General features: G+C 40.8%; 55 protein-coding genes and 3 pseudogenes (2 of these 58 only partly in view). 40 read left to right on the top strand and 18 right to left on the bottom strand.

What is annotated here, in order from left to right; all coding sequences use genetic code 11:
- The 12 genes and pseudogenes from IGJ42_RS16265 to IGJ42_RS16210 form a co-directional block, all read left to right on the top strand.
- On the top strand, positions 1-580 hold the 3' portion of the coding sequence (locus tag IGJ42_RS16265; protein WP_430615818.1) for an alpha-glucuronidase. Its footprint begins 1,379 nt before the window's first position; 580 of the gene's 1,959 nt are visible here — the last part of the coding sequence; its start codon lies beyond the left edge, outside the window; it ends in the stop codon at positions 578-580.
- Between the two features lie 140 nt (positions 581-720).
- A complete protein-coding gene (locus IGJ42_RS16260) occupies positions 721-2,046 on the top strand; it encodes an ABC transporter substrate-binding protein (protein WP_430615816.1) in 1,326 nt (441 codons plus the stop codon).
- A 91-nt stretch (positions 2,047-2,137) separates the two neighbouring features.
- Positions 2,138-3,022, top strand: a complete 885-nt coding sequence (locus tag IGJ42_RS16255; RefSeq protein ID WP_016621141.1) for a carbohydrate ABC transporter permease — start codon at positions 2,138-2,140, stop codon at positions 3,020-3,022.
- The gene (locus tag IGJ42_RS16250) at positions 3,023-3,898 is read left to right on the top strand and encodes a carbohydrate ABC transporter permease (RefSeq protein ID WP_430615814.1); all 876 of its coding nucleotides are present in this window, start codon (positions 3,023-3,025) and stop codon (positions 3,896-3,898) included.
- 9 nt (positions 3,899-3,907) lie between these two features.
- The gene (locus IGJ42_RS16245; RefSeq protein WP_430615813.1) at positions 3,908-4,624 is read left to right on the top strand and encodes a hypothetical protein; all 717 of its coding nucleotides are present in this window, start codon (positions 3,908-3,910) and stop codon (positions 4,622-4,624) included.
- Between the two features lie 27 nt (positions 4,625-4,651).
- A pseudogene (locus IGJ42_RS16240) lies at positions 4,652-6,286 on the top strand (glycoside hydrolase family 43 protein).
- Between the two features lie 611 nt (positions 6,287-6,897).
- Positions 6,898-7,890: an ABC transporter permease gene (locus IGJ42_RS16235; RefSeq protein WP_005233042.1), complete on the top strand. Its 993-nt coding sequence runs from the start codon at positions 6,898-6,900 to the stop codon at positions 7,888-7,890.
- Positions 7,891-7,905: 15 nt separating this feature from the next.
- A complete protein-coding gene (locus tag IGJ42_RS16230) occupies positions 7,906-8,790 on the top strand; it encodes a carbohydrate ABC transporter permease (protein ID WP_005230433.1) in 885 nt (294 codons plus the stop codon).
- 48 nt (positions 8,791-8,838) lie between these two features.
- Positions 8,839-10,446, top strand: coding sequence for an ABC transporter substrate-binding protein (locus tag IGJ42_RS16225; RefSeq protein WP_430615812.1), 1,608 nt, complete (start codon positions 8,839-8,841; stop codon positions 10,444-10,446).
- Entirely contained in the window at positions 10,447-11,931 is a 1,485-nt protein-coding gene (locus IGJ42_RS16220; RefSeq protein ID WP_430615810.1) for a glycoside hydrolase family 32 protein, read from the top strand. It abuts the gene before it with no gap.
- Between the two features lie 175 nt (positions 11,932-12,106).
- Positions 12,107-13,099: a LacI family DNA-binding transcriptional regulator gene (locus IGJ42_RS16215; protein ID WP_008381799.1), complete on the top strand. Its 993-nt coding sequence runs from the start codon at positions 12,107-12,109 to the stop codon at positions 13,097-13,099.
- A 51-nt stretch (positions 13,100-13,150) separates the two neighbouring features.
- Complete coding sequence (locus IGJ42_RS16210) at positions 13,151-14,020, top strand: ROK family protein (RefSeq protein WP_034878228.1); 870 nt, start codon at positions 13,151-13,153, stop codon at positions 14,018-14,020.
- 504 nt (positions 14,021-14,524) lie between these two features.
- Here the strand turns inward: IGJ42_RS16210 and IGJ42_RS16205 are convergent.
- From IGJ42_RS16205 to IGJ42_RS16195, 3 genes are read right to left on the bottom strand one after another with little or no spacing between them, the layout of a single operon-like run.
- Positions 14,525-15,454 carry an NAD-dependent epimerase/dehydratase family protein gene (locus tag IGJ42_RS16205; protein WP_430615808.1) on the bottom strand — a complete coding sequence of 310 codons (930 nt, stop codon included), beginning with the start codon at positions 15,452-15,454 and terminating at the stop codon, positions 14,525-14,527.
- Positions 15,439-16,131, bottom strand: coding sequence for a type 1 glutamine amidotransferase domain-containing protein (locus IGJ42_RS16200; protein ID WP_008381806.1), 693 nt, complete (start codon positions 16,129-16,131; stop codon positions 15,439-15,441). Before IGJ42_RS16200 ends, IGJ42_RS16205 begins: the two co-directional genes overlap by 16 nt.
- Positions 16,128-16,463: an ArsR/SmtB family transcription factor gene (locus IGJ42_RS16195; RefSeq protein ID WP_142437256.1), complete on the bottom strand. Its 336-nt coding sequence runs from the start codon at positions 16,461-16,463 to the stop codon at positions 16,128-16,130. The genes IGJ42_RS16200 and IGJ42_RS16195 overlap by 4 nt, the downstream gene beginning before the upstream one ends.
- A 295-nt stretch (positions 16,464-16,758) precedes the next feature.
- Here IGJ42_RS16195 and IGJ42_RS16190 point away from each other — a divergent pair, with 295 nt between their 5' ends.
- The 12 genes from IGJ42_RS16190 (at position 16,759) to IGJ42_RS16135 (ending at position 29,543) form a co-directional block, all read left to right on the top strand.
- Positions 16,759-18,234 (top strand): helix-turn-helix domain-containing protein, encoded by a 1,476-nt coding sequence (locus IGJ42_RS16190; protein WP_008381810.1) that lies wholly within the window; start codon positions 16,759-16,761, stop codon positions 18,232-18,234.
- Positions 18,235-18,536: 302 nt separating this feature from the next.
- Positions 18,537-21,098, top strand: coding sequence for a BspA family leucine-rich repeat surface protein (locus IGJ42_RS16185; protein ID WP_430615807.1), 2,562 nt, complete (start codon positions 18,537-18,539; stop codon positions 21,096-21,098).
- A gap of 39 nt (positions 21,099-21,137) precedes the next feature.
- A complete protein-coding gene (locus IGJ42_RS16180) occupies positions 21,138-21,656 on the top strand; it encodes a hypothetical protein (RefSeq protein WP_034871937.1) in 519 nt (172 codons plus the stop codon).
- Positions 21,657-21,681: 25 nt separating this feature from the next.
- Entirely contained in the window at positions 21,682-22,245 is a 564-nt protein-coding gene (locus IGJ42_RS16175; RefSeq protein WP_430615806.1) for a hypothetical protein, read from the top strand.
- A gap of 34 nt (positions 22,246-22,279) precedes the next feature.
- Positions 22,280-22,618, top strand: coding sequence for an LPXTG cell wall anchor domain-containing protein (locus IGJ42_RS16170; protein WP_430615804.1), 339 nt, complete (start codon positions 22,280-22,282; stop codon positions 22,616-22,618).
- 176 nt (positions 22,619-22,794) lie between these two features.
- A complete protein-coding gene (locus IGJ42_RS16165; RefSeq protein ID WP_194199841.1) occupies positions 22,795-23,142 on the top strand; it encodes a DUF7006 family protein in 348 nt (115 codons plus the stop codon).
- A gap of 350 nt (positions 23,143-23,492) precedes the next feature.
- A complete protein-coding gene (locus IGJ42_RS16160; protein ID WP_086316680.1) occupies positions 23,493-24,890 on the top strand; it encodes a polysaccharide deacetylase family protein in 1,398 nt (465 codons plus the stop codon).
- Between the two features lie 36 nt (positions 24,891-24,926).
- The gene (locus tag IGJ42_RS16155; protein WP_061054469.1) at positions 24,927-25,445 is read left to right on the top strand and encodes an RNA polymerase sigma factor; all 519 of its coding nucleotides are present in this window, start codon (positions 24,927-24,929) and stop codon (positions 25,443-25,445) included.
- 32 nt (positions 25,446-25,477) lie between these two features.
- A complete protein-coding gene (locus tag IGJ42_RS16150) occupies positions 25,478-26,317 on the top strand; it encodes an RsiV family protein (protein WP_225869329.1) in 840 nt (279 codons plus the stop codon).
- A 410-nt stretch (positions 26,318-26,727) separates the two neighbouring features.
- Positions 26,728-27,108 carry a MarR family winged helix-turn-helix transcriptional regulator gene (locus IGJ42_RS16145; RefSeq protein WP_016613715.1) on the top strand — a complete coding sequence of 127 codons (381 nt, stop codon included), beginning with the start codon at positions 26,728-26,730 and terminating at the stop codon, positions 27,106-27,108.
- An 80-nt stretch (positions 27,109-27,188) separates the two neighbouring features.
- A complete protein-coding gene (locus IGJ42_RS16140; protein ID WP_061053438.1) occupies positions 27,189-28,574 on the top strand; it encodes an MATE family efflux transporter in 1,386 nt (461 codons plus the stop codon).
- Between the two features lie 282 nt (positions 28,575-28,856).
- Positions 28,857-29,543 (top strand): YoaK family protein, encoded by a 687-nt coding sequence (locus IGJ42_RS16135; RefSeq protein WP_430615803.1) that lies wholly within the window; start codon positions 28,857-28,859, stop codon positions 29,541-29,543.
- Between the two features lie 78 nt (positions 29,544-29,621).
- Here IGJ42_RS16135 and IGJ42_RS16130 read toward each other — a convergent pair whose 3' ends face one another.
- The 11 genes from IGJ42_RS16130 to IGJ42_RS16080 all read right to left on the bottom strand — a co-directional run bounded on the left by IGJ42_RS16130 (position 29,622) and on the right by IGJ42_RS16080 (position 38,143).
- Entirely contained in the window at positions 29,622-30,161 is a 540-nt protein-coding gene (locus IGJ42_RS16130) for a DUF1697 domain-containing protein (RefSeq protein WP_430615802.1), read from the bottom strand.
- A 278-nt stretch (positions 30,162-30,439) separates the two neighbouring features.
- Entirely contained in the window at positions 30,440-31,831 is a 1,392-nt protein-coding gene (locus IGJ42_RS16125) for an oxaloacetate decarboxylase subunit alpha (protein ID WP_008381824.1), read from the bottom strand.
- On the bottom strand, positions 31,828-32,370 hold the full coding sequence (gene citX / locus IGJ42_RS16120) for a citrate lyase holo-[acyl-carrier protein] synthase (protein ID WP_430615801.1): 543 nt from the start codon (positions 32,368-32,370) through the stop codon (positions 31,828-31,830). Before citX ends, IGJ42_RS16125 begins: the two co-directional genes overlap by 4 nt.
- Positions 32,363-33,895 (bottom strand): citrate lyase subunit alpha, encoded by a 1,533-nt coding sequence (gene citF / locus IGJ42_RS16115; protein WP_016613723.1) that lies wholly within the window; start codon positions 33,893-33,895, stop codon positions 32,363-32,365. The genes citX and citF overlap by 8 nt, the downstream gene beginning before the upstream one ends.
- A gap of 2 nt (positions 33,896-33,897) precedes the next feature.
- On the bottom strand, positions 33,898-34,785 hold the full coding sequence (gene citE / locus IGJ42_RS16110) for a citrate (pro-3S)-lyase subunit beta (RefSeq protein ID WP_430615800.1): 888 nt from the start codon (positions 34,783-34,785) through the stop codon (positions 33,898-33,900).
- Positions 34,773-35,081: a citrate lyase acyl carrier protein gene (citD, locus tag IGJ42_RS16105; RefSeq protein WP_005230465.1), complete on the bottom strand. Its 309-nt coding sequence runs from the start codon at positions 35,079-35,081 to the stop codon at positions 34,773-34,775. Before citD ends, citE begins: the two co-directional genes overlap by 13 nt.
- A gap of 12 nt (positions 35,082-35,093) precedes the next feature.
- Positions 35,094-36,089 (bottom strand): [citrate (pro-3S)-lyase] ligase, encoded by a 996-nt coding sequence (gene citC, locus IGJ42_RS16100; protein ID WP_430615799.1) that lies wholly within the window; start codon positions 36,087-36,089, stop codon positions 35,094-35,096.
- Between the two features lie 12 nt (positions 36,090-36,101).
- The gene (locus IGJ42_RS16095; RefSeq protein ID WP_008381833.1) at positions 36,102-36,227 is read right to left on the bottom strand and encodes an OadG-related small transporter subunit; all 126 of its coding nucleotides are present in this window, start codon (positions 36,225-36,227) and stop codon (positions 36,102-36,104) included.
- A gap of 24 nt (positions 36,228-36,251) precedes the next feature.
- Entirely contained in the window at positions 36,252-37,367 is a 1,116-nt protein-coding gene (locus tag IGJ42_RS16090; protein ID WP_005233072.1) for a sodium ion-translocating decarboxylase subunit beta, read from the bottom strand.
- A gap of 23 nt (positions 37,368-37,390) precedes the next feature.
- Positions 37,391-37,786 (bottom strand): acetyl-CoA carboxylase biotin carboxyl carrier protein subunit, encoded by a 396-nt coding sequence (locus IGJ42_RS16085; protein WP_430615798.1) that lies wholly within the window; start codon positions 37,784-37,786, stop codon positions 37,391-37,393.
- 9 nt (positions 37,787-37,795) lie between these two features.
- Complete coding sequence (locus tag IGJ42_RS16080; RefSeq protein ID WP_223347142.1) at positions 37,796-38,143, bottom strand: hypothetical protein; 348 nt, start codon at positions 38,141-38,143, stop codon at positions 37,796-37,798.
- Between the two features lie 431 nt (positions 38,144-38,574).
- Between IGJ42_RS16080 and IGJ42_RS16075 the strand changes: the two genes are divergently transcribed.
- The 3 genes from IGJ42_RS16075 (at position 38,575) to citG (ending at position 41,589) form a co-directional block, all read left to right on the top strand.
- Positions 38,575-39,921 (top strand): CitMHS family transporter, encoded by a 1,347-nt coding sequence (locus IGJ42_RS16075; protein ID WP_008381841.1) that lies wholly within the window; start codon positions 38,575-38,577, stop codon positions 39,919-39,921.
- Positions 39,922-40,037: 116 nt separating this feature from the next.
- Positions 40,038-40,733 (top strand): GntR family transcriptional regulator, encoded by a 696-nt coding sequence (locus tag IGJ42_RS16070; protein ID WP_005233081.1) that lies wholly within the window; start codon positions 40,038-40,040, stop codon positions 40,731-40,733.
- Positions 40,726-41,589 carry a triphosphoribosyl-dephospho-CoA synthase CitG gene (citG, locus tag IGJ42_RS16065; RefSeq protein ID WP_233499072.1) on the top strand — a complete coding sequence of 288 codons (864 nt, stop codon included), beginning with the start codon at positions 40,726-40,728 and terminating at the stop codon, positions 41,587-41,589. The genes IGJ42_RS16070 and citG overlap by 8 nt, the downstream gene beginning before the upstream one ends.
- On the opposite strand, the gene IGJ42_RS16060 is transcribed toward citG, so the two are convergent.
- The gene (locus IGJ42_RS16060) at positions 41,566-42,282 is read right to left on the bottom strand and encodes a response regulator transcription factor (protein ID WP_008381846.1); all 717 of its coding nucleotides are present in this window, start codon (positions 42,280-42,282) and stop codon (positions 41,566-41,568) included. The two genes, citG and IGJ42_RS16060, sit on opposite strands and share 24 nt — an antisense overlap.
- Positions 42,283-42,335: 53 nt before the next feature.
- Here IGJ42_RS16060 and IGJ42_RS16055 point away from each other — a divergent pair, with 53 nt between their 5' ends.
- Positions 42,336-44,141: an ATP-binding protein gene (locus IGJ42_RS16055; protein ID WP_429946878.1), complete on the top strand. Its 1,806-nt coding sequence runs from the start codon at positions 42,336-42,338 to the stop codon at positions 44,139-44,141.
- A gap of 15 nt (positions 44,142-44,156) precedes the next feature.
- Here IGJ42_RS16055 and IGJ42_RS16050 read toward each other — a convergent pair whose 3' ends face one another.
- Positions 44,157-44,576, bottom strand: coding sequence for a phosphate-starvation-inducible PsiE family protein (locus IGJ42_RS16050; protein WP_008381850.1), 420 nt, complete (start codon positions 44,574-44,576; stop codon positions 44,157-44,159).
- Between the two features lie 481 nt (positions 44,577-45,057).
- On the opposite strand from IGJ42_RS16050, the gene IGJ42_RS16045 reads away from it, so the two are divergent.
- Together IGJ42_RS16045 and IGJ42_RS16040 are read left to right on the top strand one after the other, a co-directional pair.
- Positions 45,058-46,581, top strand: coding sequence for a flavocytochrome c (locus IGJ42_RS16045; protein WP_429946877.1), 1,524 nt, complete (start codon positions 45,058-45,060; stop codon positions 46,579-46,581).
- 277 nt (positions 46,582-46,858) lie between these two features.
- Positions 46,859-48,241, top strand: coding sequence for a lytic polysaccharide monooxygenase (locus tag IGJ42_RS16040; RefSeq protein ID WP_429946876.1), 1,383 nt, complete (start codon positions 46,859-46,861; stop codon positions 48,239-48,241).
- A gap of 180 nt (positions 48,242-48,421) precedes the next feature.
- Here IGJ42_RS16040 and IGJ42_RS16035 read toward each other — a convergent pair whose 3' ends face one another.
- Both IGJ42_RS16035 and IGJ42_RS16030 read right to left on the bottom strand, forming a co-directional pair.
- Positions 48,422-49,702, bottom strand: coding sequence for a 2-hydroxycarboxylate transporter family protein (locus tag IGJ42_RS16035; protein ID WP_005230514.1), 1,281 nt, complete (start codon positions 49,700-49,702; stop codon positions 48,422-48,424).
- 13 nt (positions 49,703-49,715) lie between these two features.
- Entirely contained in the window at positions 49,716-51,377 is a 1,662-nt protein-coding gene (locus tag IGJ42_RS16030) for a malolactic enzyme (protein WP_276525021.1), read from the bottom strand.
- 116 nt (positions 51,378-51,493) lie between these two features.
- Here IGJ42_RS16030 and IGJ42_RS16025 point away from each other — a divergent pair, with 116 nt between their 5' ends.
- The 10 genes and pseudogenes from IGJ42_RS16025 to IGJ42_RS15980 form a co-directional block, all read left to right on the top strand.
- Complete coding sequence (locus tag IGJ42_RS16025; RefSeq protein WP_430615797.1) at positions 51,494-52,408, top strand: LysR family transcriptional regulator; 915 nt, start codon at positions 51,494-51,496, stop codon at positions 52,406-52,408.
- 260 nt (positions 52,409-52,668) lie between these two features.
- Positions 52,669-52,824, top strand: coding sequence for a putative holin-like toxin (locus IGJ42_RS16020; RefSeq protein ID WP_429946875.1), 156 nt, complete (start codon positions 52,669-52,671; stop codon positions 52,822-52,824).
- A 420-nt stretch (positions 52,825-53,244) separates the two neighbouring features.
- Positions 53,245-53,757: pseudogene (locus IGJ42_RS16015) on the top strand (DNA cytosine methyltransferase); the annotation flags it as partial.
- Positions 53,758-53,877: 120 nt separating this feature from the next.
- Positions 53,878-54,658, top strand: a pseudogene (locus tag IGJ42_RS16010) (DNA cytosine methyltransferase); the annotation flags it as partial.
- Positions 54,659-54,907: 249 nt separating this feature from the next.
- A complete protein-coding gene (locus tag IGJ42_RS16005; protein WP_005233104.1) occupies positions 54,908-55,111 on the top strand; it encodes a hypothetical protein in 204 nt (67 codons plus the stop codon).
- Positions 55,112-55,155: 44 nt separating this feature from the next.
- Positions 55,156-55,485 (top strand): hypothetical protein, encoded by a 330-nt coding sequence (locus tag IGJ42_RS16000; RefSeq protein WP_005233105.1) that lies wholly within the window; start codon positions 55,156-55,158, stop codon positions 55,483-55,485.
- Positions 55,486-55,578: 93 nt separating this feature from the next.
- Positions 55,579-55,758 (top strand): hypothetical protein, encoded by a 180-nt coding sequence (locus tag IGJ42_RS15995; RefSeq protein WP_005233106.1) that lies wholly within the window; start codon positions 55,579-55,581, stop codon positions 55,756-55,758.
- A gap of 564 nt (positions 55,759-56,322) precedes the next feature.
- A complete protein-coding gene (locus IGJ42_RS15990) occupies positions 56,323-56,724 on the top strand; it encodes a hypothetical protein (protein ID WP_005233107.1) in 402 nt (133 codons plus the stop codon).
- A gap of 55 nt (positions 56,725-56,779) precedes the next feature.
- Positions 56,780-57,544 (top strand): hypothetical protein, encoded by a 765-nt coding sequence (locus IGJ42_RS15985; RefSeq protein WP_005233108.1) that lies wholly within the window; start codon positions 56,780-56,782, stop codon positions 57,542-57,544.
- On the top strand, positions 57,541-57,671 hold the start of the coding sequence (locus tag IGJ42_RS15980; RefSeq protein ID WP_429946874.1) for a hypothetical protein. 658 nt of this gene lie beyond the right edge of the window; the window shows 131 of its 789 coding nt (coding positions 1-131); it begins with the start codon at positions 57,541-57,543; its stop codon lies beyond the right edge, outside the window. The genes IGJ42_RS15985 and IGJ42_RS15980 overlap by 4 nt, the downstream gene beginning before the upstream one ends.

Genomic DNA, 57,671 nt, shown 5'->3' with positions numbered 1-57,671 from the left:
CTTTGAGTTAGATGATTCTGCTAAAAAACGACTACTTGCAATCCTCGCTACGTCCTATCAGACCTATGAAAATTATACTGCCCCACTAGGTATCGGTTTTATGGTTCGTCCCAATCATCACTATGGGCCTGATGTCGATGGCTACGAATATGATAGATGGGGGACGTATCACTTTGCAGATAGAAAGGGCATTGGCGTCAATCGAACGTTAAAAGACGGCACCGGCTATGTAAGGCAGTATGCGGATGCTTGGTGTGAAACATACGAAAATGTAGAAACTTGCCCAGATGAACTTGTCTTATTTTTCCACCATCTGCCATACGACCATGTCTTACAAAGCGACAAAACGATCATTCAACACATCTATGACACGCATTTCGAAGGCTATGAAAAAGTAGAGGAATATGTTACCGAGTGGGCTTCCTTAGAAGGACAAATCGATGAAGAAAGTTATCAAAACGTCGCCGAACGATTGCAAGAACAAGTTCGTTCTGCTAGAGATTGGCGGGATCAAGTCAACACGTATTTTTATCGTAAAAGCGGCATTCCAGATGCACATGGACGTCAAATTTATGCGTAAAAAGAGAAACAAGTGCTAGGTTTCAAAGAAGAGATAGACCGTTTAGATCACTAAGAAAAAAGATTTCAACCAGAGGTAAAATTTTTTGTCATATAAGTTAGTTTATCCAACTTACTAAAAAAGAATCAGGAGGAAGAGTGATGAAAAAATGGAAAAAACAATTGATAGTGGTAGGTTCTTTGCTTTCTGTATCACTGGTGTTGGCTGGATGCAATGCTGGGAGAAAAAAGACTGAGACAACGGGGAGTGGTGATCGAGTAGAAATCAGCTTTAGTTGGTGGGGAAATGACGATCGCCATCAGGCAACCCAAGAGATGATTGCTCATTTTGAAAAGGAGCATCCTGAAATTGCAGTAAAAGGAGAGCCGAGCGGCTTTGGCGATTTGGATCAAGCCTTCACGACGAGGTATGCTGGCAATACTTTGGCGGATATCACGACTTTACTCTACAATTGGGTGCCGCAATTCGGGCAAAATGACGGGTTTTATGATCTTAATACAATCGATAGTTTGGATCTGTCCACCTATGATCCTGATTTTTTGGCATTCGGACAAGTTGATGGAAAGCAGGTTGCCGTTCCTTATGGGGAAAATACTTTAGTCATGTATTTAAACAAATCCGAATATGAAAGACATGGTATTGATGTCACTACGTTGAAGACGTGGGACGATTATGTGGAAGCCGCTAAGAAGTTACCAGAAGGGACCTTTTGTGTCGTATCCCCAACTTGGCGTTTTCCAGTAACCATTTGGTTGCAACAAAAGACTGGAACGTCTGAGTTTGATGAACAAGGAAATATGAATTGGACAGAACAAGACTATTTAGAAGCGATGACTTGGTATAAGGAAATGGCAGATGCTGGGGTCTTCGTTTCAAGACAAGATTATTTAGAAAACGTCGGCTCAGAACCGGTATCCTTAGCCACCAACAAAAAGTGGATTGAAGGACAATATGCGGGCGGCATCGATTGGAATGCTAGTATGTCTTCTAATTATGAAGCATTGAAAGAAGTAGGGGATGAAATGGTCGTCGTTGACTACCCAATCGCAGAAGGCGGCACCGAGGTGAATTTAATGTCAAAACCTTCACTGCTTTTTGCCGTTCGGAAAAATGTCGAGCATCCAGAAGAAGTAGGAACATTTTTAAATGAATTTTTAAATGGCGAGGAAGCAAATAAAATTTTGGGTCTTTCCAGAGGGATTCCTGCTTCTAGCAAAGCGATCGAAGCATTGACGGAAGATGGACAATTATCAGGTGTGATGAAAGAAGGCTTTGAGTACGCCCAAAGTGTCGCAAAAATCAACCAGACGCCGTTCTATGAAGATGGTACCTTAACGACTATTTACACTGCAGAAATGGAAGCTGTCGAATTAGGACGAACGGATTTAGAAACAGCTGCTCGCAACGTTTACACGAAAACAAAAGAACAAGCCGAAAAGCTTGCGAAAGACTATAAATTGCAATAGACAACTATCCGCATACTTTATGGGAGTGGATGGCTTTTGTTTGCTTCCATGAAGTGTCGTGCATCGTTGTCAAAAAGATTGGAGGGATTTTATGAAAAAGGAAAAAGTGGGCTTGATCTATGTAACCCCTTGGCTGATTGGTTTTTTACTGTTGACCGCTTGGCCGATCTTGTCCTCATTTTATTACTCACTGACCGATTATTCTTTGGCTCGCGTCGGACAGACACCTGCATTTTTAGGCATCCAAAATTACGTGAATCTCTTTAAGGATCAAACGTTTCTTGATTCGATGCGGGCAACATTAATTTATACAGTGTTTACTGTACCTTTTCAACTAGGGTTTGCGTTGTTCGTTGCGTTTATCCTGAATTTCAAATTAAAAGCCATCAATTTCTATCGGACGGCGTATTATATTCCCTCGATTCTAGGAGGAAACGTGGCCGTTGGTGTGCTTTGGCGATCAATGTTTCAACCAGAAGGTTTGGTGAATATTTTTCTAGGAACCGTTGGCATCGAGCCAATTAACTGGTTATCGACACCTACAGGCGCAATGGTCGTCTTGATTCTCTTGAAAGTGTGGCAATTTGGTTCCTCCATGTTGATTTTCTTAGCTGCATTGAAGGAAATCCCACAGGATTTGTATGAGTCCTCGAGTTTGGACGGCGCATCAAGGGTGACCCAGTTTTTCAAAATTACGATTCCTTTGATCACACCAACCATTTTTTTCAACTTAGTGATGCAGCTGAACAATGCCTTTCAAGAATTTAACGGTCCTTTTATTGTCACCGGTCGTGGTCCCCTCAATGCCACGTATCTGTCCTCAATGTTTATTTATGATAAAGCATTTAAAGAATTTGATATGGGCTACGCAAGTGCGGCAAGTTGGGTGTTGTTTGCGTTGATTGTTTGTTCAACGGTTCTTCTTTTCACGAGCCAAAAACGATGGGTCTATTATTCTGATGGAGGTGGGAAATAAATGGAGGAAACCCCTGTAGCATCTGCAAAAAAGAAGCACTCGAGTAAGCATGGTCAAGCACTGATTCGCTATATTTTGTTGACGGTCGTTGCACTGATTATGCTGTATCCAATTATTTGGATGGTTGGAGCGTCCTTCAAAACGAACACAGAGATTTTCACATCAATCGGCTTCATTCCTTCAACGATTGATTTCCAAGCATATATTGATGGTTGGAACACCAAGGGCGATTATACGTTCACCTTGTATTTTATCAATACCTTTAAATACGTCATTCCAAAGATTCTTTTTACCGTTGTCTCGGCGACTCTTACAGCCTATGGATTTGCTCGGTTTGACTTTCCATTCAAGAAAATCATGTTTTCGTTGTTAATGGCAACGATGTTTTTACCTCAAGTCGTAACCAGAATCCCCTTGTATCTCTTCTGGAATCGCTTGGATCTATTAGATACGTATGTTCCGTTACTGGCCAATTCATTTTTAGGACAAGAACCTTTCTTCGTGTTCATGATGATCCAGTTTATGCGTTCAATTCCACGGGATCTCGATGAAGCAGCGATCGTTGACGGTTGTTCTTCTTTCGGTGTTCTCTGGCGTGTCCTGATTCCGGCATTAAAACCTGCACTGATTTCTTGTGTGATTTTTCAATTCGTTTGGAGTTTCAGTGATTTCTTAGGTCCATTGATTTATATCACTTCACAAGACAAATTCCCAGTATCTCTTGCGTTGCGGCTCAACGTTGACCCATCTACGAATACCCCATGGAATCAAGTGTTTGCAATGTCGGTGATTTCATTGTTGCCAGCAATCATCTTATTCTTCAGCGCGCAAAAGTATTTTGTCGAAGGTGTCACAAGTTCGGGTATCAAAGGATAGGAGGTAAGTATGAATCCTTTCTTTCACGCTATTTCTGAGTGGACCGTTACCATCGTCCACTCAGCCTATCGGCTTTTGGTTTGTCAGCTGTATTTCATCCTGTCGAATAGTTTACTCCTGATGCACTTGTTTTTTCTTCGATTGACTCTGAATAATATTGTCTTCTTTTGGGTACCCCTAGTTTTTTTTATTGCAAGTCTGTCCGCTCAATTCGGCTTATTTAACAACCCAGAGCATTTATCGAGTACAAAGAACTATTTTCAGTACTATCGAGAATGCTTGAAGAAAAACTGGGGATTATATTTCTTGTATTCTCTGATCATTCTCTTGATCCTCTTTGGACTGAAAATACTGATATTATATCAACGATCTGTTATGTTTTTGCCATTTGTCCTTACGAGCTGTTTTTTATTAAGCAGTATGCTCTTTGTCTTACTGATTTCAAGCGATTTCCGCGTCACTCAAATCCCATTTAAGAAGAAAATAGAATGGTCATTGCTGATAAGCTACCGATTGCCTTCAGTCACTGTTTATAATAGTGCATTTATTGGACTGTCAATTTTCTTAATGCAGTATTTCTCTTTGGCGTATCTTTGTTTTCTTAGTGGTGTAATCAATTACGGTGTGTATCGTAATTTGATTCGACGATTTTCACTTGATTTGTTTTTTGAGGAGTGGGGCAACAAGGGCGAACGGCTTGAAATGAATACTAATCAAAAACTGTAGCTTAAATTTAAAAAAAGAGGTGTTCCTATGAAAATAAAAAATCCTGTCTTATCCGGCTTTCATCCTGATCCGTCCATCATCCGAGTAGGAGATACGTACTATATAGCTAATTCAACGTTCGAATGGTTCCCTGGGATTCGTTTGCACGAATCAAAAGATTTGGTCCATTGGAAACTGCTGGATGCTCCTCTCGATTCAGTAGAGATGCTAGACATGAAGGGAAATCCGTCGTCTGGTGGAATATGGGCACCAGATTTATCCTATGCAGACAATAAATTTTGGTTGGTGTTTACCGACGTCAAAGGTGTGGATGAGTCATTTAAGGACATGACCAACTATTTGACTACCGCAACGAATATCCATGGACCGTGGACTACACCGATTCGATTGAATGGCGTTGGCTTTGATCCCTCTCTGTTTCATGATGAGGATGGCAGAAAATACCTCGTGCAACAGACGTGGGATCATCGAGAGTATAAAAATCCTTTCAATGGCATTACACTGACCGAATTTGATGTAGAAACCATGCAGTTGAAACCAGAAACTGCTCGAATGATTTATGAAGGAACGAATGTAGGATTAGTTGAAGGACCGCATCTATACAAAATAAATGGGCGTTACTATTTATTTGTGGCAGAAGGTGGAACTGTCTTTACCCATCAAGAAGTCGTAGCTAGGTCCTCTTCACTGGAAGCTGATTCGTTCGAGACAGATCCTCATGGACCGTTTCTAACCAATTACGATACGCCTCATTCATACTTGCAAAAGCAAGGACATGGGGCGCTTGTGTCTACTCCTTCAGGCGAATGGTACTATGCATCACTATGTGCCAGACCCTTACATCGAGAAAACGAGTCGGTGACAAATCCTCGCGGATGGTCAACTTTAGGACGTGAGACTGCCATTCAAAAAGTTGAATGGGATTCTGAAGACTGACCAAGAATCGTTGGTGGACATGGGGGACAAACAAGCGTGGAGGCTCCTAAAGATGCAGCACCTACCGAAGTTTTGAGTAGCCGCTCTCATTATGATGACTTTAGTGAGAAGCAGCTAAATAAAAACTGGCAGACCCTTCGTGTACCATTTTCAGCAGAAATGGGCAGTGTAGGCGATGGGAAACTAGAACTAATTGGAAAAGGAAGCTTAACAAATCATCATGATCTTTCAATGATCGCACGCCGTTGGCAAACCTTTTATTTTGATGCAATAACAAAAGTAAAATTTGATCCATTTTCTTACCAACAAATGGCAGGACTAACCAATTACTATAATGACCAACACTGGTCCTTCATTTTTATCACTTGGAATGAAGAAAATGGAAAAGTAATTGAAGTAGCTGAAAACAATCAAGGAACCTATACGTCCTACTTAAGAGAAAATGCAATTACCATTCCAGATGCTGTGGATTTTCTATGGTTCAAAACAAAAGTCCGCAAGCAGACCTATAGATATGCCTATTCCTTTGATGGAGAAACATGGCAAGATTTACCAATCGAATTTGATTCTGCTATTCTATCGGATGATTATGTATTACAAACTTGCGGCGGCTTCTTCACCGGAGCATTTGTCGGACTAGCAGCGGTTGACTATGCAGGCTATGACACAAAAGCTGTGTTTTATGAATTTGATTATCGAGAGATGGATGAGGAAGGGCGCAGTTAATTATTATATTGATCTAGAGTAAACTCATTTTTTGTAAGTTTACTCTTTTTCGCTAATTTCTTTCAGTTGGCGGATGAAAAAGTGAATACTCTTAGGTGCTACACATTTTTTAAATTTTGATTGGCGACCTTACTTGTCCAAGATTCCCCTATAAAGCTCATCTAACAGCTCCTAACCTTATATACATTTACATATCTAACTTTTATCTTTTCGCTTTTAGTTAGTTAAAAAGCAAAAAATAAATGTGAATCCGAGCTATTTTTAAATAATTAACCAGATAATCTTCCGATTGGAACGGTTAAATAGTGAATGATTGGTAGAAAAGAGATTAGAGGATGCGAGTTGTGATAAGTAAACTCATAAAAGAAGAATTCTAGAAAAGTAGAGAAAAATAGGATTAATGAAATAATCGAGATCCTTAATTTTTAACAATTTTCGTAAACCATAAATGAATTGAAGGAAGCTTAGTGTGGGTGAAAGAATAATTACAAAAAAATATTGACTTAAAAAAATGGCTATGGTAATCTATAAACGAAAATAGTGGGAACGTTTCCAAAATGCATCTTCGTTAAATTTTTATTTTTTTAGACGAAAATGGAAACGTTTCTAAAATGTATTGGGAGGAGATTGAATTGGAAAAGACATTGGGACCAGGTGGTGAGATAAGGGCGGTACAACGGGATAAAAAAAATATCTCGAAGTGGGAAAAATTAAAGAAACAGTTGCGGCGTGATAAGTGGATGTACTTGTTGCTCTTACCAGGTATCATCATGACGTTTATCTTTAAGTATGTGCCAATGTACGGTGCTGTGATTGCATTTAAAGACTATAATCCTATGCTAGGAATTTTGGAAAGTCCTTGGGTAGGACTAGATCACTTTAGGGAATTTATCAGTTCACCAAATTTTACGCTTTTGCTGAGCAACACATTAAAAATTAGCATTTATGGTTTATTGTTAGGTTTTTTTCCACCAATTATTTTAGCACTGAGCTTGAATCAAATTATCAATAAAAAAATAAAACAGAAAATCCAGTTGATTCTATATGCGCCGAATTTTATCTCAGTAGTTATTATCGTGGGGATGCTGTTTTTGTTCCTATCCGCAAATGGACCTATTAATGGGTTAGTAGAAAAGGTTACGGGGCAACCAATTATGTTCATGTCTAATCCAGCTTATTTCAGAACGATTTATATTTTATCGGGAATTTGGCAAGGAATCGGCTGGTCATCCATTCTTTACACCGCGACGCTGGCGGGAGTCAGTACCGATTTATATGAGGCAGCAAATATCGATGGGGCAAATATTTTACAAAAGATTTGGCATATCGATTTGCCCGCATTGAGGCCTGTGATGGTGATCAGCTTCATCTTGGCCGCCGGCGGTATTATGAATGTAGGATATGAAAAAGCCTACTTGATGCAAACTTCAATGAACATCCCTGCCTCAGAAATCATTTCCACTTATGTATACAAAGTCGGCTTGCAATCAGGTGATTATGCCTACTCTGCTGCTGTTGGTCTGTTCAATATGATTATTAATGTCGTTTTATTACTGATTGTCAACAATATAACCAAGCGGCTAAACGATGGTCAAGGCTTGTAATGAAAGGAGAAAATTATGAATAGTGCTTTATCAAAAATCGACCGTCAAATCTTATGGTTGAATCGAGTGATTGTAACTTTTTTAGTCGTCATCACCATTGTTCCGCTGATTTATGTACTGGTAGCTTCTTTTATGGACCCAGCTACTTTGATCAATAAAGGTATAAGCTTCAATCCGAAAGATTGGACAATACAAGGATATCAACGGGTATTTGCAGATGATTCCATTTTACGCGGTTTTGTAAATTCGTTGTTTTACTCTTTTAGCTTCAGCTTATTGACTGTATTTATTACGATGATCACTGCGTATCCTTTGTCTCGACCTAACTTGGCGGGGAAAAAGATTATTATGACTTTTTTTGTCATTACAATGTTCGTGGGTGGCGGCTTGATACCTACCTATTTATTGGTAAAGAACTTGGGCATGTTAGATAGTGTATGGGCGATTATCGTACCAGGTGCTATAAATGTGTGGAATATTATCTTAGCCCGTACCTATTTTAGTGCTTTGCCAAAAGAACTTTCTGAAGCTGCTACTATCGATGGCGCCAATGACTTGCAAATACTGTTCAAAGTCATGCTTCCATTAGCTAAACCAATTATGTTCGTATTGTTTTTATATGCCTTTGTTGGGCAATGGAACTCATATTTTGATGCCATGATTTACATCAAAGATCCCGACTTACAGCCGTTGCAACTCGTATTAAGAAATATTTTGATCCAAAACCAACCCTCACAAGACATGGTGGGAGCCAATACTGCCATGGCAGAAATGAAACAAATTGCTGAGTTGATCAAATACGCAACGATCGTCATTTCTAGTCTGCCATTAATCATAATGTATCCTTTCTTCCAAAAATATTTTGATAAAGGTGTTTTAGTTGGTTCTGTTAAAGGGTAAGAATTGTTCACTATTTGTATGAATAAAAATTATAAAGGAGATTTTAAGATGAAAGCAAAATGGATGCTGCCAATCGTTTTTACTTCCGTACTAATTTTGGGGGCTTGTGGAGGCTCAAAAGAAAAGAGTAAATCAAGCCCTGATTATGAACTAGAAAATGTCTCTTTTCCATTGAAAGAAAAAGTATCTTTAAAAATGATGTCTCAAAGTGCCCCTTTGGCTCCCAATGATCCTAATGACAAATTGATTTTCCAACGATTAGAAGAAGAGACCAATCTCCATATTGATTGGACAAACTACAGTAGTGATTTTGCCGAAAAAAGAAATTTGGATATCGCTAGTGGTGATTTACCAGATGCCATCTTCAACGCCGCTGCAGGTGACTATGATTTATTAAACTGGGCGGAAAGTGGTGTTATTGTACCGATTGAAGATTTGATCGAAGATTATATGCCAAATCTGAAGAAAATTTTTGATGAAAACCCCGAATACCGACAAATGTCTACTGCACCTGATGGTCACATTTACTCTATGCCTTGGATTGAAGAATTAGGCGAAGGAAAAGAGTCGATTCATACAGTAAATGGGATGGCTTGGATCAACAAGGAGTGGTTGGATAATTTGGGACTTGAAATGCCGCAAACCACTGATCAGTTGATGACTGTGTTGGAGGCTTTCAAGACGCAAGATCCAAATGGTAATGGTGAAGCAGATGAAATTCCTTTTAGCTTTATTAACAATGGAGGAAACGAAGACTTAAAATTTTTAATGGGGGCATTCGGTCTAGGTGATAATGATGACCACTTAGTCGTTGATAACGATGGCCAGGTACAATTTACTGCTAACAAAGAAGGGTATAAAGATGCCATCAAATATTTCAATGAAATGAATAATAAAGGTCTTATTGATAAAGAGGCTTTCGAACAAGATTGGAATACGTATGTTGCCAAAGGGAAAGAACATAAGTATGGCGTGTACTTTACTTGGGATAAAGCAAATATCACGGGTGCAGATGATAGTTATGACGTCTTGCCAGTCTTAGCGGGACCAGATGGAACGAAACACGTTACTCGTACGAATGGCATGGGTTTCTCAAGAGATCGTTTCGTAATTACTAGTGCGAATAAAAACTTGGAACTTACAGCTAGGTGGATAGATAAAATGTATGAACCGTTACAGTCTGTCCAAAATAACTGGGGAACCTACGGTGATGAAGCACAGGCGAATATTTTTGAATTAAAGGATGGTATGTTAAAACATTTGCCTTTAGAGGGGACAGCACCGGGGGAACTAAGACAAAAAACCGAAGCTGGAGGACCATTAGCAGTTCTTGATTCTTATTACGGCATAGTCACTACTATGCCAGATGATGCGAAGTGGCGTTTAGATTTGATGCATGACACGTATTTGCCATATATTACAGAAGACAATATCTATCCGCGTGTCTTTTTAGAAAAAGAAGAAACAGATCGATTAGCAAAAATTGAAACAGATATGTGGGATTACATCTATCGCAAAAGAGCAGAGTGGATCACCGGCGGTAAAATCGATGAAGAATGGGAAGAATACCTTGCTGAATTGGAACGTGTAGGTTTGGAAGAATGGATTCAAATAAAACAAACTGGCTATGATAATTTTTTGAAGGGAGCACAATAAGTGTTAGTAGAAGAAACGGCGATTTTGGATAAAGCAAATCGATTTATTGAAATGATGCGAGGAAAAGTTAACCCTCAGTATCGACAAAACTATCATTTTTCCGCACCCATCGGGTGGATAAATGACCCCAATGGGTTTATATATTACAAAGGGCATTACCATCTCTTCTATCAATACTATCCTTACGATAGTCGATGGGGGCCCATGCATTGGGGGCATGCGCGCAGTAGTGATTTGGTCCATTGGGAAGATCTACCAGTAGCGTTAGCCCCAGATCAACCTTATGACAGCGGCGGGTGTTTCTCAGGAAGTGCAATTGAAAGAGACGGAAAACTATATTTATTTTATACAGGCTGTCAAGAAATTGATGGTATTAGCCATCAGCATCAATGTTTGGCGGTCTCTGAAGATGGTATTCATTTTAGCAAATACAGTGGTAATCCTGTGGTAGCAGAAAAACAGCTAGGTGAGAATGGGCTGATACAAGAATTTCGTGATCCTAAAGTAATTGTTCACAACGATGCTTACTATATGGTAGTAGCTACTAAATCTACACAGTCTACTGGTAGAATAGTGATGTTTCAATCGTCAGATTTGTATACTTGGCACTTTTTCTCTGTGTTGCTAGAAGGGACTTCAGAGCAAGGAATAATGTGGGAATGTCCTGATTTATTCCATTTAGACGGACGAGATGTCTTAATCATGTCACCGATACAAATCAAGAAGAACGGACTGGAATATCATAATATCAGTTCTACCATGGCTTGTATTGGTGAGGTAGACTGGGAAACAGGTCAGATGATAGTTGATAATTTCCATGAAATGGATTTTGGAATGGATTTTTATGCACCACAAACAACAACAGATCCTAATGGTGGACGGGTGATGATTGCTTGGATGCAGATGTGGGATCGTACATTGCCTACACATGAGTTAGGCCATCTTTGGGCAGGCTCTATGAGTTTGCCCCGAGAGTTAAGAGTGAAAAAAAATCGATTGGTACAAAAACCCATCTCAACTGTATATAGTCATTTAGTTTATCAACAAGGCAGTGAAAATATCGCAGTGACTGACACATCAGTCGTATTTCGAAACGCACTGTCGGATTCTTCATATTTACATCTAGTCGCAGATTTGGAGAAAGCAGAAGTTTTTACAATTGAATTACTGCGGTCTAAGACGGATTGTCTCAAACTAGCCTATGACACTGCTACACAGGTTTTTGAATTGGATCGTCAGAAACTAGGAAGAGAGCTTACAGGGGCGGAAGAAGACCCTCTGAATGTCCGAAAAGTTGAAGTACCTTTGATTGATAATCAGCTCGTTCTTGAGATTTTTAGAGATACCTCATCAGTTGAAGTCTTTATTAATGGGTTAGAAGTTATGACGGCTACTTTCTATGAGCTGGAAAAAGCTCGAGATATCTTGTTTCATTCGATCGGAGAAAGTCGTATTCAAGCTTTTGAAACAGCGAGTGTGAAATAAATGTTTGATTGCTTAGGCGATGAATCAATTATTTAATAGGTTTTGAAGGATAATTTTTTAGAAAAGAACAGATAGCTAGATTTCCCATGGATTTGCTATTAGTATTTTGAAAAAATTAGTAATTTATGACAAAATTCATTATACTAAACTTGTGCAGAAATGTGAGGGATCAACTATGAAAGCAACAATGAAAGATGTCGCAAAATTAGCAGGTGTCGGAGTAGGAACTGTTTCCCGGGTATTGAATAACGGCTCTGTTAAAGCTTCTACTAGAGAAAAAGTTGAAGCAGCAATGACAGAGTTAAACTATCAACCAGATTTTTATGCCCGGGGGTTAAAGATGAAGCATACGAATACGGTTGCTTTGATTCTACCCACTGTATGGCATCCATTTTTTGGCGAATTTGCCTACCATGTAGAAACAGCATTAGAAAGACAAAACTACAAGCTTTATTTGTGTAACTCCAGTGGTAATAGTGAAAAAGAACAAGAATATATCCAGATGGTCAGCCAAAATAAAGTAGACGGCATCATTGGAATTACTTATTCAGATATCGATGAATACATTTCGAGTAATCTGCCTTTTGTTAGTATTGACCGTTATTTCACTGAAGAGGTGATTTATGTGACCGCTGACAATGCGGCCGGTGGACGTTTGGCTGCAAATGAACTTTATCGCCGAGGATGTCAGAATGTAGCATATATCGGTGGGTACCAAGAAACACCGAATGAAACGAAGAGTCGTCGAAAATATTTTGAGATCGAGTGCCGTCAACTGGGGATTTCCTATAAAGCGTTAGATATGTTAGAACCTTTAGACCATCTCTCAGAACGTGTAACAAATTTTTTGTTAGAGAATCCCGATATCGATGGGATTTTTACGATCAACGATCCGATGGCATTAGCTGTCATTGGTATGCTTGAAAAAATAGGGAAAAACGTACCAGAGGATGTCCAAGTTATCGGATTTGATGGTCAAAAGATGACAGAAGGAGACCCTTATCTCGTCTCAACAATTGCCCAACCTACAAAGCAAATGGCGGAAGTGGCAGTGGCAAAATTAATTGCTGTCATTAATGGAGAGACAGTAGAAAAACGTACCGTATTGCCGATTGAATTTGGTGAAGGTGGAACAACGAAATCTTTAGTGAGAAACGATTTTGCTTAGTGCAAATACGTTTCTTTTTTTGAAAATGAGTGAATGAAAGGTGTAGATAAAATGTTATATGGCGGGATAGAAGCTGGTGGAACAAAGTTTGTCTGTGGGATTGGTAACGAACAATTACAAGTGATAGAACGGAAAAGTTTTCCTACCACAACACCAGAAGAAACGATGAAGCAAGTGTTTGATTTCTTTGATAAGTACAAAGGAAATATCGCATCAATTGGTGTAGGAGCATTTGGGCCTATTGATATTCAAATCGAATCAAGAACTTACGGATATATCACCAACACTCCGAAGTTAGCTTGGCAAAATTATCATTTTGTAGGAGCTTTGGAAAACGCCTTGTCGGTTCCCATCTATTGGACTACCGATGTAAATGCTGCTTGTTATGGAGAATATATGGCAGGGTATGGAAAAGGTAAAAATAGTGTTCTTTATTACACCGTTGGTACTGGTGTTGGTGGTGGTGCTGTAGTCGATGGAAAAATAGTCACAGGTTTCAGTCATCCTGAAATGGGACATATGCTCTTACAACGTCATAATGAAGATCAATTTGAAGGAATCTGTCCTTTTCATCATGATTGTTTGGAAGGGTTAGCCTCAGGACCCGCGATTGAAAAGCGCTTTGGAAGAAAAGCCCAGACCATTTCATTTGATCATCCTTATTGGACGATTGAGGCAGATTATCTTGCTCAGTGTGTGTATAACACAACGTTACTATATGCACCGGAAGTAATAATTTTAGGCGGGGGTGTAATGAAACAGCCGCAACTACTCGAGTTGATTCGCCAAGCGTTTAAAGAAAAAATGGGTTCCTACGTGGATACGCCCACTCTCGAAGAATACCTACTAACTCCAATGCTTGCTGACGATGCAGGTTTGATCGGCTGCTTAGCTTTAGCAATAAAGAAGTTGGAACAATAGCAGCATGTTAAAGAACGTGTGAGAGAGTTTTTATAGCAGTTAGGATAGATAAAAAGGTTAACTAAAATGAGAGCTAGAAAAAAGGATGGCTAATAATAGATGTTCATATATATTTTTTGCGTAATCGAATGTCGCAAATAAGAATTTTTTCTTTCGTTCTCGTCTTCAGTTATATTGTTGTCTAGCTGCCTCAAAATTACTTCTTAGTGCCTGTTTTTTTCTATTAGCCCGAGCAAAGAAAAAGGAAACAGAATGTCTTATTAAAGCCAATTAGGCCTATGCCTAATTGGTTTTCTATATTCCTGTTCTAATTGTGTTTGGGTGGGATGAATATCCTTTTTATTAATAATAGTGACGGTGTAATGAACGGTTTTGCTAACGGTAAAATAAGTATATCTAATTCAACTTTCTACTAACGCGAATATTCTTTGAATTTGATTTACTAAAAGCTGGGTAGCTTCTCATCAGTCATTCTCTTCATTGGGGTTAATAAAGTGTTGTCAGTCATCCTGCCCTATTCTCAACAAGTACCTGCCTAATGCCTTCTTCAAACGTTGTGATCTTAAAATGAGGGAATGCCTTTTTGAATTTATCAGAGACAAAAAGATTATCCACCGTGTATCTAGGTAATAACTCACTTAGTTCGTGCGCGTTTTTACTGAATAGCTTAGCAAGTTTAAATTGCCACAAAGGAATGACGCGGTATTTCAATGGTTTGCCTTCAATTTTTTCGGCGAGATCGATCATGTCTTGGAAACTATGAGGTGTATCACAGGGCAAATGCCAAGTTTGGCCATAGGCACTAGGCGTATTACCGATAAGGGCCATTGCTCGGCTAGCATCAGGTGTCCATATAAGTGTGCGTAAAGTGTCCTTATTGACAGGTATTTTGACGGGAGCATTGTGGACTATATTGTTTAAGACGAGTGTATTAGTAATGTTCTGGGTCTTGCCTGGGCCGTAAAATTCTGGGGCTCGACAAATCACCGCATCTAAACGGCCACTTTCCATCTCGGATAAAACCAATTGAGCCATTTTAGAGCGTACGAGGGACTTCCTGCCTGCTGGAAAAAATGGCGTGTCTTCCTTTTGGGGGGTACGATCCTTTGGATACATATAAGTATTATCAAAAAAAACCAGTTTGCTCTGTGCTTCTTGGCAAGCGCGGATGACATTTTCTGTGATTTTCATAAAATTGGTTTCCCACAGCTCAGCATCCATCGGTAACCCAACAGTGAAGTAAACAATCTCACTATGTTCAATCGCTTTTTTCGTTTGCGAAAAGTCCATCAAATCTGCGGAAACGATCTGATCTGTAGGATTGATTTTTTGAGGCTTCCGGCTAACTAGTCGAAGCTCATTTGTGTAATTTTTGTATAGTTCTTTTGCTAGTTCATAGCCGATTTGTCCATTGCTTCCTAAAATTGTTTGCATGACTGTACCTCCTCAAGATATAGTTTTGCTACAGCACGTACAGAAAAAGGATTTTGGCCAGTGATGATCCGCCCATCTTTTAGGGCAAATGCTTTATAAAAGCGTCTTTTTTTGAATTGAGCGTTTCTTTCTTCTGCGGCGGTTTGATTAAAGAAAGGAACTTTGTTCATTTTCCCGGCGAGAAATTCTTCGGTTTTCGTAAATCCTGTGATTTTTTTTCCAGAAATCAAAAAGCTTCCTTCTCTATCTTTTATATTTAGTAAACCAGCGATTCCGTGGCAAACAGATAAAATATACCCATTGTTTTCATAAATAGCTAAAGCGAGTTCTTGCAGCTCTTTATTATCAGGAAAATCCCACATGACACCATGCCCTCCGGTAAAATAAATCGCATGGTAGTCATTTGGATTTACTTCTGCGGGTTTTTTCGTTTGAATCAAGCCGTTTTGAATGAAATTTTCTTCCAGATAAATGTTCATAATGGCTTGATCTATATATTTCATGCTTCTTGGATCTAGAGGAACAAAGCCTCCTAATGGACTTACGAAATCAACGTCAACCCCTTGTTGATAGACCTCATCTAGAAACTCGGCACTTTCTCCTAACCAAAGTCCGGTAGCCTCGTTCGTGCCAGCATATTTTTGAATGTTTGTTTCAACAACTAATACTTTCTTCATGAATGGTCCCTCTCGTTCATAATGTGAATGACTTTCGTTAAAAAGGATTGGAGTTTTTTTATTTCTGTTTGCTCATGATCGAGATAGTAATAATTTTTTGTTCCTTCTTGCCTGAAATTCACGATTTTGGCTTCTTTCAAGATTTTCAAATGATGTGAAATGGCGGGTCTAGATAAATTGGTGGCCTCTAATAAGGAAGTGACCTGTAAGCCAGCACAATTTTCCGCTTCTAGCAACCGAATGATGATAGCTTGTCTTTTTTTGTCACCTAGCGCGATTAAAAAATCACTTAACTCAGAAAAATCTTGTTGCAGATTGGCATAATCTATCATAATTGTCTCTCTCAAATCGTTTAAAAGTTTAAACCATTAAACCATTTAAAGGAGATTTTTGCAATGAAAGAAGCTCGAGATCATTCCTCTTCTCCACCATCGCTAAGGAGATTAGAATGTTTTGTAAGCAAATAGATAATAATGGAAAAGCATAAGAGCATTTGAGCCTTTTTGTGTTTAGAAGCAGCTTATTTTTTTATGAAGTGATTAAGAGCCGTGTGTTGCTCATTTTTTGTTGTTGTGTTATGTATGTAACATCTAGACAAAAGACGTAGTGAGATATGAGGCGGAGAATATGAGAGACTTACAGTTAGCATTTATCAGTAATCGCACAACTAAGCGCTTATTTCGAGTTTTGAGTGTGATGGAACGAGATCGTTTATTTACAATTGGTGAAATGGCAGAAAAGATGCAAGTCACACAACGCACAATTGCAAATGATCTCAAGTATGTGAAAGACTATTTTGGTGATTGTATCACCCTAATTTCGGGGAATAGTGGCTTTCTTTTTGAAGAGAAAAAACCTTCCGTGTACCAAGAAAAGAAACAAGATTTGCTAGAAAATGAGTGTTTATTTGAAATCATCGGTCATATTTTTCAAGGGGAATTGATGGATATTGACGAGTTAGCCCATCATTATCATTTTTCTGAGAGCACGTTTCGACGGTTGTTGGGTCAATCGAACAAAATATTGAGCAGTTATCGGTTAAAATGGGTGTCGAATCCATTGACAATTGAAGGGAGCGAAGCGGATTTACGGAAATTCTTCAAAGACTTTTATTACGAAGGGATTGATACTGCCCATACCCTTGTTCCCGACCCCGCATTGCATGAGTTGGTCTTAACCCAGTTAAACAACAAACTAGGACAATATGATATTGGCTCTGGAACAACACCAGCTGCTTTTTACTATACTTTTTTTATTGCAATCAAACGGGCGAGCCTTGGTTTTCCGATAACAGTCCCGAAATACTTGATTGAATTAGCCTACAAAGGAAATAGCTTCTCCCTCCTGTATTCTTTAAAAGACGGAATCAACAAGCTTTACGGCGTAGAACTAGCGAAGGAAGAATTTGCATGGATTTATTTAGTTACTATTTGTAAACGTACCTTAGATAGAGAAGCATCGGAGGAAAAGTTCTACCAGCAGTTTCATCAAGGATCAGAAATTGCCAAACTTACGGAGGCTTACTTACAAGAGTTTGAGCTCACAAATGAGAGCTATGCCAAGATAAAAATTTTCTTGCAATCCTTCTTTTTGTCTAGAAAAGTGAACTATGCGTTAGCTCCTGCATTGAACAAAGAGGCACAGGACATCAAAGAATCTCTCATGCGTTCTGACAATGAAAACTATCAACGGAATTTACGATTTTTAAAGAAGCATCAAAGAAAAGACTTTTTGGCTGCACCATATCTTGAAGATATTTGTGTGAGTTTAACGATCTACAGTGATTTGATTTTTGATTTTTATTCACCGACAAAAAGAATTTATTTTCTTCTAGAAGGTGATCACTTCATCTGCCAACAGATTCGAACTCGTGCAATGCAACAGTTTGGTACAAAGCACACGTTGACCTTTTTGCCATTGCAACATCTGACACAAGAAATATTAAATGCCGATCATATTGATTTGATTGTCACAAACTATAATCGGTACCTCTTAGACTATATTATTGAAACAGATTACTTGTTATTGAAAGCTGTCCCAGATGAGCATGACTGGCGGAATCTGGAAAGAAAAATTGATCCGTATCGAAAACCATTTCTCTAATCCCCGTACACTCGTTAAAAGTATTAACGAGTGTTTTTTTTATTTATTTCATCCGTATATGAAAATATTGATTCCAATTTGACCAAAAAATCAGGTAACCTTAATCATGTAAGGAAAAGGTATGCATACAAACTTACAAATAAAAGTATCAAAAACCTTCGTTTTTTAGAACGATTGTCTGTTATGTATCCTCTTTTTCAGAAATCCTAATCTAACAACTTTTTCTAAGACAACTGATAAATTCAGGTGTCTTTTTTGTCGTCAACCCAAAAACGAAGAAATTTGAGACATTTTATGGAGGTATGAATATGAAACGGGTAATATCTATTGGCTTTCTGGGGAGATTTCTTTTAATCACTGTCTTATTTCTATCCCATGTCCCATTTCAATTAGTAGATGCATCAACGGAAGTTTTTGACAGCTTAAATGATTTTGAAAGCGAATCGTCAAATATCAAAGAGGGGGAAGAAGAACTTGATGAGAGCGAAAGCGAACCTGAAAAAGCCAATGAAGGTAGTCGCTCAACCCAGTATCGTATTGATTTAATTGCCAATCCACCTAGAGGAGGTACTGCTATTAATCTAGCTACGAACTCTACTGTAATTTGGGGTGACGTAGGAATGGGGTTTGGTAATGTTACAGCAATTCCTAATACAGGTTATCACTTTGTTGAATGGGAAGTTGTATCCGGACCAGTCAACTTGCTGTCCCCAACTAATTTATTTCCTGCTTTAATTATGGGGGCAGGTAATTCAGTCGTTCAGGCTATGTTCGCTCCTTTGCAAGGTGGAGACATTATAGTAAAGCATGAAGATGCCGAAGGAAATAAATTAGTAGAAGACGAAATTCTAACAGGCTTATTTGATGAAGAGTATTCAACAGAAGCATTAACAATTGAGGGGTGGAATGTTAGTCGAATCCCTAATAACGCATCCGGTACTTTTACCCAAGAGGAGCAGGTTGTTCTTTATTTATACGAAAGGTACGAACCGCAACAAAATTTATGGGGCACCGTACCTTGGGAATATGACGAAGAAGCAGAATCTATTATTTTATACGGAGGAATTGCAGGTTCTGTAACAGAAGCACCTTGGAGAACGTATACTTCCCTTAAACAAATTACTATTGAAAATATCGTTGCATTGCCAGGAAATTCTAGAGGATTGTTTTCTTCATTAAACAACTTAGAAACCATTGAGCATGCTGAAAACTTAGACGTTTCAAATGTAGAAGATATGCACAATATGTTTGGTGCTGCAAGATCCATCAAACAGTTAGATGTTAGTCGCTGGGATACCTCAAATGTTAGAGATATGAGTTTTATGTTTAACCAAACGCAGTTATTAAAGGAACTGGATGTGAGCAACTGGGATACTTCTCAAGTAACAAACATGCGAGCCATGTTTCAACTTGCAGAGTCTTTAACTACGCTAGATGTAAGTAGTTGGAATACCTCTCAAATTACAGATATGAGTTTTATGTTTAGCCAAACGCGGTCATTAAAGGAGCTGGATGTGAGCAACTGGGATACTTCTCAGGTAACTAATATGCAGAGTATGTTTGGTAATACTAACGCATTAAATAGAATAACATTAGGAGAACAATCCATTTTTTCTGCTGCTACAAACTTACCAGCAATCCCAAGTACTGAACAATATACTGGACGCTGGACGCTAGAAGAAAATTTGTCGGGTGATGGTTCGGTTATAACTTTTGAAAACTCAACTGAGTTTATGGCTAACTATGATGGTAGTTCCCCAGGAACCTATATCTGGGAGCGAGTAGCTCCAGAACAGCTTGTCGCAAGCATTGATCGAGTAAGCGATCAGTCCCAAACTATTACTGGATATGCAACAGAGTCCGTAGATGAGTTGACTATTAGTTACCAAACGACGTCTGGAGATAAGGTAGTTCTTGAAAAAGATGATCCTCGAATTGTTTGGGGCGATTATCAAGAGTCAAATCAACAAGTCCGACAGTTCCAAATTGATTTGATAGGGAATGAACGTCTTGAGACCGAGACAAAGGTAACGATTACAGTTTCGAAACCTTCTGTTGAAACGACCGGTGATAGAACGGAAGAACAAACAGTCATAAAAGGAATTAATTATCGAGCGAATAACTTCACTTTAGACCGTTTCAAAATTAATGAATTAAGCACGCAAGAAGAATTAGATGCTTTGATCCTTCAAGAAAGTCGCGCGCAAGCCGCAAATGTGTTGACGGAAGCGGATATGACGGATGACTTTCGCATCGTAGAAACGGATCTTACACGAGAAGTGGACGAAGACGGCAGCTACTTCGCTGTTCTTGAGGTGGGGAATAAAGCCTACCAGATGACCATCGGTATCGATGTGACATCGAAACTTGAGCATATGCGGGTGACGATCCCGACCAAAATGGTCTTTGAATCCTTGTACAATCCTGCGGAATCGAATCGTAATTTTGAGAGCCAAGCGTATGAGATCCGCAATCAATCGCCACTTGCTGTGGATACTTATATCAATCAATTGGCGATCGGTGATCCTGCCGGAATCGTCTTGTTAGAAGAGGGAGAAGATCCCCTCGATTACGCTGAAAGCGAAGAGGAAGACCCAGCCCTTACTTATGACGATATCTCAACCCCGCTGTTGCGATTGAACCTAAAAACGGAAGAAACCCAGATTCAACTCTATGAAGCGATGGAAGAACAACACTTGGTTCGCTTAGAAGAAAGAAGCCGCGTGCCGATTTCCTTAACGGGGGATTTCTATGGGGACTATCCCCAGTGGGTCGTTGATTCAGAAGCCGATCAAGGCGGGTATTATGAAGACTTGCTTGTACCGAATTATCGCATCGTCTTACGCTTTGTTCCACGAGACTAAGAAAAAAAGATCGTACCAAATGGGAAGGAGGTGAATCCATTGGAGCAAACGAATCAAACCGAAAACAAAAAACGACGGAAATGGCTCTGGTGGTTGTTGCTATTGGCCGTACTTGCCGGTGGACTCGGGTACTATTTCTATCAATCAAAAGAAGCAGTTCCGTTGATCAGTGCAGACCTTTTGCCTGAATCTGGCGATGCCACCGATCAGCGATTATCTGAACGGGCGCAGGAAATTGCAGATGCGAATTATTTCACCCTGCAAATCAATCCAGAAGCCATTTTTGAAGATGGTCAAAGCACGGGATCCATCGAAATCGTTAATCCAGGAACCAATGTGTACCCAATCGCCGTGGATATCTCTTTACTGTCGAGCGGGGAAGTCATCTATTCTTCCGGTGCGATCTATCCAAATCAATTTGTTGAAAATGTCGCCTTAGCGACACCATTGGCAAAAGGCGAGTATCCTGCCAAAGCCACCATCAATATTTACGACCCTGAAAGCAAAGAAAAACAAGGGGTCACTGAAGCTGAATTAACGATTATCGTTAAGAATTAAAAAAAGGAAAAGTGAGGAAATAAAAATGAAAAAATTTGTAGCAGCTATTCTAAGTACAGCAACGATCGCAGGAGTAATCGCAAGCGGCACCACCGCTTTTGCGACACAAACTATTGACGGACGTGAAGGCGATACGTCAGGAGATGTCCAAGTAAACGGGATCATCGGTGAATTCGATAATACAACACCTGGACCAAATCCCGATGATTTGAACCAATGGATCAATGTAACGATTCCAACGACTGCTTTGTTCTATACGACAGAAGCGTCAAGTCATACAGAGATCGTTTCGCCTACGTACACGGTGACAAATAACTCAGCAGTTGGTGTGATCGCTTCTGTTGCAGGTGTTGGTACACCATTGAATATGTCTGAAGTAGACTTGTTAAACGTAAACGGGATTGAGTTGTTTGAAAACGGCACACCAACTGTAACAGAAACAGAATTGTTTACCCTTGAAGGCAACCAAGGAACGAATGAAGGGACGTTTGCGTTCACTGGTGAAGCAACACCTGCCAATGCATCAGAAGAATCAAACCCAAGTTTCAAATTGGTCTTGAGTTTTGCGCCGGATGTAGAGGAAGACTAAAAACTGAAATCCCAGTAAAGAAGGGATCTATCGTATGAAAAAACGAAAAAGAATCATTTTTTTCATCGCTGCATTACTGGCTCTGACTGTCTGGGATCTATCAGAAACCGTTGTCGCAGAGGCGACAACAGGGCAGGTCACTGTGACTGGTAGAATTGGTGAAACAGCGAAGGAAGAGGAAGAAGCAGACGATGACAATAAGAAAACGATCGTCGCAGATGCTTCTCAAATCGGACAAGGAAAATTACCGCAAACAGGTTCTTCAAACACAAGCAGTTTGATCATCCTGGGGTATGCACTCATAGTATTTTCTATCTTATTACTATTGAGTAAAAGCAGACACATTTATGGAACGACTGATTACTATAATTAGTGAACAAATAAATGAGTAGGCAGAGTATTCTATAATTACTTATGCCCTATCAGAACACCTCGATGGAGCTGATAGGGCAGTTTTATTTAATTGTTATAAAAAGGAAGGCAAGATAATAGCGTTTTGCTGATACAAATAAAATTTTAGGAAAAATACATAGAAAGAGGGGCAAATGAATGGACGGTGGAAACAACCACGAAACCTTTTCTTACTACTTCAATTTTAAGAAAATAAAAAAAGGTATTGAACGTGAAAAATTGGAAGCATATTGCGAAAAACACCTAACTGAATTCGGTCAGCTGATTGAATCGATTTCAAAAGATAATTTCTGGGAAGTGCTCCCAAAAATTCTAGGACTTGATGCAAAGATGAATCTAGTTTCAGAATTATCTCGATTCGACGATTTCTCAGCAGATGAGATTATTAGAATTACTGAGAATGATTACAAGACGTATTTCAAAGAAATCTGTGGTTATGATCTAAGTGTAGAAAAGAAGAATTCTATCGTATTCAATGTGTCATAGAGTTTGCATAAATACAAATTATCTTAAAAAAGGCTTCAAAAAAAATTTTTTGAAGCCTTTTTTTGTTTTCCGCAAGTATTAAGATTAAGAACTAACGCTATTGTCTAATGACATAGTTAAGGGAAAATGCAAAGGTCTGATGTCAAAGCTAAACCTTAAAGGAAAAGATAGGAAAAAACGAATAATTTGGAAGTTACTATTTTTCGCTAATGAATTTAGACAGCAACATTATGGAGATAAAGGAATCACGATTAAGAAAGTTCACGATTGATAAAAACTTGCTAATAAATGAAACTATTTGACCTGTTCTTTCGTCATACCCTATAGAACAACGAAAGAGAGGAAATACTATGAGAAAAAAATTATTGTTAATAGCTATATTCTGTGCACTGATTCTTACGTTAGTAGTGGGTGCCATGTATAAGTACCTAATGAGTCAAGTGTATGGAGAAGAACAAACAAATTTTGAAACGCAAGTCGAAAAAACAATTAAAACTGAATTTTTTGATCGTGATATCACTCAGATTGAAGAATCAAAGAGTGGCGATAATCAATACAACAAATATTACCTGTACTATTCTGCGACTGAAAATAAAAATATTATAAAACAATTGGAAGCTCAAACTCAGGTTGCTTCGAAACAATTGAAGGATTCTCGGTCAATGGTGCTTTCCTATGTCAATGAGGAAAAGGTGAATGATGCCCTTATTAATCGACAATTAGTAACAAAGGAATATATTTGGGATGATAAAACAAAGTCTTTGAAATATTTAGGTGAATTAAAAGAATTATCTGAAATACTCTTATCCAAAAATCGAAATGAGCCTCGATTAAAAGATATTGTCAACGATGAATCAGACTTGCTTGCGATAAACAGAATTGTACAAGAACAGCTACTTAGTACTCGAACTAAATTAAAATCGACAATTGATGAGGAAGAATTAGATCAAGTGTTAACAAATGACTTTTTAAGCAAGGATAGTAAGATAACCATTCTCCCTCACTCAATACAAATCGCTTTTGATAAAGAGGTCTTAGGGGTGACAAAGATGAATGTCGACATTGAAAAAATTCTGCCTTTTATTGATCCAGCGATCGTTTCTGATAATAATCTGCCAAAAAAATCCTTAGACCAAAAAAGAAACTATGTCGCGCTCACCTTTGATGATGGACCTAACGATACGTCTACGAAAAAATTACTAGGAGAGTTAAAAAAAGAAAAGATCAAAGCGACTTTTTTTGTTTTAGGTCAGATGGTTGATAAGAACCCAGAGGTCGCGAAAAAAATAGTGGGAGAGGGGCATGAAATTGGCAGTCATTCATACACTCACCCAGACTTGACTCAAGTAACCCTGGATAAAGTCAAAGAAGAAGTACTGAAGACTGATAAGGCAATATTTCATGCTACAGGGGTATTGCCAAAACTCTTTCGACCACCTTACGGAGCAGTAAACGGCGCCGTTGCCAAAACCATCGGATTGCCTATTATTCAATGGAATGTAGACTCTGAAGATTGGCAAGTCAAAAATAAAGATTTGATTGTAAATAAGGTAATTGATACTGTAGAAAATGGATCAATCATTTTGATTCATGATATCCATGAACGTTCCGTAGAATCCATTCCAGAAATGGTAAGTCAACTAAGAAAAAGAGGCTATGAGTTTGTGACTATAAGCGAATTGCTCTCTTATGGACAAAAACCACTAAATCAGTATTTTGGTTTAGCTGACCAAAGAGAAATTAAATAGCAGTCTTTTCTAGTCCCTTGGAGAGTTGTGGAAGGAGTGATCTTTATTTTTAAGAATAGAAGTCAAACAAAAAAAGTGCGCTATTATGAGCATCTACTGGAAGAACTGATAGAAGGTAAATATGATCAAATGTATCGAATTGCCTACAGTTATGTTTATGATCATGAAGATGCTTTAGATGTCCTGCAAGATAGCTTTCAAAAGGCGTTAAAAAGCTTTAGAAACACAGTAGAAATTGATAATTTTCAAGCATGGTTCTATAAAATTTTAGTAAGAACCGCGATTGATCAATGGCGAGTGAAGAGACTAAGACCATTTGGATTAGCCTTTGAAGAAACTATAGAACTAAGTCATTTTTGTTTCGATCAAAGTGAATTTCTTGAACTAAAGGAAATTCTAGAGAGAACGCCTAGTCCGGAAAGAGATATCATCATTTTAAAATATTTTGATGGATTTACCTTGCAGGAAATTGCTCAAATACTTAATTTAAATGAGAATACGGTGAAAACGAAGATGTACCGTTCTCTTGTTCAATTTAAGCATCTTTTAAATTAAAAAAACAAGATATGAAAAGGAGAATGAGCGAAATGAAACAGCACACGTTTGATGGAGAAAACCAAGAACAATTAAAGCGTGAAATAGTTGCACGTTTTCAAATAGAAAAGGCAAAGGTATACGAAGAAAAGAAGCGAAAAGTACTTAGAAGAGGCGTCGAAAGCGTGATCTTGGTGGTTTTTAGTTTTTTGATTATGCTTCAAAATACTACCTTTAGAGGTTTTGCATCAGAAATACCTATTTTGGGGGATTTGGTATCAATTATAACTGGGGAAACGCTTCTGTTCAGTCAAGAGGAGGCAGAAATCACTATTGATGTGCCTAAGATAACAGAAGAAAATCAAGTGTATTCGCAATTAAATGAAAAATATCTCCGTGAAGGACAACGAGCATATCAAAGTTATATAGACGTAATAAATAAGGTGGACGAAAAACAAATGTATGTCAGTGGTACCTATGATGTGAAAGTCAATGATAATCGATTTTTAGTAATCGACCGTACGTTTGAAGAGACAGTGGGGAGCACCAATGTCGAACATCGATTTGATACATTCGATAAAAAGAACGAGGTCTTATTATCATTAAAGATGTTATTTAAAACGGAAAACTATTTAGAGGTGCTGGCTCAGGAAATTGAGCACCAAATGAAAGAGCGGATGAGAGTAAATAGCGATATCAAATATTGGGTTTTAGACTATAATGATACAAATTGGTTGGAGAATGATCCGAATTTTTATATTAATGAAAATCATGAACTAGTTATTTCGTTTGATAAATATGAAGTTTCGGCTGGATACATGGGGACACAAGAGTTCATAATACCTACTACAGTATTGAAGCCGATCTTAGTTGACGAAAATTTTTTTAATTAGATCGATAAATCAGTTTAAGCTTATTCGGAAAATGATTTCTGGATAAGCTTTCTTTTTTTCGCTAGCAAGAGCGGAAAATAAAGCCTACTTTTCTAATTGGCTGTGATACCATGAGGGAAAAAATCGATGAACCCAGGGGCTCTTTTATACACGTTTACTACAAAGGCAATAAAAAGTCCCTTGTTGTCTGCTTTTGTGAGTAACTTTACCACAGTGTGAAACTCCCTGAGCCTTACTACCATTATTGGATTTGAAAATAATTAGAGATCTGATTATTAGGTAGCGAATCTTTTTATTGACTTTCCTTTTTAACCGGTTTATATTTTTTTCGAATAGTTAGATATCTAACATTTGGCGAAGGGGGAGTCGTTTTGGAGGAACTGATCGTTTCGAATTTGATGCGTTCCATTATGAATAAGTCACGGGAATCGATGGAACTGCGTATAAAAGACCTGGATATCAGTCAGCAGCAAGGAAGAATGATTGCGTATATCGCACAAAATGAAGACAAAGGCTTGATTCAGAAGGATTTGGCCCAAGTGTTTCAACGTCGTGATGCCAGCATCACAAGTATGCTTCAAGGGTTAGAAAAAAAAGGGTATATCGAACGCCGCATCCCCAAAAATAATGAGCGGCAAAAAAATATATACGTTTTACCTAAAGGAAAAGCGTTGATTGATCAAACCAATGAAGCTTTTTATGCGGCAGAAAAAGAACTGGTCCAAGCACTGAATGCAGAAGAAGTCGAAGAACTGACTCGTTTGTTAAGAAAAATCGATCAAAGTCTATGAGCAATAAGCAGTCAATCACTGCTTATTGCCTGAAAGTTAGATTTCTAACAGTTAACTATCTAATAAAAGGAGGAATCATCATGGAAGAAGTCACAATGAATGAATCCAATATTTACTACTTAAGCGAAAGTCCGGTGCGAAAGGCAATTGCCCATTTATCGATCCCGATGATGGTTGGTATTTCAACCACGACGATCTATAATTTGATTAATGCCTATTTTATTGGATTGATCCATGATACCAATATGATGTCGGCGATTACCTTGGCGATGCCCATTACGATTCTGTTGATGGCGGTTGGGAACATGCTGGGTGTTGGTGGAGGAAGCTATATCACACGACTACTAGGCAATGGAGACACTCAAAAGGGCAAGAAAGTTGCCGGCTATGCGTTTTACTCAAGCATCCTGCTCGGTGTGATCATAGGGATTGTCACAGTAATTTTCATGGATCCGTTTATTCATTTACTAGGAGCAAGTGGGCAGACATTTTTGTATACAAAACAATATTCACTGATTTTGTTTGTAGGTGGAGCATCGTTCATTTTAAATTTTGCTTTGGAACAGTTGGTGCGTTCAGAAGGGGCATCAAAAGAATCAATGTACGGCATGTTTGTCAGTGTTGCAGTGAGTATCCTACTGGATGCATTATTGATTCTCGTCTTTAACCTACATGTGATCGGTGCAGGGCTATCACTAGTGATTGCGAATATCGCTTCAACAACGTATTATGTCTGGTTCCTAGAAACGAAAAGCGAGACATTGAAGGGCTTTTTAAAGAACATGAAACTTTCAATCAAAGATCAGCTAGAAGTTTATAAAATAGGGATATCCGAGCTGTTTAAATCAGCTTTCATGATCGTCACCACATTATTATTGAACAATTTTTCTGCTGAATATGGAGACAATGTTGTGGCTAGCTTTGGTATCGCTGTTCGAATCACGCAATTACCGGAATTTTTAACAATGGGTCTATTTTTGGGCGTCATACCGTTATTTGCCTACAGTTTCTCTGCCCATAACACGAAACGAGTGAAAGAAGCACTGAAAGAAGTATCTTTGTGGATAGGTGGGATCTCCATCCTTTTTGCATTGATTGTGTATTGGTTGCGAGTGCCTGTGCTGGGGTTATTTACAAGTGATCCTCGTGTGATCCAAGTTGGCTTAACGATTTTGGGGGCACAGTTGGTTTCTTCGATCTTTAATGGTTTCTCTGGTTTATTCACGGGCATCTTTCAGGCATCTGGACTAGGTGCTCAGACCGGAGTGATGTCCACGATTCAAGGAACATTCTTTATTCCGATCGTTTTATTGCTGCATCATTTTTATGGATTGGATGGATTGATTTGGTCAATGACGATTACAGAAGGTATCGCGTTTGTTGCGGGTGTCTTAATGATGATTCCTTATCTAAATAAACTAAATAAGAATGATCTGCCCGCCATGCAAAACCAACAACGTATATGAATCAGATACATTCGGAATATTTGTTTATGGAAGAAAGGAAAACGAAAGGTTTCTTTTCGAACATCCTATAAGGAAAGCCCAACGAAGCAAATTTCGTTGGGCTTCTTTACTTGCTATATATTTCCTTTTCGTTAAAGTAAGAGGAGATGTTGATTCTGTTGTACTTACTATTGAAAAAAACTTCATTTCAAGGATAAACGATCTTTTTCATGTATCAGATAGAAGAAAAGCGTCTAAAACAAATGCTATTAGCAAAATTATCAAGCGATTGAGGAATCTACTATGCAAAAAAAAAATTATAAAGTTGTCTCTGTCTCGAATAACAGTCGTCAGTTTGCGATTTTAATGGCTTTTTCAGGCGGGGCATTAGATGTCTATTCTCACAATTATTTTCATGGATTAGTTGCTACTCAGACAGGGAACATTATTTTGATGGCTTCGAACTTATCCCAATATAATTGGCAGCAAATGCTGCCTAAAATCGTATCGATCATTTTGTTTACGGTAGGATTTTTATTAGGTATTCTTCTAAAGCGCAGCAATTTCAGTCATTATTGGCGCAGTTACACCATGCTACCTGTTATTTTATCGAGCTTGATCATTCCCTTGTTGTCTCAAAACTTGCACCTTTTTAAAATTGGTCTGCTTGCTTTTGGAAGTGGCTTGCTGATGCTGACGTTTACTGGAACGCAAATCGAAGGAAATCCTTATACGATCATGATGACCTCAGGAAATTATCGGAAAATGCTAAATGAATGGTATCTGTATCTGACCTCACGGAATAAAACGTCGCTTCAAAAACGCAATGCCCATAACTATACGATCGTCGTGCTCTCATTTGTCATTGGTGCTTGTTTACTAGCCTTTATCAGTCTTATTTTGAAAAAATATTCAATTTGGATCGTAACCTTCACGTTTCTGCTGGCACTTTTTATTGAAATCCATCAAGCGAAAAAGACGATTCGATAGTCAAAGAAAAACCGTCAGAGGGACTCCTGCTGACGGTTTTTCTTATAAGCTGAAACAGGAATATTTTTTAGAATGTCCTCACAGCTCCGCAATCTTCCGTACGGTATTGATGGTTCGAATCGTAATCTGTTTGCCGACGCTGGTGCTGGCTGTTTTTTTCCACCAATTGGTTTTTTGATAGTCTTTGCGGAGGTAAGACCAGAAGACGACGTCTTTGTAAGGGAAAACCTGTTCAAGCTCGGCATTCGGAGCCCCGAGTTTTTCAGATAACTCCTCGTAGGTCAGCGAAGGCATCAAAAAGATCAGGTTGTCATAGATGGTTTTATCTTCCGTTCCTGACCAGTCGGGCATATGGGTCAAGCGTTCCTGCAGCTCTGATTGGCGAATGATATAAATAGCGATATCAAAGGAAAAGTCGCGTTTGACCATTGCTTTAATCGTTTCGGCAAGGTCTTGTGGATCATCCCCTTTACTGGAAAAAATCACATTGCCGCTATTCAAATAAGTGACCACATTGCTAAATCCCAATTCTTCAAAACCGGCTTTCAATTCTTTCATAGAAATTTGGTTCTTTCCACCGACATTGATGCCTCTTAATAAAGCGATGTATCGTTGCATGGATACCCCCTCCTTTAAAACCCTTCTTTTAGCTGATTATAGAATGGATGGAGCGGAAGCACAATCCTGGCTTCTCAGCTACCCAAAATACGTGAGCGAGAAGCGACTAATACAAGATTATTGGCGAGGTGGATACAGCGCGGGGCTTTCGAGCTTGGCGGTTTAGTAAAAATGAAGATGAAAATATCCGTAAATGCTAACAACCCTCACAAATTTGCTAAAGCAAGCGAATTTGTGAGGGGCACTTTAAGTTGTTTTCTCTATTTCTGGCTTCATTGTTAATCCACCGCAATCCTCACAGACACTGTCTGTACGGGGACATCATAAAAGGGATCTTCTCGTCGGCCTAAAAAGTCTTGGGCTTGCTGAGGGAAGAGGGCGTACATCAGCACGTCTTCTTCGCTTTGGGCATACTCAGCGATTTCTTCCCGAAAGGCTGGCAGTTGTGGTGCCAGTAGATCAGCTGGTCTGACGGTGATCACTTCAGCATCTCCGATGATTGTTTCTTTGATTTCGTCGGTGATGGGTGCTGGCGATTGACCGTAAAGTCCTTTGACGTAATCTTTGATCTCACTTGGAACAAGTTTGTAACGTTCTCCTGAAATCACATTCATCAAGGCTTGGGTACCGACCATTTGCGACAATGGGGTCACTAGTGGCGGATAGCCCAAGTCTGCTCTGACTTTTGGTACTTCTGCTAGGACTTCTTCATACTTGTCTTGCAATCCTTGTTCCGTCAATTGGCTGAGTAGGTTTGACAACATGCCACCAGGTACTTGATAGATCAAGGTTTTAGGTTCGATATCTTTGACTTTCGGGTTCAGTAGTCCTTCTTCGCGGAAACGATCACGAACGGGATTGAAATGTTCAGCAATCTCAGCGACTTTCTGCAAATCAAGTCCCGTAGCAAAGCCGCAATCTTCTAAGGCGATCGCCACAGATTCGGTTGCTGGCTGACTGGTGCCGCCAGCAAAGGAGGAGATGGCGGTATCAATGATGTCTGCACCGGCTTCCGCAACTTTTAAGTAAGTCATCTCAGCGATGCCGCTGGTGGCATGGGTATGGACTTCTAGCGGTAGATCGACGGCATCTTTGATTCGGCTGACCAGCTCGTAGCCAGTTTGCGGTGTCAAAACGCCTGCCATATCTTTGATACAGATGGAATCGGCGCCGAGGTTTGCCATTTTATGGGCAAGGTCGACGAAGTAATCCACCGTATGGATTTGGCTAGTAGTATAAGAGATTGCTGTTTGACAGTGTCCGCCGGCTGCTTTTGTGGCGCGGATGGCGGTTTCTAAATTGCGGACATCATTTAAGGCATCAAACAAACGAAGAATGTCGATGCCGTTTTCAACCGATTTGGTAACAAAGTCAGCAACGACGTCATCGGCATAGTTTTTGTAACCTAAGAGATTTTGTCCCCGTAAGAGCATTTGCAGTTTGGTCTTTTTCACTTCTTTGCGGATCGCCCGCAATCTTTCCCATGGGTCTTCATTTAAAAAACGCAGACAAGCATCGAAGGTCGCGCCGCCCCACATTTCCAAGGCATGATAGCCTGCTTGGTCCATGGTTTTTAAGATCGGCAGCATATCACTGGTAGGCATTCGCGTGGCGATCAGACTTTGTTGGCCGTCCCGCAAGACGGTTTCGGTAAATTGGATTTTTTTCATTCTTTCACTCTTTCCTGAATGATTTTACGGATCTGCTGCTGCATATCTGCTACGCTATGAGTTCTAGAACGGCCACAAACTTTGGCATCTTGTTCACAGACGTAGCAGCTTCTTGCCGGCAGACCGATTTCGGTGCGGCTGATAGGTAAAAGCTGGTCTTGGTTTTTGGCTAAGACATCCAGATCCACCAATCGACCATAAGGATGATGGGTCTCAATCTGAACCATCATTCGTTTTAGTTCATAAGGATCTGTGGGCAGTACGAGATAATATTCCGGTCCAGTTTCCAAACTACGGTAGAGGTTTGCCAGTGGAATCAGTTCCTTGACGGCCTCTTCGATTTCCGTAATGAGTTCTTCAAAAACGGCGGTCAATGGGACAGAATTTTTCACGGGACCGGGAATATTCATGGTGGCAACAAGCAATGCCGCTTTTTCATCCGCAGCGAGAAGCTCCCGTTGAAGGGAGCTTCTATCTTCTCGCGCCTGCAGCATATCGGTTAGCGTCACAGGGGTTCCTGAAAATAGGGCATCAGACATTTTTGACCACATCAATGATCGTGCCATCGCGGTATTCGATCAAAGCGACGGTTTTTTCCCCGTACTTGATTGGTTCGGGTTGACCGACAATGCTGTAGGCTTTTTCTTTTAATTCTTCAATGGTGTATTGGGGAATATCCAATGCTTCAAAATGGCTGATCAGGTCTTTGCGAGCTGGATTGATGGCGATCCCGATTTCTGTGACGACGACATCAATGCTGGCGCCTGGCGTGACGATCGTGTTGACGGTATCGACGATCGTTGGGATCCGTCCCCGCACAAGAGGAGCGATCACTAAGCTCATTTTGCACGCCATACTGGTATCTGAGTGGCCACCAGAAGCACCGCGGATCACACCGTCAGAACCGGTGATGACATTGATATTGAAATCCGTGTCGACTTCCAGTGCGGAAAGAATGGCGGTATCCAATTGATTGATAAACGCCCCTTTGCTTAATGGTGAGGCATACATATTGGCATCGATCTCGTAATGATTGGCGTTTTTCCCTAGCGATTGTGCGGAAGGGTGATCAAAGTCTTGGACATCGATCAGTTTTTCCACTAATCCTTCTTCTAACAGTTCCACCATGGCATTGGTAATGCCGCCGAGGGCAAAGCTGGCTTTGATCTCATCTTTGATCATCGCTTCGCGTAAAAAACGAGAAACGGCTAATGCGGCACCGCCTGTTCCGGTTTGGAAGGAGAAGCCTTGTTGGTAGTAAGGCGAGCTGGTGATGACCTTGGCTGCATACTCAGCAATCAGCAATTCTTTTGGATTTTTGGTAAAGCGGGTCGCACCTTTTGCGATCCCTGCAGGATCACCGATGGCGTCGACTTCCACGACATAATCGACATCCGTTTGGGGAATGCTGATTGGGGTATTTGGAAACGGCACCAGGGTGTCGGTGATGATCACGACTTGATCGGCGTATTTTGCATCGACCATCGCATAGCCTAGTGAGCCGCAGGTTGCTTTTCCGACGGTGCCATTAGCATTGCCATACGCATCTGAGCTAGGGGCCCCTAAGAAGGCGACATCGATGTGGATATCGCCGGCGGCAATCGCACGAGCCCGACCGCCATGAGAACGGATAATGACTGGGGCATCCATAATGCCTTCGGAGATTGCGGCACCGACTTTGTCCCGCAGCCCGCTGGAGGTGATATTGGTCACGACCCCAGATTTGATATGTCCGATCAATGGTTCATGGACATTCGCGATGGAACTAGGGGCAATCGCAAGATTCTTGATGCCCATTTTTGCGATCTCGTCTAAAACGAGATTCATGATAAAATCCCCTTCGCGAAAATGATGGTGGAAGGAGATCGTCATGCCGTCCGTTAACCCTGTTTTTTCAATGGCTTCACGAATACTGCCCAAGACCTTGCTTTTGCCCGGCAGGACTGGCTCGATCTTGCGACTCGCTTCTTTGTAGGCATGGATATTGGCTGTTTCATTTTCGAAGACCCCGTATTGGGTGGCATAGCATTCAGGGATATCTTTTCCTGCTTTGTTTAACACCATAATTACACTTCCTCCTCGGTAATCAATTTCGCTGCTTTGGCAAGGGCAATCACGCGTTCCGCTCGCTCAACGATTGGTTTATCGACCATTTTGCCATTCAAGGAGATCACACCAGAACCTTTGCTTTCGGCTTCACGAATGGCCCAGATCACTTCTTTGGCCTGTTGGATCTCGGCTTTTGAAGGCGCATAGATCCCATTAACTAGGGGAATCTGCCGTGGATTGATCACTGATTTTCCGTCAAAACCAAGCTGCTTGATGCGGGTCGTTTCAGCGATAAAGCCATCTGTGTCATTGATATCAGAAAAGACGGTATCGATGGCGGCGATCCCCGCAGCTCTAGCTGCATGCAAAATCATACTGCGGGCAAACAACAACTCTTGCCCATCTGGGTAGCGACGGGTTTTCATATTGGTGACATAATCTTCTGCCCCTAAAGCGATCCCGATCAAGCGGTCGGAAGCTGTGGCGATGTCTCGGGCATTTAAAACGCCTTCGGCCGACTCGATGGCAGCCATCATTTTGGTGGTTCCTACCGGTAGATCATTGTCTTTTTCCACTTGTGTAATCACGGCGGCAACATCAATGATGTCTTGGGCGGTTTCGGTTTTCGGTAGACGAATGACGTTGACCCCCGCTAGGACCATCGCTTCGATATCAAGGGCACCCACCGTGTCGAGGCCGTTGATGCGCACGACGGTTTCGATGGCAGAATAGTCAAAGGTTTTTAAGGCAAAATGCACCAGTGTCCGAGCAGAGTCTTTTTCATTCAAGGAGACCGCATCTTCTAAATCAAACATAACGGAATCGGCGCCATACAATGGCGCATCCCGTAGCATGGCAGCATTGGCTCCTGGTACAAACATCATCGTTCTTCTTAAACGTTCCATGTGTCGATCTCCTTCCAAGCATACTGTTCTTGTTCGGCGGCCCGATGAACGGCGGTCAGAGTTCGGGCTTTGATGGTACAGTCCAATGCGCCTTTATCGGTGGCAGTGATTTTGGCCTGTGTCACGCCTAGATGGTTCAGCGTCTCAAGGATGACGGCGCGAATTTGTTTGCCGAATTGTTTTTCGACACTGCTATCGAGGGTCAGCTCGATGGTTTGGGTTGTGGTGGGCTCGATCGCGATCAAGATATCACTGGATTCAACAGAGCCAGCAACCGCACTTTTTTTGATTTCCACTTATTATCACCTCTAAATATAGTTATGCTGCATTAAAAATGAGAACGTTGTTTCTGGTAAAAATTGCTGCAAGGAAGGTATATCTTTTTCTGCAATCGCTCTCCGAACGTTTGTAGCCGAAACGGTTGATTGGTTGATCTTCAGACGGTCAATCACGATCAGTTCAAGCTCGGGAGAAAAAACGGCAGCCATTGCCTCATTGTAGAGTTGGGTCACGGGTGAGTAAGGCTCTGAGCCTACAAAACGCGTGGTGATCGCCAACAGCGGGGCAATTTTTTCTTTGAAGAGGGTTGCATCAAAGGCGGCTTGTTTTTTGGCAATCGCCTCAGGTGCTTGCTCTTTTAAGAAATAACTGGGAAAGACCGCTGAAGAGACGAGATAGTTGTTGGTCGGCAGCACCGTTACATTTGACAGGTGAGCCACGCCATCCGTCACCATCTGCAGCCGTTCACTGGCAGAAAATTGCGAGCGGTCTTCTGATAAAACGAACACATAAACCTGTTCTTTTTGACTCGCAGCCGTTTCGACTAAGTACAAATGTCCCTTGGTAAAAGGATTGGCGTTCATCACGATCGCGCCGTTGTTTTGTCCGATTCGCTGCCGTTGCAGTTGTTGGGCATAGCTTTCATAAGAAGGAACGCCTTGTTCCATGAACAAGATGTCTTGCGCAGCGAGCACTTCACGAAACCCGAGAGATTCAAAAAACAGACGATTTTTCGGTGCTGTATAGACGAAGGACTTGGTATAGCCCTCGTCTTTGATATGATCGCTAAGGTGCGAAATCAATTGCGTCAACAGCTGTTCGGAGCGTTTTTTTTCACAGACCACCACATACTTGATGATATTGGCATAGCAAGAAGCAGTAGCAATCAAGGTTTGCTGGTCAAAAATGCCGATGGTATAGGCTACTTCTTCACCGACGGCTAAGCCAGCACGGGTGATCAATTTTTGCCATTGCAAAAAGACTTCCGGATCTTTTTGCAGCCAGATTCTTTTTAGGGTATACATACAATGCCTTCTTTATTTTTTTACTGGGAAGAGCTTCGACAAAAGCAAAGATGCGAAGTAGATGATCAGGATCACGACAAAGACGCCGCCCCAACCGAATAACAACAATTCAAATGAAGTCAGTAAATCTTGACTCATAATTTTCCTCTCCTTTCTAGTGACCTAAGCAATCAGTGCCAGCAGTAAGCCACCGGCGATGACCGAAGCAATCTGTCCTGAAACGTTGGCACCGGCTGCATGCATCAAGATAAAGTTTTGCGGATCTTCATCTGTCGCCATTTTTTGGATGACCCGGCTAGACATTGGAAACGCAGAGATTCCGGCTGCGCCGATCATTGGATTGATTTTTTCTTTACGGAACAAGTTCAGCACTTTCGCAAACAACACCCCGCCGACCGAGTCCATAATGAAGGCAACCAGCCCTAAACCAATAACCATCAATGTATCGACTTGTAAAAATTCTTCATATTGCATTTTCACAGAAATTGATAAACCTAGGAGGATACTGATGATATTCACCAGTTCGTTTTGAGCGGTGATGGACAAACGATCCAAGACACCACATTCCCGCAAGAGATTTCCGAACATCAAAAATCCGACCAATGGCAATGAAACAGGAGCAATCAACCCTGCTACGATCGAGATCACGATCGGGAACAAAATTTTTGCCGTTTGCGAAACTTCACCGGCACGATACGTCATGCGGATTTTTCGTTCGTGCTTGGTCGTCACAGCTTTGATGGCTACCGGTTGAATGATCGGTACAAGCGCCATGTAAGAGTAAGCTGCTACCATGATCGCACCCATATATTTCGAGTTCAGCGTATTTGCGACAAAAATCGACGTTGGTCCGTCAGCGGCACCGATGATCCCGATGGAAGCTGCGTCGTTTAAATCAAAACCAAGCAGCACGGCAACGATGATCGTAAAGAAGATCCCGAATTGCGCAGCGGCACCAAACAACAAAAGAAATGGATTTTGCAGCAATGGACCGAAGTCGATCATCGCACCAATCCCGATAAACAAAAGCAAAGGGAACAATTCAGTTGAGATCCCCATATCAAACAATACTTGGAACGGGCCAGCTTCTCCACCAGCACTTAACACACCTGAGTTCGGGAAGTTCACTAACAACGTGCCCAATCCCATAGGGACCAACAAGGTTGGTTCATATTCTTTCTTGATCCCCAAATACATCAATAGACCACCGATGAGCATCATAACGATCCGTCCCGGCTCCGATCCTAACCCGACTACACCTTCAATTAACGTTTCCACTACGTCACTTCCTTTTCAATAAATTAGCCGATCGTAATCAGCAGTTCTCCTGGGTTGACCATGTCGCCCGCATTGACTGCAATGGCAACAACGGTTCCTGCTTTTGGTGCCACGATTTCATTTTCCATCTTCATGGCTTCTAAAATCATCAATGATTGGTTTTCTTGCACAGTATCCCCCACATTGACCAAGAGACGTAAAATCGTTCCCGGCATTGGAGAATGAATCGGCTCGCCGTCAGCAGGAAGCGTAGCTGGCGCTGGCTGTGGTGCTACTTCTGGTTCTGGTTGAGCGGGTGCCGCTGCTGGAGCCGGTGTTGGCACTGCTGGGGCAGGAGCGGTAGGTTGCGGGGCACCGATTTCTTCCATTTCGACAAGGTATTCTTGCCCATCGATCGCTATTTTAAATTTACGTAACATGTTTTTCCCTCACTTGTTTTCATTTTTTTTGGCTATTTTTTTGATTGTGAACTGAGAATCTGATAGCTCTCCGGCGGCGATACTGGCGGCAATCAGGGTGACTCGCTTAAATTCAGGATTGCGTTTCTCAATTCTTCGAATGACAAACTGACTTTCAGGGGAACACTCGGCACCTAGTGCGGCGGCTATCAGACTGACTAACGGATAATCTTCTGCAGGCGCCGGCTGATAGCCCGACACTTCTTGCCAATCAGACGCGGGTGGGTCCGCTATCATTTCCCTTGGCTTCAGAGGAGGACTGACAGGCGCATCTGGTTCATCATGCGTTTTTTTGAACAATCTTTTAATAAGATTCATGGGTTTCTCCTTTCTCAATGATTCGTTCCCTTTCATTATAGAAACTCCCGTTCAATCAGCGAGATTTATTTCGGCTGAAAATTGTTTTTTCAGTGTTCCTTTTTTGAGAAAAGAGTGAAAAACCGATATAAACGCTGATTTATCAAGGTTTTTCTTGCGTTAATATTCTGTTAAGAACTTTTTAAACGAAAAATAAGATTTGAAAAGAGAAATTGTTTTTTTGCTGTTCTTTTTTTAAACGGGTCTTTTTTTCTATTTCTTGATTGTTTATTCTTAGACGTGTAAAGCATTCAATAACATTATTTCCTTTAATAAAAGAAAAATATTCACAAACTAGTGACGCTTGTCGCTAACAAATTACGGGCCTGTAATTTTTTTAAAATGTTTTTTGATAACGCTTACACATTTCGATGCATGAAAGGAAGAAGAAAATGTTCTTAACAATTTTGTCCTATGCCATGATTATTGTCTTCATGTTTGTCATCATGAAGAAAAAAATGTCACCCTTTACATCCTTAGTAATTATCCCATTACTATTTACCCTCGTTGCGATGGTTGCTGGTGTTTCCGAAAAAGGCAACATCGGTGATTTTGTCCTTGAGGGCATCTCCACAACAGCCAACACAGGAATCATGTTGCTGTTTGCGATTTTGTACTTTTCCATTATGTTGGATGCCGGTTTGTTTGATCCAATCACGAAAAAAATGATTTATTTTGCTAAAGGCGATCCGATGAAAGTCTTGATGGCAACGGCAGTCGTTGCCGCTGCGGTCTCTTTGAACGGTGATGGAACGACCACTACCTTGATTTGTTGTTCTGCGTTTATTCCCATCTACAAGAAGCTGAATATGAAAATGATGAACCTTGGTGTCTTGATCATTTTGCAAAACACCATCATGAACTTATTGCCATGGGGCGGACCGACTGCCCGAGCAATGGCCGTGCTGGAAGTTGATGCGGATATTCTTTCTTATTTGTTGCCAGGAATGATTTTGTCTCTGTTATATGTGATTTTCTTCGTGGCTCGCAGAATGGGGATCCAAGAACGGAAACGTTTAGGGGTTACGGAACTGACGAACGATGAGATATTAGAAATGACGACTGTGACTGATCCTGATACATTAGCGATCCGTCGTCCGAAAAACTTTGTCTTCAATGGTATCTTAACGATCGTCTTGATTGGCTGGTTAGTAGCAAGCTCCTTTATTTCTAGTATCGCTTTACCACCAATCTTGTTATTCCTTGTAGGTACTTGTATCGCATTGATGGTCAACTACCCAATTTTGAAAGATCAATCGTCACGGATCGGTGCCAACGGCGGCGACGCTGTGCAAGTAGTAATTTTAGTTTTTGCAGCGGGCGTCTTCATGGGCTTGTTCCAAGGCTCTGGGATGGCTACTGCCTTAGCGAATAGTTTCACGCAAATCATTCCTAAACAATTGGCTGGTTTCTGGGGCATAGTTATCGCCCTGATCTCTGCACCTGGGACTTTCTTTATTTCCAATGATGGGTTTTACTTTGGGGTTCTACCGGTCTTAGCAGAAGCGGGTCGTTCGTATGGCTTCACCAATATGCAGATGGCCTTGGCGTCCTTAATGGGCCAAGCGTTCCACTTGTTAAGTCCATTGGTTGCCTTCATCTACTTGCTATTGCGCTTGACTGGCTTAGATATGGGGCAATGGCAAAAAGAAGCGGCGAAATACGCACTGGGGATTTTCGTGATCTTTGTCGTTACGATCGTACTATTAGGTCATATGCCGTTTTATATTCCACAGTAACTTCATAAAGAAACTATCGAGCAGGCTGCCATTTTGCTCGGTAGTTTTCCTTGTTTATCGATATATCTATTTTTTCCCAAAAATCTCATTTGTTTTTAGTATGATAGGAGTAAATCATGAATCCAATTATTGATGCAGTAAATAAAAATCTGGATCTGACCAAAAATAAACCATTAAAAGATTTGATCTATGAAGCGTTCAAAAAAACCATTATTTTAGGAGACATTCCCGCAGGCTCTCGCATCAATGAGAAAGAATTTTCCGATACGTTAAACATCAGCCGGACCCCAATTCGTTACGCCATGACTCAGCTGGTGGCTGAAAAACTGGTGGAACACGTACCAAAAATCGGCATCGTCGTAAAAGGGATCAGTATCAAAGATGCTTATGAGATTTACGATATCCGCAAATCATTGGATACATTGGCGACTATCAAAGCAATGGCCTTGATGAGTGAGGAGGATTTCCGGGAGATGCGCTGCTTGTTAGAACATGGCGAACAGCTGAATCGTGAGGATGATGTGGATGGGGTCTTGAAAAACTTTTCTGACTTCAATGCGTTTATTTACGAAAAAAGCCAGATGCTGCGGTTAAAAAGTATCGTGCTGGATCTGCAAGCGTACCTCGTTTATTTTCGTGACATTGCGATTCGCTCTTCTAGAAGAAGGGATGCGGCATTGGCGGAACATTGGCTGATTTATCGCGGCATGAGAACCAATGACACGGAACAGATCACGTTGTTGACCCATGAACATTTGGATCACTCCCTGCAATTTATTCTTGCTGAAATGGAGCGAAGAAAAATTGACTGATTCCCGTCTTTTTATCGCCAGCAGCTATGCAGTCAATGCGCTGCATTATGAGGTAGCGTTAGCACCCAAGCCTGGTTTAGTAGATCCTTGCTCCTCTGGTGCGCATCAGGACATGAATGTGTTTACCTTTATCAATAGTATCACTTGTTTGGCGCCTTTTTTTCAGCGCTATAGCCAAGCTGGCTTTGCCCATACAGGCGCACTGATCCAGCTGTTTGACCAGTTACGTGGGATCGGTCAAGAAGCAGAAGAAGCGATGCTTCAGGCAACCAAAGGCATCAATACCCACAAAGGGGCGAACTTTTCCTTTGCAGTTTTGTTGGGGGCGACAGGAGTCTATTATCAACAGCATGACAAGGCTGTGCTGACGGCTGAAGATACTAATCAGATCCTGCGGCTTGCCGCCAACATCTGCCAGCATTTGGTCAAGCAAGACCTGCAGCAAATCACCCACAAAGACCAGTTGTCTTACGGAGAAAAAAATTATTTGACCTACGGCACGATGGGGATTCGTGGAGAAGCCGCAGCTGGTTATCCAACGGTTAAAAAATTGCTGGAGTACTTACGGCAGCAACCACAAAAAACCTCCGTTTCCTTGTTGCGAGGGTTGGTCTATCTAATGAGTGAAACCGAAGACAGCAACCTCGTCCACCGAGGCGGCTACGAGGCGATGAAGACCGTGCAGCAGGAAATGCAAAAAATTCACCAAGCCAATCTGTCGGATACAGACTTGCTTCGTGAATTAACGACCTATGATCAATTGTTGATCGCACGCCATTTGAGTCCTGGCGGGTCGGCGGATCTTTTAGCCTTGGCCCTTTATTTCTTGCAGCTAGAAGGCGTCTCCTTCTGGTAAAAAGGTATAGCCGATCCCCCAAACGGTTTTCAAAAAACGGGCTTGCTTCGGCTCATCTTCAATTTTGTTTCGCAGATGATTGATAAAAACCATCACGGTATTGGCATCGAATTGGCCATCTTGCCAAACATTGCTGTAAATCTGTTCTTTCGAGAACACTTGATCCGGATTTTCCATGAAAAAGCGCATCAGCATGATTTCTTTTGAAGACAACTTGATGGGCTGGTCATTTTTGAAAAACTGATAGCGTTTTTGGTCAAAACGAAACATGCCGCTGCACAGATCCCCTTCCGGTTTGGCGATCCCTTTTTCTCGCAGCACGTTGCGGCGATCAAGAATCGAAACGATTTGTGCTTTTAAGAGTGCCGGTGAAAAAGGCTTCGTAATGTAGTGATCAGCGCCAATCTCATAGCCGTTGATCATATCTTTTTCGTCACTTTTACCGCTCAAAAAGACGATCGGCACCGTGGGGTTTTCTTCTCGAATCAGTTGTGCCAAATGATAGCCGTCATTTTCATGCTCCAAACTGATATCCAGTAAAAAAAGATCAAAGCTGACACGAGAATTGATCGCAATCGTTTTTTCAACGGAATCAGTCTGGTAGATCAAAATGCCCGTCGATTGTAAAGATTTCCAAATCAGCCGCCGAATAGCAGGGTCATCATCAACGATTAAAATTTTTTCATCTCGCAAAATATCCGCCTCCTGTATCAATAGTATTATAGTAAATATGAAAGGGGTTTACAATGAAACCGCCATCAAAGTTTTGGCTGTATTTAAGCGTGGTCGCTACCTTATTCATTACATTGATTGGACTTATTTTTACCTTTACAAGTTATAAAAGCGCACAAAGACAAGCTGAAACCGTCGGGTTGCGGCAGTTAGAAACGGTCAACCAAGCGGCGATCAAGCTGATCAGCCGTAGTATCGAATCGTACCACATGGCTCTTGCCAATTATGCCGATGACCACCTCGAAGGTGCCGCCTTGGCTGATTTGCAGCGCCCCTTAACGTTACCAGTGATCAATTCCGCGAACAATGCCATGGTCGGATTGTTTTTGATCGACCAACAAGGTCAGGTCATCGCCCAAAATACCGCAACGTCTATAAATAAACCACAAGATCCAACGATGCAGGAACTGTTATTTAAAGATCCATCCTTAGACAAAGTATTGGCGGGTCGGCAGGTACAAAATGGGCAAGTCTATTTCGATGGTAAAGAGGCCTATTTAAATGTGTATCAGTCCCTAACCCTTGACGACAAAGAAGCGGTTCTTGTGATGCCTTTGAATCTGCAGCGCATGTACCATCATGAATTTACCACCGATCGCAATGTTTCCGGCTATACGATGGTCAAAAACGCCGATATGCGGATCGTTATGCACCCATCGGACGAACAAATTGGTTTTTCCATCGTTGAGAGCCGCAAAAAAGAATTTCCAGAGCTGGATTTCACCGATCTTGAGCGCTTGGAGCAAGAACAAATCGACAATGAAGAAGGCACCTCCGTCTATTATTCTTATTGGTGGAACGAAGAAACACTGCAAAAAGTGCTGAAATTGGCTGCTTATCAATGGATCACCATCGGCGACAGTCGGCTGATCGTCGCCAGCAATGCCGATTTTTTGGAGCAAAGCGGTCTCTTCTTACAAGACAACTTGATTTTGATCGGCCTGCTGGGTTTGTTGTTTGTCATTATGATTTTATTGACCGTACTGATCAAAAACTACATGAAACGCAATCAAGCCTATGTCGAAAACCAAGCATTGAAAGAACGACAACGGCTGTTAAAAGAAAAGCACGAAATCGAAAAAAACATTTTGCAAGAATCAAAACTGGAAACCATTGGCTTGCTAACGACCTCAATCGTCCATGACCTAAACAACTTTTTGACGCCTATGATTGGTCATCTGCAATTGCTGATCGAGGAAAACCAACACGATGAAGTCTTAGTGGAGGACTTGCAAGAAGTCTGCAAAGCGGCGGAAAAAGGCAAAGAGTTATCCAGCAATGTGCTACGTTTTTCGAAACTCGAAAGTGCCGATAAAACTGTGCAGTCGATCGCTACTACCTTGACAGAAGCCATCGATACTATGCGCGCACTGTTGCCAAAAGCCTTTTCCCTTACGTATGATATCCAAGAAGTAGGATATGCCGTCTACGAGAAGATCGATCTGCAAGTCATTATTTACAATTTGTTGATGAATGTGTACCAAGCAAATGCCGATTGCAGCATTCGATTGAGTCACACTTCGACAGAGAGCGCCACCTTTCCGTTTCGTAAGCAAGCTTTCTCCGCACAACAGGAGTTTGCTTTGATCGAAATCGTCGACAACGGTCCCGGCATACCAGAAGCAATCCAAGAAAAAATCTTTACCCGCTTTTTCACGACCAAGAGTGCCACTGGCGGTACTGGTCTAGGACTCTTTACTGTCTCTTCGATCGTGGAAAAAAACGACTGGTTGATCGATGTTACAAGTACGCCTAAAGGAACCACCTTTTATATTGGTATTCCTCTAACTGATCCCGAAAAAGCCACTAAACCCAACTGATCCAATGGGATGGTTTCAGTGGTCTTTTTCTTGGGCATGCTGGAAGGCATTGATTTTTTGCAGGACTAGCAAGACCAGTACCAAGACAAAAATCGCTAGAGCAAAAAATAGGGCATCGTTCGCCATGCCTTGCGTCAGCAATAGCTCGCGCAAAATCGCAGTAATACTGATCAAAATCAAGTAACGGACGGGAATATGGTGTCCGTCCTTCATATACCGCAGCAACATCAAAATGATTTCTAACAAAATGAATAACGTGGCAATTTCTTCAATCAAAAAGGACAGGTGGGGCGCTTCACTTAAAGGAAAGAGCGTCGTGCTGATCATAAAAATCGCTTTTCCCATAAAAATCAAGACGACAACGACTAAGATCGCTAACATGCTATCAATACAGATACTGATCACTCGTTCGAACATCCGGGTCAATTTTTCCATTTGCCACTCCATTTCTGCTTTTTCTTTTATTATACAAAAGAAGGCGCAGGACAAAGGGAAAAGAACAGTGAAAGAACAATCGCGGCAATATCTTTTTGACCGCGAACTTAACGGTCATTCTATGAGCGGGACCTTTGTGGCAGCTTTGAATAGCAGAAAGTAGCGAGGAAAATATAGTATCTTTTTCCGATAAAATTAGAAAAAGATGAGAATCAATAGTTAAAATATACACAAATTATTACGAGACACTTAGTTTCTTTTTTTGTTACAATGGTTAAATAAAATAGAACTCTGTTGAAATGTTGCTTAAACAATGTTTTTATCGCTATAGAATAGAAAAATAGTCCGATCGCAAGATGTTTACCATTGTTAATAAAGTAACAAGTTAAGCAGGGTTCGCAAGAAAAATGCTTCTTTTCTCATCATATATGACGGGGATCAGTGAGGAGAAAAGGGCAAAAAGAAAAACGGAGGGAAACAAATGAAAAAAAGTGGATGGTCAAAATGGGTGATTGGGACAGCCTCATTATTGTTGCTTAGTGCATGTGGTGCCGATGGCGGAACAAAAGCCAGCAGCAGTGCGGCAAGCTCTTCTTCAGAAAGTGAAGTCACTTCAGGTGCTTCCCAACAAGAGTATACCGATCCAGCAGAGTTAAAAGATCAATATGATATCGTCATCGTTGGTGCTGGCGGTGCAGGGATGGCAGCAGCCTTGTCGGCTAAAGATGCTGGAATGAATCCAGTCATTTTAGAAAAAATGCCGATCGCAGGCGGAAATACCTTGAAATCTTCTGGCGGAATGAACGCATCAGAAACCAAATTCCAAGAAGCCCAAGGCATTGAAGATTCGAATGAACAATTTTTTGAAGATACCCTTAAAGGTGGTAAAGGAACCAACGATCAAGAATTGCTACATTATTTAGTAGACAACTCTGCTTCAGCGATTGATTGGTTGGATTCAATGGGGATCACTTTAGACAATATCAGTTACAGCGGCGGTGCCAGTGTAAAACGGATCCATCGTCCTCACGACGGTTCAGCAGTCGGTACGTATTTGGTGGATGGCCTGTTGAGAAACATTCATGAGCAAGAAATTCCTTTATTTGTAAATGCTGATGTGACAAAAATCAATGAAACAGACGGCAAAGTCACTGGCGTCAACGTGAAAATCAATGGCGAAGAAAAAGAAATCGCTGGTGATGCAGTTGTTGTTACTACTGGTGGTTTTGGCTCCAACAAAGAACTGATCGAAAAATATCGTCCAGATCTGAAAGGCTATGTCAGCACGACTTCTGAAGGAAGTACAGGCGATGGTATCAAGATGATCGAAGAATTAGGCGGCGCAACGGTTGATATGGATCAAATCCAAGTCCATCCAACAGTGGTTCAAGATACAGGGATGTTGATCAGTGAAACCGTTCGTGGAGAAGGCGCCATCTTGGTGAACCAACAAGGGGAACGTTTCTACAATGAATTAGAAACCCGCGACAATGTTTCAGCTGCTATTACGGATCTGCCAGAAAGCTATGCCTACTTGATTTTTGACAATGCGTTAGCAGGTAGAGCCAAACAAGTCGATTACTACAAAGAACAAGGTGTAGTGGTAGAAGCTGACACCATCGAAGCGTTAGCTGAAAAAATTGATGTTGATCCAGCAACCTTGAAGAAAACTTTAGATACATGGAACCAAGCAGTGGCAGACAAAGTCGACAAAGATTTCGGTCGTGAAACGGCGATGGACTATGATTTGACGGAAGGGCCATTCTATGCGATTCAAATCGCACCTGGGATCCACCATACAATGGGCGGCGTCAAGATCAATACGAAGACCCAAGTGTTGAAAGAAGATGGCACACCAATCACTGGCTTGTATGCAGCAGGTGAAGTGACCGGCGGTATCCACGGACAAAATCGAATCGGCGGCAATGCTGTAGCCGACATTATGGTCTTTGGTCGCCAAGCAGGCGCGCAATCCTCTGACTATGTGAAAGAAAACGGGAAATAAGCGGCTGTTTTTTCCTAAAAAAGATCGTCTATAAAGAAAGAAACTTGGAACGAATCCTCTTAAGTGATTAGGAGGAGAATCGTTTCAAGTTTTTTTGTATTTCTAACTGAAAGGACGGAAAACTAGTCATTATAATCTTATAATGATTAAGTCGTTTATCATACATATATAAATAAACTATTTTTAAATGTAGAGTTTGCTTTTCAATGAATCGGAATCAAGGAATAAACGGATAGGATTGGTTTATTCGATGATAAAAAATTTTAGGAGGCAGAGTATGAAAAACGCATTGGTAAAATGGTCGGTCGGGGTGGCAATCTTACTTGGAGGGAGCTTGTTCTTCACGGGGAAACAAGTATTTGCTCATGGTTATGTGGAATCACCGGTCAGTCGGGGCTATCAAGGGTCTTTGGATCGCAATACGTTAGGGTGGAGCGCTGCGTTTGAGAAATATGGCAATGTCATTTCAAACCCACAATCATTGGAAACTAAAAAAGGCTTTCCAGAAGCAGGACCAGTAGATGGTCGCATCGCTTCGGCAGATGGTGGACTCGGACAAATCGGGGACTTTGTTCTTGATGAACAAGGAACCAATCGTTGGACCAAACAAGACATCAATCAAGGACCATTGCGGGTCAATTGGCATTATACAGCGCCTCACAAGACCACAAAATGGCATTACTATATCACGAAACCAGGTTGGGATCAAAACGCGCCACTTTCAAGAGATAGCTTGGAATTGATCGCTACTGTGAATCACGATGGTTCGGCTGCCAGCAATAGCCCAAGCCATACCATTACCATTCCAGAAAATCGTCTCGGTTACCATGTCATTTTAGCGGTCTGGGATGTTGCAGATACGCCAAATGCCTTTTATAACGTGATCGACGTCAACGTTTCCGGCTCAACGGTCATTCCCGAAAAACCAGCAGCACCAGCAAATGTCCGCTCAGAACGAGTGACTAGCAGCACGGTGGCTTTAGCATGGAACGGTCAAACCGATGCGAAAGAATACAACGTGTATCGCGATGGTGCCTTAGTGGCAACGACTACTGAGCCAACTTTTACCGACACACAATTAAAAGCCAATACAACCTATAGCTATCAAGTAGAAGCAATCGGCTTTACTGCGTTAGTTTCAGAAAAAAGTGCTGCAGTGAAAGTGACTACCTCAGCAGACAATCAAGTCGAAACCCCTTCGACACCAGGCAACCTGCATCAAATGAGCGTGACAGACAGCAGCGTTTCCTTAATGTGGCAAGCATCGACTCATACAAATGGGATCGCTGGATATGATGTTTACCGCAATGGCGTCAAAATTGCTACGGCCACAGGAACAACCTATGAAGACACGAATCTAGCAGCGGATACAACCTACAATTACCAAATCAAAGCAATCAGCAAAACGGGCGAACAATCCGCTTTCAGTAACCAGCTGAGCGTGAAAACCAATGCCAAAGAAGAAACTGAAACACCTGGAGGCGGGGAGTCAGAATACCGTGTGTGGAAACTAGGTACATTCTCTGCACCAGAAGTGTATACAAGTGGTGAAATCGTGAGCCATAAAGGCAGCAATTATGTCGTGATTAACACCCACTCAAATTACGGGGACACCACTTGGTCTCCTGATCAAGCACCAACCTTGTTTAAGAAGCTGTAACACTTGAATGAATCAGGAAAGCAAGAGCAGTGCGGAGGCACTGCTCTTTTTGGCTCTTTTATGAGTGAATGGCTGAATCTTTGTTCGATTCGTGCAACCAATTGGACGAATTCGTTTGAGGAATGCAAAAACAGGTGCTGCTATGCATCATGCGTAGCAGCACCTGTTTTTTGTTTTAGATCAAGAATAGAAGAAACGGATCAAGATTCCACCTAGAATCAGCACGATCGCACCGCATAAACGGTTGGCCATTTGGGCAAAAGCAATCATTTCCATTCTATCAGAGGCAGACAATACAGCGATATTACCTGTTCCCCCCATCGAGTTGTTGATCATACCGGCGCCAATTGCGGTTTCAACGGGATACATCCCTAATACCATCCCGAAGAACCAGCTGGCAGCCCCCATAGATACGACACTGGTTAGGCAAAGCACGACAAATTGCCAAGTAAAGGCAGAGGCCAGTGTTGACAGATCGATCAATGCCAAACCAATCCCCGCCAAAACCGCGTGGGTCAAATTCGTCATTACAACATTGTTGAACATCACCACAGAATCTTCGAGTTTCTTAGGGACAATATTCAAGGCTTTCAGAATAAAGACAATCACGATCATAAAGGCATACTCGTGAATTTTAGGGAAAAAGTCGCTTAAAATCGCACCAACAACCAACAGTGAAAAGGAAAACAGCATCCCGACCCCGATTTGTTGGGCATCAAGCGTTATTTTTGGTTTTTCTAATTCTTCTTTCGTGGCATTGATCAGGGTGCCATGGCCATTGTATTTGGTTTTAGCAAAGGCCTTTGCGATAAATAAAGCACCAATAATGGCAAGAATATTCCCGAAAGTAACTGCTGGCGCTAATTGAGAAAAGATGGCGGCTTGATTGCCGTTTGCCAAGCCATCAGCATAAATTTGTGAAAGTGGGGTGATTCCCGCCCCCATCCCGCCAGACATCATTGGTAGAGACACATACATCACCGAATCAGCGAATCCATTGCCTAGCAGCATACCGACAAGGCCGACGGAGAAAAAGCCTACTACCATGGTGATCAAAGCAACAGGAATGAATTTCGTAGAAGCCTTCACCAACAAATTGCGGTTCATACCTAAAATCGAGCCGCAAATCAAAGCGGCAATATAGAAATCAAGAAAACCAAAACCGCCCCCCATGAAGTCACTGACCGCGTCAATGACTTTCGTGGGAACGAGATGGAAGGAGGCCAAAAGGGTGGCACCAAGCAGGGTAAAAACTGACCCACCGCCAAGATAAGAATTCATGATCGGGAGTTTTTCCCCAATGAAATACAGCAGGTGTCCTAAGGCAACCAGTAAAATGGTGATCCCGACCATATTTAATGGCAACTTGTCTAAGGCAATCGCACTGAATATGACAACCATGAAAAAGAGATACAAGGGAAGACTAATTCCCGAAATCGTCATCGTTTTTAATTTATTCATTTTTCAGACCTTCCTAGTATGTTGGATACCATTTAAGATTTTGGACAGCTTTTGCCATATCGGTTTCTTGCGCTTGGGCTAGTCCTTGTTCTTTGGCTTTATTGGCAACTGCTTCAGCCACTTTGATAGAAACGTCCGCAACGTATTCAAATGGTGGGAGAACAGGTGCACCGGGTTGGCTCAAATCAACCAAACCACTTAATGAGTGAGCAGCGGCACCAATCATTTCGTCGGTCAAGAGAGAGGCTTCTGAAGCCAACATACCTAACCCTAGACCAGGATAGATCAAGGCGTTGTTTGCTTGACCGATTTGGTAGTCGACTCCTTTGTATTGGATCGTTCCTGAAGGGACACCGGTTGCCACAAAGGCTTTTCCATCAGACCATTCGATTACTTGTTCAGCCGTTGCTTCTAATTTTTTGGTTGGATTAGAGATAGGGAAAATCACTGGACGAGCAGTGTTTTCACACATCGCTTCCACAACTTCTTTGGTAAAGGCACCGGCATTGGTTGAGGTACCGACCAAAATCGTTGGTTTTGCGACTTTAATGACATTGATCAATTGCGTCATATCGCCAGCATTGGCAAAGTCAGCCCGTTTTTTGGCAAATGGTTTTTGTGCAGGAGTCAAATCGGACATATCATCGAACAAAAGCCCTTGTTTGTCAACCATAAAGAAATGATTGTAGGCTTCTTCTTCTGAAAGCCCTTCGCTGACCATTTCGGCATGGACACGGCTGGCAATCCCGGCACCAGCGGAACCACCGCCATAACATAAGTAGACTTGATCCGTTAATTTTTCACCTGTAATATCCAGTGCACCGAAGATACCGCCAAGTACAACGATTCCCGTTCCTTGGATGTCATCGTTAAAAGTTGGAATTGTTTGTTTGTATTTGTCCAAAATCGTTGCAGCATTTGAACGGCCAAAGTCTTCCCAATGCAAGTAAAGTTTAGGGAACAATGATTCTGCCGTTTGAACAAATTGATCGATGAATTGGTAGTAGGCATCACCGTAGACACGTTCTTGACGATTGCCTAGATACAAATGATCCTCTAACAATTCTTTACGGTTGGTACCGGCATCGATCACGATTGGTAAAACAGAAGCAGGGTCGATCCCAGCAGCTGCTGTATAAATCATCAATTTACCGACAGAAATATCGACACCTTGGACACCCCAGTCACCAATCCCAAGAATCCCTTCAGCGTCAGTGGCTACGATCAAGCGAATGTCTCGATCGCCAGCGGCATTTTTCAACGTTTCTTCGATATTCTCTGGATGATTGATATCTAAGTACGCTGCATATTGAGGATCCACAAATAGGCGGCTGTAATTTTCAATGGTATCGGCAATCGTTGGATCGTAGACGATCGGATTGAATTCAACGATATGTTGGTTGAACAAATAGTAGAACAATGTCCGATTGGTATTAAAGATTTCCATTAAAAAGTGACGTTTTTCAATGTCTGATTCTTTGGTGACATATTGCAAATAAGCTTGTTCTGCTTGTTCTTCGATCGTTTGCACGTGTGGGGGCAATAAACCGATCAGCCCTAGTTCTTTTCGTTCTTCTTGTGTAAACGCGGTTCCTTTGTTCAAAAATGGGTTATTTAAGATGTCATGTGCTTTCATTATGTTCCTCCAATGGATATATTTTGAGTACTCGTTCATTTCCATTAGCTACTTTAATCCTCGGACAGAATTATAGTCAACTATCGGTGGTATAATAAAAATTATTTATAACAAAACCGCTGCTAGTTTAAACCGGTTAAGGGAGGAATCAGACGATGAATATACGAGATTTAGAATACTTTAACGCTTTGGCAGATATGCTTTCTTTTACCCAAGTAGCGCATAAATTTGCGGTCAGTCAACCAACCGTCAGCTACGCTGTCAAACGCTTGGAAGAGCATTATGGCTGTGATTTGATCGTGCGAGAAGCCTCACATCGCTCCATCTCATTGACCACGGAAGGGGAAATTTTGAAGGCTCATGCGCAATATATCTTAGATGAATTTGTGACCTTAGACAGAGCCATTGACCATGCCAAAAACAACCGCACCCACATCGGCCTGCCACCGATCATTCGTTCCAAAGTCTTTTCAAAACTCTTAGATGAAAAAGAGATCATCCGCTTTATTTCGAAATTTCACTTGGTATCTGGGGGATCCAATGAATTGCTTTCAAAACTATTGTCAGGAAAAATCGATTTTAGCTTGCTGGGCAGTGTCAATCCCCTCGTCCACCCGAATCTGCAGGTGAAATTATTGCATCAGCAAGAATTCTTTATTTTTGTGTCAAAAGAAAATCCATTAGCTAAGAAAAAGGAAATCTCATTTGAAGAAGCTGCCGAATATCCCTTTATCCTATTGGAAAAAGGCTATACCCACATGCGCGCCTTTCAGAATTTAAGTGAGAAATCAAAGAAGAAGCCGGAAGTCCCCTTTTATTTTTCAGACGTCCAGACGATTGGCCAGCTGGTCAGTTCCAATATCGGCATTACCTTGATGACGGAATTTCCTGTGTTTCAAGAAATGGAAGGCTTAGTGAAAATACCGCTAGTCCCTGAAGATAAGGAAATTTTTTATATTCAATATGCCTATTTAAAGAGTGCGATGTTGAATCAAGAGGTTCAAAAGTTGATTAGGATCTTGGATGAGCTGTCTTGGGAGGAGGAAGGGGGAGGAGTGGGGATTTCTTGAGGTAAGGTCAGAGAAAAATGGTGCAGGTGCGTGTTCTTCGGATGTTGAAATAAAAGGGATCTTTCAATGCGGGACAAGACGAATGGATGGTTCCTTTAACCACTGAAACGAGAAAAAAATTCCTTTACTTAGACCGCTCTTATCGCATGACAAAACGCTAAAAACCTTGATAACTATCGGTTTATAGCGTGGGTTTCTGGTATAATAGTAGTACAGTAAAGTTTGTGACGGTGGCTATCTTTTGAAAGGTGGTGGTGCTTATGAAAGTAAGTGCTAACTCTTTAGAAAGGAGAAGCCTTTTGTCTGTAGCTGAAGCATTAGGGCTAATGATTAGTTTCGGTTCTTTAATCGCAACGATTATCTTTGGCATCCTAACTGCAGCAAAAAACGACAAAAAAAAAGTAACCAGTCACTAAACTTTGGCGAGTTGACTGATTACTAAAATAATATAAAACTTGCCACCGTCTTAAACGGTGCTGTAGGGGAGTTGTTGACGCAACTCCTCTTTACACAGTAATTATAGCAAGATTTCAGTAAGATATCAATCATTGACGCTACAGACGTGCTTTGCACGTCTATTTTTTGTCCTCCTAAGTGGTGGGGAGCAGCTGGAAGGTGGAGGGCAAAAAAGATCGCTTTTCTTTCTTTAAAAAGGTCTAAGTACCACCATTTTTCCGCAATTTAACCATCCATTTTCTCGGTATTCTTAATCCATCAGGTACTTGAAATACCTTTCATGCGCATGAAGAAACTGAGTGAACAATGGAAAATGGTACAACAGAAAATAAAGGCACCTTTTTAGATCTTTTTCAGGAATCGAAGGATTTCGTTTAGGGATGGAACAAGCTGGCTACCGATGTGTTGGGTATTGTGAGATCGATGGCCATGCCAGAAAAAGTTATCAATCAATTCCTGACACAAAACAGGAGGTAGAAATGTATGATATCACAAAATTTTCAGATGAATTTATTCGAGGAATCGGACGTGTGAACATTATCGCGGGAGGATTTCCGTGCCAAGCTTTCAGCCTTGCTGGAAAAAGAAAGGGTTTTTCAGATACTAGAGCAACTCTCTTTTTTGATAATGCACGCTTAGCATCTACCTTGCGACCTAAGCTTTTATACCTTGAAAACGTCAAAGGACTTCTCAACCATGAACGAGGGGCTACGTTTGAGACAATCCTCCGAACCTTGGATGAATTGGGGTATGACGTGGAATGGCAACTGTTTAAAAGCAAAGAGTTTGTCGCCCAAAACAGAGAGCGTTTATTTATTATCGGACATCTTAGAGGAGCAGGTACCAAAAAGATTTTCCTATCACAAGAGAAGAAGGATCAGTTGATCAAAAATCAGGAAGGATCCATTTAGCTGGCGTCACATGCAGCGAATGATTTAAGTCGATTTACACGAGAAAGAACGTAATATACAGATGGTCTGATGGGGACTTTGACCGCAACGGACTACAAAACACCGAAACAAATCGTTGTTGGCAACGTCAATCCAAGCGGTGGAGGAATGAATGGCCAAGTATATGATGCTTCAGGACTTAGTCCTACGATCACCACAAACAAAGGGGAAGGAAATAAAATTGCGATTCCGATCCTAATGCCAGATAAAGCCACTATTCGCCAAAACGGCCGTAGAATGAAGGAAAATGAAACACCGATGTTTATCTTAACCACACAAGATCGTCACGGAATTATCGTGGCAGGGTCGATCGATGGTTCCTATCGATCAGCTGCAGCGATCCATTCCGTAGATGGCTATGCCCTACACTTACCACCATGAGTGGTGGCGGCCACAAACCCAAAATACTGGTGAAAGCAGCCACGAAAAAAGGCTATACTGCAGTACTACCAGCCGATAGTATCAATTTCGTTTATCCTAAATCTACAAAACGTTGGGGACGTGTGGGAAATCAGCAAGCAAATATACCCACGTTACAAGTGATCAGCAAGCCGTAGTAACCGATGTTTTTCAGATCCGGAAACTAACACCACTTGAATGTTGGCGACTGCAGTTGTTTCCTGATTGGACCTTTTTGTCAGCGAAATTCGGTAGTAGGCAGATTGCTGAAGAAATAATCAGTAACGGGCTTGATCACTATAACTGCAGATACGATCAAGAAACTTCGAATAGTCAGCTGTACAAACAAGCTGGAAATTCGGTTACTGTATCAGTCATTTATTTCATAGCAAAGCACTTCGAAATAAACGATACGACGGCTTTTGATCGCTTTAGCGAAAGGTAAAAAATTATAGATAGTTCTTGAAAATAACGGTATGCCGTGATATAATAAATATACGGTATACCGTTATTTTATTTAGGTTAAGGAGGGGTTTTATTAAAAATAGACGGAACAAAAAAAGCATTTATTCTGCTGGGAACAGAATAAATGCACAGTAACAAATCCTTTCACGGGACGCTACTACTCAAAATATACCATAATTGCGAGTAGTGGCAAGCTTTAATTGTCACACTCCTTTCAGGAGGAAAAAATATGTATGCAGATAAAGAAAAAATTGAATGGCTGCTATTTAAAAGCGGTCACTCGATCACTGAAATCAAGAATAGATCCGAAGTCAAAGCAATGACTGTCTCTGATTTGATGCACAAGAAATCTTCTATAGAAAGAATGCGATTCGATAACGCTGCAAAGCTTACAAAACTTGCGGATCAATTAAAAGAAGAAATCACTGAATAATCAGGGTTTTGCCTTGTAACTCCTTATCTTTAGGAGGAGAAACTATGAACGCCGTTTTAAATAAGAAAAAATGTATTGTGACATTTGATCACTATGAAGATAATAACAATGTAGCGATTCAACTGGTTAAGAAAAGAAGAGGTCAGTCTGAAGAAGAGCTGCTTGCTACGGCTACGGTGAACACGAGTGTCGGAATCAAACAAGATTTCGTCGCAATCAAAGGGTGGTCTGAAAATACGGGCATTGAAGATGTACTGATAGAAGCTGGTGTCATTTGTGAGGAAGCTGTAGGGGCAATTCCTTGTGGCATGGCTGTTGCAAAAGTCTTTCCCCTTACAGAAGAAGCAAAGGAAGTCATGAAAAACAATCAGTAGAAAAGAGTCCGTTCAAAGCTGCGGCGAGTGTGGTTACACGCTCGCTGCGTCTTTGATTAAATCTTTGATCGTTTCAATGAAGGAGAGCGAGTTATGACCATTGCAAAAGGAAACACACGTCTTCCTGTAACGCTTAATGAAAAGAGGAAGCAGGGACTGAAGCACTTGAACACCAAGTACAAGAAAAGTGAATCGAAATTAATGTGTATCGCTTTAGATATGTTGCTTGAGCAAGAAAAAGCGGGATTTGAGATTCCTGAGCTTAGAAAGTGACTGCACTTTATTTTCTATTTTATTGAAGTGCTATCACTTATCAGTGAAACCGTTATCCAATACGTGGTAAACTAAAATCAGACAAAAGGTGAGATCCAATGGATGAAAAAGCCAAAAAGAAAATCGTAAAATTATTAGCACTTGCAAATGATGGAAAACTTCGCTCGTTGGTTAATTTTGTCCAATGAGAAATCAATAGTAAAATGTGATTTGATGGCAGATTATCCAGAGAGGAGTAGTGAATTATTGCTTAGATCTATATTTTGTTTACTGATTAATACTTCTATGATTTAAAAAAATAAGGTGAGAGATACAATATTTAACCATTAGATATATGGTCTAGTGGTGGTGAAGCATGGTATCAGCTGGACAATAAATCGGTGGGATTAAATTGAAACTTTACTGGAATAATTTTAAGAAAAATCAATAATTTAATATTTCTAATTTTATTTTTAAGCTATAATTTGTTTGTCAAAAGACTGTATAATTTAAAAAATTATTGATATAGGTTTATATAAATGATAAAGTTAATTATGGCGCTATCAATAAAAGGAGAATATTATTTTGAAAAAAATTAGACTAGTTTTGACAATTGGTATAATCGCATCTTTCTTTGGTTTTGTAATTCCTTCTTTCGCAAGAAGTATTTCAACCTATGATGTAACGATTCCTAGACAAGGCGCAATCGTTACTGGTTCATTGAAGAAAGAGTCTGCAGGGAAAGGTGTTCATAATAACTCTGCAATAGGTGGTAATAAAAGAATCAATACCTCTATTCGTTTAAAAAAGGATAGTTCAAATATAACCCCATCTTACAATATGGGGTCTGGGGACCGAATTACACTTAGTTACTCTGGTGGCGGTTCTTCTTATAACGGTAGCAACACTTCACTTGGAATTGCAACTCCTGTAACAACTACCGTTAAAGTTGCTGCTCAAGGAAGTTGGAGTCCAGACGAAAAATAATTTGTAAATTAAAATATATGATAGCGCCAGATTTTTTGCTAAAGGGGATTTAATAATGAAATATATACACTACGAATTGAAGTTAGTGCTAAAATCAAAATTATTTGTTTTTTCAATAGTTTTATCAATTGTGAGTATTGTAATAGGAATAGCTGGTAACATATTGCTTATCGAAATGGAGAAAGGTTTAACTATTTTCTTTTCTGGATTTAGTTTAAGCACTTCCTCAATACTCCCTTTATTGGCTCCGTTGTTAGCGGCTTTACCAATGGCCGATTCTTTTATAAATGATTTTCAGAATAATATGACTACAGCAATATTTGTTAGAGAATCGAAAGAAGATTATTTCTTTAAAAAATTTATTAGTGTGGGTTTATCTGGTTTTCTATCTTTATTCTTCCCATTGACATTGTTACTAATAATAAATTTACTAATATTTCCTGACTATTCTAATGCATATGTAGGGGTAATAGGAGGAGCATTTTCTAGCATTTTTTCAAAAAATCAATTGTTTTATGCTGTTGTCATTATAGTAAATAGCAGTATTTTTGGATTTATATATGCCAACATTGGTTTAGTTTCTTCTTTCTACTTTAAAAATCGATATATATGTGTGTTTTTTCCTTTAATCGTATATTTTTTACCATCTTTTATTTTCCCTTTTATGGGATTTGATAAATATGAACCAGTTACAACATTTGATTTAACTTCAAATACAGCCACAAATGGCTATTTAGTATCTTTGCAGTTAGCATTCCTACTTATATCGACTTTCTTTGTGGGCTATAAAAAAATCGCAAAAGGAAATTTAAACATATGATTCGAAGAATAGAAGCTATAAGATTATCTAAAAATAATCGTCATATTATATTCTTTGTAAGTTTATTATTAATAATAATTTGTTTTTCTTACTATCAATTTTTTTTGGAAACACCAACTAGAAATTT

The sequence above is a fragment of the Enterococcus sp. DIV1067f genome, assembly GCF_050543505.1.
Taxonomy (GTDB): domain Bacteria; phylum Bacillota; class Bacilli; order Lactobacillales; family Enterococcaceae; genus Enterococcus_D; species Enterococcus_D entomosocium.
The sequence above is the reverse complement of the archived record's forward strand: the minus strand, read 5'-3'. Positions and strand labels throughout refer to the sequence as shown.

Excerpts from the sequence above, each read along its gene's own strand:
- IGJ42_RS16260 (WP_430615816.1), top strand. The coding sequence starts at position 721 with ATGAAAAAATGGAAAAAACAATTGATAGTGGTAGGTTCTTTGCTTTCT.
- IGJ42_RS16255 (WP_016621141.1), top strand. The coding sequence starts at position 2,138 with ATGAAAAAGGAAAAAGTGGGCTTGATCTATGTAACCCCTTGGCTGATT.
- IGJ42_RS16250 (WP_430615814.1), top strand. The coding sequence starts at position 3,023 with ATGGAGGAAACCCCTGTAGCATCTGCAAAAAAGAAGCACTCGAGTAAG.
- IGJ42_RS16245 (WP_430615813.1), top strand. The coding sequence starts at position 3,908 with ATGAATCCTTTCTTTCACGCTATTTCTGAGTGGACCGTTACCATCGTC.
- IGJ42_RS16235 (WP_005233042.1), top strand. The coding sequence starts at position 6,898 with ATGTATTGGGAGGAGATTGAATTGGAAAAGACATTGGGACCAGGTGGT.
- IGJ42_RS16230 (WP_005230433.1), top strand. The coding sequence starts at position 7,906 with ATGAATAGTGCTTTATCAAAAATCGACCGTCAAATCTTATGGTTGAAT.
- IGJ42_RS16225 (WP_430615812.1), top strand. The coding sequence starts at position 8,839 with ATGAAAGCAAAATGGATGCTGCCAATCGTTTTTACTTCCGTACTAATT.
- IGJ42_RS16215 (WP_008381799.1), top strand. The coding sequence starts at position 12,107 with ATGAAAGCAACAATGAAAGATGTCGCAAAATTAGCAGGTGTCGGAGTA.
- IGJ42_RS16210 (WP_034878228.1), top strand. The coding sequence starts at position 13,151 with ATGTTATATGGCGGGATAGAAGCTGGTGGAACAAAGTTTGTCTGTGGG.
- IGJ42_RS16205 (WP_430615808.1), bottom strand. The coding sequence starts at position 15,454 with ATGCAAACAATTTTAGGAAGCAATGGACAAATCGGCTATGAACTAGCA.
- IGJ42_RS16200 (WP_008381806.1), bottom strand. The coding sequence starts at position 16,131 with ATGAAGAAAGTATTAGTTGTTGAAACAAACATTCAAAAATATGCTGGC.
- IGJ42_RS16195 (WP_142437256.1), bottom strand. The coding sequence starts at position 16,463 with ATGATAGATTATGCCAATCTGCAACAAGATTTTTCTGAGTTAAGTGAT.
- IGJ42_RS16190 (WP_008381810.1), top strand. The coding sequence starts at position 16,759 with ATGAGAGACTTACAGTTAGCATTTATCAGTAATCGCACAACTAAGCGC.
- IGJ42_RS16185 (WP_430615807.1), top strand. The coding sequence starts at position 18,537 with ATGAATATGAAACGGGTAATATCTATTGGCTTTCTGGGGAGATTTCTT.
- IGJ42_RS16175 (WP_430615806.1), top strand. The coding sequence starts at position 21,682 with ATGAAAAAATTTGTAGCAGCTATTCTAAGTACAGCAACGATCGCAGGA.
- IGJ42_RS16170 (WP_430615804.1), top strand. The coding sequence starts at position 22,280 with ATGAAAAAACGAAAAAGAATCATTTTTTTCATCGCTGCATTACTGGCT.
- IGJ42_RS16165 (WP_194199841.1), top strand. The coding sequence starts at position 22,795 with ATGGACGGTGGAAACAACCACGAAACCTTTTCTTACTACTTCAATTTT.
- IGJ42_RS16160 (WP_086316680.1), top strand. The coding sequence starts at position 23,493 with ATGAGAAAAAAATTATTGTTAATAGCTATATTCTGTGCACTGATTCTT.
- IGJ42_RS16150 (WP_225869329.1), top strand. The coding sequence starts at position 25,478 with ATGAAACAGCACACGTTTGATGGAGAAAACCAAGAACAATTAAAGCGT.
- IGJ42_RS16145 (WP_016613715.1), top strand. The coding sequence starts at position 26,728 with ATGAATAAGTCACGGGAATCGATGGAACTGCGTATAAAAGACCTGGAT.
- IGJ42_RS16140 (WP_061053438.1), top strand. The coding sequence starts at position 27,189 with ATGGAAGAAGTCACAATGAATGAATCCAATATTTACTACTTAAGCGAA.
- IGJ42_RS16135 (WP_430615803.1), top strand. The coding sequence starts at position 28,857 with ATGCAAAAAAAAAATTATAAAGTTGTCTCTGTCTCGAATAACAGTCGT.
- IGJ42_RS16130 (WP_430615802.1), bottom strand. The coding sequence starts at position 30,161 with ATGCAACGATACATCGCTTTATTAAGAGGCATCAATGTCGGTGGAAAG.
- IGJ42_RS16125 (WP_008381824.1), bottom strand. The coding sequence starts at position 31,831 with ATGAAAAAAATCCAATTTACCGAAACCGTCTTGCGGGACGGCCAACAA.
- citX (WP_430615801.1), bottom strand. The coding sequence starts at position 32,370 with ATGTCTGATGCCCTATTTTCAGGAACCCCTGTGACGCTAACCGATATG.
- citF (WP_016613723.1), bottom strand. The coding sequence starts at position 33,895 with ATGGTGTTAAACAAAGCAGGAAAAGATATCCCTGAATGCTATGCCACC.
- citE (WP_430615800.1), bottom strand. The coding sequence starts at position 34,785 with ATGGAACGTTTAAGAAGAACGATGATGTTTGTACCAGGAGCCAATGCT.
- citC (WP_430615799.1), bottom strand. The coding sequence starts at position 36,089 with ATGTATACCCTAAAAAGAATCTGGCTGCAAAAAGATCCGGAAGTCTTT.
- IGJ42_RS16095 (WP_008381833.1), bottom strand. The coding sequence starts at position 36,227 with ATGAGTCAAGATTTACTGACTTCATTTGAATTGTTGTTATTCGGTTGG.
- IGJ42_RS16085 (WP_430615798.1), bottom strand. The coding sequence starts at position 37,786 with ATGTTACGTAAATTTAAAATAGCGATCGATGGGCAAGAATACCTTGTC.
- IGJ42_RS16080 (WP_223347142.1), bottom strand. The coding sequence starts at position 38,143 with ATGAATCTTATTAAAAGATTGTTCAAAAAAACGCATGATGAACCAGAT.
- IGJ42_RS16075 (WP_008381841.1), top strand. The coding sequence starts at position 38,575 with ATGTTCTTAACAATTTTGTCCTATGCCATGATTATTGTCTTCATGTTT.
- IGJ42_RS16070 (WP_005233081.1), top strand. The coding sequence starts at position 40,038 with ATGAATCCAATTATTGATGCAGTAAATAAAAATCTGGATCTGACCAAA.
- IGJ42_RS16055 (WP_429946878.1), top strand. The coding sequence starts at position 42,336 with ATGAAACCGCCATCAAAGTTTTGGCTGTATTTAAGCGTGGTCGCTACC.
- IGJ42_RS16050 (WP_008381850.1), bottom strand. The coding sequence starts at position 44,576 with ATGGAAAAATTGACCCGGATGTTCGAACGAGTGATCAGTATCTGTATT.
- IGJ42_RS16045 (WP_429946877.1), top strand. The coding sequence starts at position 45,058 with ATGAAAAAAAGTGGATGGTCAAAATGGGTGATTGGGACAGCCTCATTA.
- IGJ42_RS16040 (WP_429946876.1), top strand. The coding sequence starts at position 46,859 with ATGAAAAACGCATTGGTAAAATGGTCGGTCGGGGTGGCAATCTTACTT.
- IGJ42_RS16035 (WP_005230514.1), bottom strand. The coding sequence starts at position 49,702 with ATGAATAAATTAAAAACGATGACGATTTCGGGAATTAGTCTTCCCTTG.
- IGJ42_RS16030 (WP_276525021.1), bottom strand. The coding sequence starts at position 51,377 with ATGAACGAGTACTCAAAATATATCCATTGGAGGAACATAATGAAAGCA.
- IGJ42_RS16025 (WP_430615797.1), top strand. The coding sequence starts at position 51,494 with ATGAATATACGAGATTTAGAATACTTTAACGCTTTGGCAGATATGCTT.
- IGJ42_RS16020 (WP_429946875.1), top strand. The coding sequence starts at position 52,669 with ATGAAAGTAAGTGCTAACTCTTTAGAAAGGAGAAGCCTTTTGTCTGTA.
- IGJ42_RS16005 (WP_005233104.1), top strand. The coding sequence starts at position 54,908 with ATGTATGCAGATAAAGAAAAAATTGAATGGCTGCTATTTAAAAGCGGT.
- IGJ42_RS16000 (WP_005233105.1), top strand. The coding sequence starts at position 55,156 with ATGAACGCCGTTTTAAATAAGAAAAAATGTATTGTGACATTTGATCAC.
- IGJ42_RS15995 (WP_005233106.1), top strand. The coding sequence starts at position 55,579 with ATGACCATTGCAAAAGGAAACACACGTCTTCCTGTAACGCTTAATGAA.
- IGJ42_RS15985 (WP_005233108.1), top strand. The coding sequence starts at position 56,780 with ATGAAATATATACACTACGAATTGAAGTTAGTGCTAAAATCAAAATTA.